General features: G+C 56.9%; 29 protein-coding genes, 1 other RNA gene and 2 pseudogenes. 20 read left to right on the forward strand and 12 right to left on the reverse strand.

What is annotated here, in order from left to right; translation table 11 throughout:
• Nucleotides 1-292, forward strand: a 292-nt coding sequence (locus tag IQ273_RS04250) for a helix-turn-helix domain-containing protein (RefSeq protein ID WP_228052311.1), incomplete at its 5' end; no start/stop codon positions are given.
• A 55-nt stretch (nucleotides 293-347) separates the two neighbouring features.
• On the opposite strand, the gene IQ273_RS04255 is transcribed toward IQ273_RS04250, so the two are convergent.
• Entirely contained in the window at nucleotides 348-1,982 is a 1,635-nt protein-coding gene (locus tag IQ273_RS04255; RefSeq protein WP_194021931.1) for a DUF3370 domain-containing protein, read from the reverse strand.
• A gap of 364 nt (nucleotides 1,983-2,346) precedes the next feature.
• Nucleotides 2,347-5,214 carry a zinc-dependent metalloprotease gene (locus IQ273_RS04260; protein WP_194021932.1) on the reverse strand — a complete coding sequence of 956 codons (2,868 nt, stop codon included), beginning with the start codon at nucleotides 5,212-5,214 and terminating at the stop codon, nucleotides 2,347-2,349.
• 82 nt (nucleotides 5,215-5,296) lie between these two features.
• Here IQ273_RS04260 and purN point away from each other — a divergent pair, with 82 nt between their 5' ends.
• Nucleotides 5,297-5,941: a phosphoribosylglycinamide formyltransferase gene (gene purN / locus IQ273_RS04265; RefSeq protein WP_194021933.1), complete on the forward strand. Its 645-nt coding sequence runs from the start codon at nucleotides 5,297-5,299 to the stop codon at nucleotides 5,939-5,941.
• On the opposite strand, the gene IQ273_RS04270 is transcribed toward purN, so the two are convergent.
• Both IQ273_RS04270 and leuC read right to left on the reverse strand, forming a co-directional pair.
• A complete protein-coding gene (locus IQ273_RS04270) occupies nucleotides 5,938-6,624 on the reverse strand; it encodes a Crp/Fnr family transcriptional regulator (protein ID WP_194021934.1) in 687 nt (228 codons plus the stop codon). The two genes, purN and IQ273_RS04270, sit on opposite strands and share 4 nt — an antisense overlap.
• Before the next feature lie 324 nt (nucleotides 6,625-6,948).
• The gene (gene leuC, locus IQ273_RS04275) at nucleotides 6,949-8,361 is read right to left on the reverse strand and encodes a 3-isopropylmalate dehydratase large subunit (protein WP_194021935.1); all 1,413 of its coding nucleotides are present in this window, start codon (nucleotides 8,359-8,361) and stop codon (nucleotides 6,949-6,951) included.
• A gap of 319 nt (nucleotides 8,362-8,680) precedes the next feature.
• On the opposite strand from leuC, the gene IQ273_RS04280 reads away from it, so the two are divergent.
• Nucleotides 8,681-9,016, forward strand: a complete 336-nt coding sequence (locus tag IQ273_RS04280; protein WP_194021936.1) for a hypothetical protein — start codon at nucleotides 8,681-8,683, stop codon at nucleotides 9,014-9,016.
• A gap of 100 nt (nucleotides 9,017-9,116) precedes the next feature.
• Here IQ273_RS04280 and mnmH read toward each other — a convergent pair whose 3' ends face one another.
• The 5 genes and pseudogenes from mnmH to IQ273_RS04310 all read right to left on the reverse strand — a co-directional run bounded on the left by mnmH (nucleotide 9,117) and on the right by IQ273_RS04310 (nucleotide 12,120).
• Nucleotides 9,117-10,172: a tRNA 2-selenouridine(34) synthase MnmH gene (gene mnmH, locus IQ273_RS04285; protein WP_194021937.1), complete on the reverse strand. Its 1,056-nt coding sequence runs from the start codon at nucleotides 10,170-10,172 to the stop codon at nucleotides 9,117-9,119.
• Nucleotides 10,173-10,175: 3 nt separating this feature from the next.
• Entirely contained in the window at nucleotides 10,176-10,529 is a 354-nt protein-coding gene (locus IQ273_RS04290; protein ID WP_194021938.1) for a hypothetical protein, read from the reverse strand.
• Nucleotides 10,530-10,558: 29 nt separating this feature from the next.
• Nucleotides 10,559-10,831 (reverse strand): annotated as a pseudogene (locus IQ273_RS35665) (DUF4160 domain-containing protein).
• Between the two features lie 60 nt (nucleotides 10,832-10,891).
• Nucleotides 10,892-11,668 carry a DUF429 domain-containing protein gene (locus tag IQ273_RS04305; RefSeq protein WP_194021940.1) on the reverse strand — a complete coding sequence of 259 codons (777 nt, stop codon included), beginning with the start codon at nucleotides 11,666-11,668 and terminating at the stop codon, nucleotides 10,892-10,894.
• Nucleotides 11,665-12,120 (reverse strand): cupin domain-containing protein, encoded by a 456-nt coding sequence (locus IQ273_RS04310; protein ID WP_194021941.1) that lies wholly within the window; start codon nucleotides 12,118-12,120, stop codon nucleotides 11,665-11,667. The genes IQ273_RS04305 and IQ273_RS04310 overlap by 4 nt, the downstream gene beginning before the upstream one ends.
• Before the next feature lie 99 nt (nucleotides 12,121-12,219).
• Here IQ273_RS04310 and argS point away from each other — a divergent pair, with 99 nt between their 5' ends.
• The 3 genes from argS to IQ273_RS04325 all read left to right on the forward strand — a co-directional run bounded on the left by argS (nucleotide 12,220) and on the right by IQ273_RS04325 (nucleotide 18,933).
• Nucleotides 12,220-13,977, forward strand: a complete 1,758-nt coding sequence (argS, locus tag IQ273_RS04315; RefSeq protein ID WP_194021942.1) for an arginine--tRNA ligase — start codon at nucleotides 12,220-12,222, stop codon at nucleotides 13,975-13,977.
• A 390-nt stretch (nucleotides 13,978-14,367) separates the two neighbouring features.
• Nucleotides 14,368-17,721, forward strand: a complete 3,354-nt coding sequence (locus tag IQ273_RS04320) for an MHYT domain-containing protein (RefSeq protein ID WP_194021943.1) — start codon at nucleotides 14,368-14,370, stop codon at nucleotides 17,719-17,721.
• 12 nt (nucleotides 17,722-17,733) lie between these two features.
• A complete protein-coding gene (locus IQ273_RS04325) occupies nucleotides 17,734-18,933 on the forward strand; it encodes an adenylate/guanylate cyclase domain-containing protein (protein ID WP_194021944.1) in 1,200 nt (399 codons plus the stop codon).
• A 3-nt stretch (nucleotides 18,934-18,936) separates the two neighbouring features.
• Here the strand turns inward: IQ273_RS04325 and IQ273_RS04330 are convergent, their stop codons facing one another.
• The gene (locus tag IQ273_RS04330; RefSeq protein ID WP_194021945.1) at nucleotides 18,937-20,583 is read right to left on the reverse strand and encodes a CTP synthase; all 1,647 of its coding nucleotides are present in this window, start codon (nucleotides 20,581-20,583) and stop codon (nucleotides 18,937-18,939) included.
• 127 nt (nucleotides 20,584-20,710) lie between these two features.
• The gene (gene hisD, locus IQ273_RS04335) at nucleotides 20,711-22,039 is read right to left on the reverse strand and encodes a histidinol dehydrogenase (protein ID WP_194021946.1); all 1,329 of its coding nucleotides are present in this window, start codon (nucleotides 22,037-22,039) and stop codon (nucleotides 20,711-20,713) included.
• 224 nt (nucleotides 22,040-22,263) lie between these two features.
• Between hisD and rpsT the strand changes: the two genes are divergently transcribed.
• From rpsT to IQ273_RS04400, 12 genes and pseudogenes are all read left to right on the forward strand, one after another.
• A complete protein-coding gene (gene rpsT / locus IQ273_RS04340; protein WP_194021947.1) occupies nucleotides 22,264-22,566 on the forward strand; it encodes a 30S ribosomal protein S20 in 303 nt (100 codons plus the stop codon).
• A 59-nt stretch (nucleotides 22,567-22,625) separates the two neighbouring features.
• A complete protein-coding gene (locus IQ273_RS04345) occupies nucleotides 22,626-23,468 on the forward strand; it encodes a TatD family hydrolase (RefSeq protein WP_194021948.1) in 843 nt (280 codons plus the stop codon).
• A gap of 174 nt (nucleotides 23,469-23,642) precedes the next feature.
• The gene (gene rpoB / locus IQ273_RS04350) at nucleotides 23,643-26,954 is read left to right on the forward strand and encodes a DNA-directed RNA polymerase subunit beta (RefSeq protein ID WP_194021949.1); all 3,312 of its coding nucleotides are present in this window, start codon (nucleotides 23,643-23,645) and stop codon (nucleotides 26,952-26,954) included.
• A 106-nt stretch (nucleotides 26,955-27,060) separates the two neighbouring features.
• Nucleotides 27,061-32,988: pseudogene (locus IQ273_RS04360) on the forward strand (DNA-directed RNA polymerase subunit beta').
• A 141-nt stretch (nucleotides 32,989-33,129) separates the two neighbouring features.
• An RNA gene (gene rnpB / locus IQ273_RS04365) (RNase P RNA component class A) lies at nucleotides 33,130-33,505 on the forward strand.
• 21 nt (nucleotides 33,506-33,526) lie between these two features.
• Nucleotides 33,527-34,255: a ribonuclease III domain-containing protein gene (locus IQ273_RS04370; RefSeq protein WP_194021952.1), complete on the forward strand. Its 729-nt coding sequence runs from the start codon at nucleotides 33,527-33,529 to the stop codon at nucleotides 34,253-34,255.
• On the forward strand, nucleotides 34,230-35,306 hold the full coding sequence (locus tag IQ273_RS04375; RefSeq protein ID WP_194021953.1) for a Gfo/Idh/MocA family protein: 1,077 nt from the start codon (nucleotides 34,230-34,232) through the stop codon (nucleotides 35,304-35,306). Before IQ273_RS04370 ends, IQ273_RS04375 begins: the two co-directional genes overlap by 26 nt.
• A gap of 286 nt (nucleotides 35,307-35,592) precedes the next feature.
• The gene (locus tag IQ273_RS04380) at nucleotides 35,593-35,937 is read left to right on the forward strand and encodes a hypothetical protein (protein ID WP_194021954.1); all 345 of its coding nucleotides are present in this window, start codon (nucleotides 35,593-35,595) and stop codon (nucleotides 35,935-35,937) included.
• 128 nt (nucleotides 35,938-36,065) lie between these two features.
• Nucleotides 36,066-36,710, forward strand: a complete 645-nt coding sequence (locus IQ273_RS04385) for a hypothetical protein (protein WP_194021959.1) — start codon at nucleotides 36,066-36,068, stop codon at nucleotides 36,708-36,710.
• A 325-nt stretch (nucleotides 36,711-37,035) separates the two neighbouring features.
• On the forward strand, nucleotides 37,036-37,647 hold the full coding sequence (locus IQ273_RS04390; RefSeq protein WP_228052313.1) for a fasciclin domain-containing protein: 612 nt from the start codon (nucleotides 37,036-37,038) through the stop codon (nucleotides 37,645-37,647).
• A gap of 416 nt (nucleotides 37,648-38,063) precedes the next feature.
• On the forward strand, nucleotides 38,064-38,708 hold the full coding sequence (locus IQ273_RS04395; protein WP_106872081.1) for a response regulator transcription factor: 645 nt from the start codon (nucleotides 38,064-38,066) through the stop codon (nucleotides 38,706-38,708).
• A gap of 80 nt (nucleotides 38,709-38,788) precedes the next feature.
• The gene (locus IQ273_RS04400; RefSeq protein ID WP_194021955.1) at nucleotides 38,789-39,994 is read left to right on the forward strand and encodes a glutathione S-transferase family protein; all 1,206 of its coding nucleotides are present in this window, start codon (nucleotides 38,789-38,791) and stop codon (nucleotides 39,992-39,994) included.
• A gap of 88 nt (nucleotides 39,995-40,082) precedes the next feature.
• On the opposite strand, the gene mutL is transcribed toward IQ273_RS04400, so the two are convergent.
• Nucleotides 40,083-41,804, reverse strand: a complete 1,722-nt coding sequence (mutL, locus tag IQ273_RS04405) for a DNA mismatch repair endonuclease MutL (protein ID WP_313898016.1) — start codon at nucleotides 41,802-41,804, stop codon at nucleotides 40,083-40,085.
• Nucleotides 41,805-42,149: 345 nt separating this feature from the next.
• On the opposite strand from mutL, the gene IQ273_RS04410 reads away from it, so the two are divergent.
• A complete protein-coding gene (locus tag IQ273_RS04410; RefSeq protein WP_194021956.1) occupies nucleotides 42,150-42,524 on the forward strand; it encodes a rhodanese-like domain-containing protein in 375 nt (124 codons plus the stop codon).
• Between the two features lie 166 nt (nucleotides 42,525-42,690).
• A partial coding sequence (cofG, locus tag IQ273_RS04415; RefSeq protein ID WP_194021957.1) for a 7,8-didemethyl-8-hydroxy-5-deazariboflavin synthase subunit CofG occupies nucleotides 42,691-43,658 on the forward strand: 968 nt, incomplete at its 3' end.

Here is a 43,658-nt window from a genome sequence, read left to right on the forward strand (position 1 = left end):
GCACCAGTGGACTGCTGCTGCCGGACCGAAACTCATGACCGACCTGCTGGGATTACCCGATGCAGAGCGCACCCTGGTAAATTGGCTGGTGCGTCAGCGGGGTGCATCCCTGGCCGATATTGTGGCCCATACCCAGGCGGAACCCGCTGCCGTGCAGAACATGCTGGACAATCTGCTCGCAGCGGGATTTTTAACCACTGATGAGGCCTCAAACCCGGCCCTATTTAAGCCCAACCTGGTTTCGCGTAAGCCTCGTACCGTGCCCGATAAACTTTGGAATGCGCTCGATTAACGCTAGTTTGAGAACAGCCAAAACCCCTTCTAGCTGGCGTAGCTATAGACCAAAGCTAATGTGGGAGATCGCGGCTGAGCGCTGGTGAAGGGGACATCTCAATGGTTTCGGCCTCAAATACCTCGGGAATGCCGCCATTGAGCACGGTAATGACCTGAGGCGGAGTGGCATCGGGAGGATAGACCAGATCAACTTCAAGATCTTGACGGGCCTCGGCAGGAATGTTGAGCCTCAGCAGTGCCTCGGCTTCCTGTCCGCGACGCTGCACCAGGTGAACGTAATGGGTGCGCTCTAGGCCCATCTGGTTTTTAAACTTCAAGCGCACGGTGCCCCGGAAGAAAACGCGATCTTCGGGGGGCCGACGGAACCTGAGCCCCTGGACGAGGTCTTCGTCGCGCATGGGGGTTTGAAACTTGAGAGTGATGGTCTGCTCAGAGCCTCGATTGTTGTAAAAGGGGAGCTTGAGGCTGTAGCGCACGCCGTAGTTGCCGTGGGCGCGATAGGCCGTGTCTGAGTAGCGGGCGACCATGGGGGCGCTCTGAATTTGCCCAGTGCCAAAGGTGTTGCGGTCTACGGAGCTAATGACGTAGGAGAAGGCGTTGCCCGGTGCCGGAATCGTCAGCACGTCGGTATCGGGAGAGTCGGTAACGGTGGCCTTCCAGTTGGCACCCTTGGCGACTCCAGCCACTCGACCATAGTAAAACCGCCCAAAGCGGTAAGTTTCTGGGTCGGAGGGGGGAATGTCGCGGGGGCCAGCTAAGCGGCCTTGCTTGAGCACTTGTAGCCAGTCTTGCAGGGTCGGCACGCGCTCGTTGCCGTTGGGCAGTAGGTCGGCATAGCGGGACAGGCTAGCGACGTGCACCGGACCGCTGCTGGAGAGGTACATCATGGCCGTGCGACCATTGCTGGGTATGGGGCGAGGTGCGATCGGGCGGGGGGAGGTAGAAGAATTACTTTCGCCGTTCTCTGGATTGAGTTGGGCATCGGCGGCAGTGAGGCTAACAGGACGCACTGGTGGTTTAGGAATTGCGCTGCCCTGGGGATAGCTACCGTTGACGGGCACCGATAGCTGGCGAAGGGGAATGGGGGTATTCATCAATAGCTGCACGTGACCCGGCGGAACGGTAATGCGATCGGGCCAGTGGGACTGGTTGGCCCCGCGCAGAATATCGGTGGTGGTGCGACTACCGGGGCCAGCAAAAACATTGCCGTTGCTGCTCAGGCGCGCGTCGGGCAGGTTGATGAAGGGGGCTTCCTGGCTAAGGTAGCTTACCCCCTGGTGAATGGTGATGTCGACGGGTTCGGTGCCGGGGTTGTAAACCACTACACCCATGAACAGGGTGCGGCGATCGTCGGGGTTCACGCCCCGAGCGATGTGGTGGGCGAAGATGTCGAAGCGACCATTGAAGGCGTAATCAAGGTGAGCCTCGGGAGAGGCCATACCGTCTTTTGGGAAGGTGGAGAGCAGAATGCCGTTCTGCTGCACGACCTCGGGGCTGTTGCTGTTAAATACAGGAATTTCATCTAGGCCGCCAGGCAGGGGCCGTACTTCCTGGTAGCGGATGACCTCGGCGTAGCTGCCATCGCGGGGAATAACTACCGTTTTGGTTTCGGGGGTAGGGGTGACCTCGCCGGGGGGAAGTTGAGCAAACAGAGGAGAAAGGGTGATAGCGACTAACGCACTCAGCATGAATAACCCGCGGAACGACCAAAATAAACCAAATTCAAGTCCAGAAGTGGAGTTTTGCCGGTGGGAAAACTCCAGATCCCAAGCTGGACTTGGTGTACCAGTGAATTTAGTGTGCCCAGGGAATGATAATCCTGAAGCAGTAGACGACGACCCTGGCAACGGCTTCCGTTTGCCTGAAGGGCTTAACTAAACTGGGCAGCCAGGCTGGGGACTGCCGTTTGTTAGCGTGACGAGAGAAAGGTAACCGTGACCGATAGGAAGCCAAAACTATATTGGCCCGATCCACAATACCACCTTGGGGGGCGGGGTATTTGGCTGTGTTTTAGGGAAAATCATCGAATCTTTATAGATTTCCTAGCTTGAGCTACTGACCTCGCAGGGGCGCATCAAGCACCTTCACAATGCGATCGCTGGCATCTTCCAAATAGGCTACGGTGGCCACATCCAGTCGCTGACCCTGGCGAAGGTGTCGAGCAATTGCCTCCTGGAGCTGCCTGAGCTGGTAGCGAGCCAGCACCCGGGCTTCTTCGGGTGCACCCGCAGTAAATTCTTGGGCCACAAACCCGAGCAGATTGGTAACTCCTTCGCCAGAGCCATGGTTGCGCAGTACTAGGCTAGTCAGCGTATTTAAGTAGTGTCGCTGGAGCCCCTGACGCAGGCTGGAGATAGCCGTGGACTGGGCGGGCGGGTTGAGCACCTCAGCCCAGATCGATTGCCCCAGGGTGTCGAATAGCTCTGCCAGGGTAAACGCCTCGCCGCTGGGCTGATTGAACTCGCTATCGCGCAGCCGCAGCAAGCGATAGCCGTCTAGCAGGTTGCTGACGGTAAAGGCCTGGGTAAACAAGAGGCGATCGTAAATGGGGTAGTCAATGCGGTTTACGAAGGGGTCTTGCCCCCAGTCCATCCAGCGATCGGGGGCAAGGCGGTTGATTAGCTCTGGCGATAGCGTCAGGGCATCGGGGGCAAACACCCGCTGGTTGAGGACATCTAGGGCGCGCCGCTGCTCCGCTGCCGCGATCGGTGCGAAGGGGGCCTGCCCGCCAGAACTCCAGGGGTCGGTACGGGTAAAGCGCTGCCCGCCGATGTAATTGGCGATAATCGTGGCCTGCATGTCGTAGTGAAAAAAGACCAGGTTAACCCGCTGTCGCAGCTGGCCGTAGCCCTCGCCGGGGTTGACCGAATACCAATCTAGGCGGTCCCAGATCGTTTTTGCGATCGCCATCTGACCCTCGGCATAGCTCAGGGGGTCGTCGCTCATATCCCAAGGGCTGGCCATGGGGTCGAGCATGGCAAAGACATCTTCATCGGGGGCGTAGGCTAGCTCAGCGGCTCCGGCGCGATCGGCGATCGGCCGCAGCTCTCGCTGGGCGGTAATGGGGTTGCTGACCGGACGATAGCCGTACTCAATGGCCCACAGGTCGTAGGGGCCGAGCTGGGTAGGGAAGTAGTCACCCTGGGGTTGACCCGGGGGGGCCAGGTTGGGGGGTAAGTAGTCCATGACCGAGCTGGCCATGCCCTGCGACTGTGTCCTAGCTGGGTCATTTAAATCTGTGGGCGATAGCAGCGTGCTGCCCAAAAAGTTGTGTCTTAGCCCCAGCACGTGGCCGACTTCGTGGGCGGTAAGTACCCGTAGATACTGCTGAATGTAGGTCTCTTTGGCCTCGCGGCTAGAGAAGGGTGGCGCTAGCGTAGCAACGGCCAGTGACCCAAAGGCCGTGGTCTGAACGCCTCGCAGGCCTGCACAGTAGTCCATTGCGTCGATCCGCTGGGGCGCATTGGTCCGGGGTCGGTCGGTGCTTGCAGACAGGCGTGCCATCAGGCGATCGCCCAGGGGATGCCCACAGGGGGATAGCCCGCCTGCCATAGGGCCTGCCATGGAGGTTGCCCCAGTCGCCAGAGTGTCGTACTCCAGTGCCAGGTCGCGCACGATGCTGGCATCGAGAATAATATCGGCATCTAAAATTTCGCCGGTCAGCGGGTTGACCCGGGCTGGCCCCAGTCCGCTAGCCCAGGGGTACAGCGAGTCTGACCAGCGAATGACGTTATAGCGCACATCGGCAGGGTCCCAATCGGCGTTGTCGGGCATTTGGCGCACGTCGATCGCCTGGGTAAAGCCGGCTCGCTCAAAGGCAGCATTCCACCAGTTCACGCCGTCGGCGATCGCGGCCCGGTACTCCACAGGGGTCGTGTTTTCAACCCAGAAGACCAGCGGTTCTTTAGGGGGGGAGAGGGCAGCGGCGGGGTCCTGCTTTTCTAAATACCAGCGGTGAATATAGCGCACAAAGGGATCTGAAATGCCGGGTCGACCTGGCGATCGGTAGGCGGTGATAAAGTAGCCTACCCGTTCATCGGCCTGGCGAGCGTGGAAGGTGGGGTGCTTAGGAATGGCCGACAAGCTATAGCGCACCCGTAGGTTAAACCCTCGACTGTCGGGCAGGCTGCTGAGCCCCAGGGAAAAGGGCGATGTCGTGCTGCCTCCGCCCGAGAACCCCATGACCGCTTCAAGTTCTATGTTGTTAGGAAAGGCCTTGACTGGCCCCAGGTACGATGCCTCGGCGCTGACTGCATAGCTGCCCAAGGCCCACGGAAACTGAGCTGATAGGTTAGCGGGGTCGCGGCTGATCAAAAAATCTTTTAGATCGAGCAGAATTTCTCCAGTGTCGCCGTGGATGGCTTGAATGGGCAGGGTCGTAAGCACCGAGTCGCCAAAGGATTCTCGCAGCAGCCGCTGAGCCTGGGGCTGGGGGTCGCGGAAGTACACATTGGGCACCGCCACCTGGATACGGTTGTCAGGAATCTGGCGAAACTGAATCATTAAATCGTTGACGGGCCAGCCCCGGAACAGCCCCAGCTCTCCTAGCCCCGACTCCAGGTTGGCCATAAACAGCAGATTTTGGTTCAGCTGGCTGGGTTTGAGCCCCAGCAGAGCTCGATTGCGCTGCAAATCGTGGTAGATCGTAAACAGCCCTGTCGAAACCGTTAGCCCTCTGACTACATCGTCGAAGGGTTTGAGGTTGCCGGGTTCAACCGGGGTGGAGGCATTGGGGGTGGAGTTGCTACCGCCGTCGTTCTCGCTAGCGGCCTCATTGGCCTGGGCGTAGAGGAAGGGGGCTGGGGGCGATTCAACCGAGGGAGAGTAGGCGGTGGCGCGATCGCCGGGCACCCACCAGAGCACCGCCGCGATCGCCAGCCCGCAGAAAAAAATGAGTCCTAACCGTATGCCCCGCTTCACCCAGCGCACTCCTTATGCCCCTGCGATAGAGGCGTTTCGTGTTGTCATATGATAGACCCCAATTTCACTATTTTCTGACCCTATGCTGGAGACTGCCCCTGTCCTTGTTTCGCCACCGCTGCCTGTGGTGTGGCCCCGGTTTGAGCAGCCGCTAAGGTTGGGGGTCATGGCCTCGGGCAATGGCAGCAACCTGGAGGCGATCGCCCATTCCATCGAGCGCGGCGAACTGCACGCCCAAATTTGCGTAGTTTTGTACAACAATCCTGGCGCAGGAGTGGCCGAGCGCGCTGCCCGACTGGGGCTACCGACGGTATTGCTCAACCATCGCCACTACCCCAGCCGTGAAGCCCTCGACCACGATATTGTGCAAACACTCCAGGCCCACGGCGTGGACTGGGTGATTATGGCGGGCTGGATGCGCTGCGTAACGGCGGTACTGATCGACGCGTTTGCGCATCAGGTGCTCAATATCCACCCCAGTTTGCTGCCCAGTTTTCCAGGGCTGCGGGCCGTAGAGCAGGCGCTGGCGACAGGGGTCAAGGTGGCGGGCTGCACGGTGCACCAGGTTGAACTGGCGGTCGACAGTGGCCCGGTAATCATGCAGGCGGCGGTGCCGGTGGAGCCAGCCGACAACCCGACGACCCTCCAGGCTCGCATTCAGGTACAGGAGCACCGCATTTACCCGGCTGCGATCGCCCTGGCTGCCATGAGCCATTTGTCGATCTAGCGCTGAGCCATAGGGTTGACGAGCTGGTTGGCCGGAAACCGAGGATCGAGCTGAAGTAATATGTGGCGCTGATCGATAGTCAGCCAGCCCTCGGTTTTAAAATCCTTGAGCAGGCGAGTAACGGTAACTCGGGTGGTACCAATAGCGGTGGCCAGCTGATGGTGGGTCAGCCGCATCGGAATGCGAATACCACCGGGTTCAACATGGCCAAAGTCTTGGGCCAGCATAAGCAAAAAGTGCTTGAGGCGATCGGCGACCAGGCGCTTACCTGAGAGGGCTAGCCACGCTTCAACCTGCTGCATCCGCAGGGTGATATTGCGAAACATGCCCGCCATGAGCACCGAAGACCCTTCAATTTCGGCCATCGGCAGCGACAGCACATCGACATCGGTGAGGGCGGTGGCCCAGTAGGGGTCAACGGTGGTCAGGGGCAACCCCACGGGCATCGACGGCCCAGCCAAGCCAAGCAGGGTCTCGCTACCGTCTTGCTGAATGGTGAAGAGCTGGACAATTCCTCGGCAAATGATCAAGATTTCGTCAGCCCGGAGCGGCATGGGCCGCCCCGCCGCGTAGGGTACCAAGGCACGCTCACGATACAACTGCTCTAGGAGCTGAATGAAGGTCTGGTGGCTGCGAGGGTCGATAGCAGCATCGCGGGCAGCGGAAGTTGCGGTTACAGACACTGGGTTACCTAGAGTTCGCCGAGGTAACCTGCTAGCCCATAAAAAGCGCGACAGTCAAAGCGCGATATATAGTTATCGAGCTTGGGTCGATTCCGACTCGATGGCAGCAGGGTTCCCCGCCATCATCTTCAACGGCTTAAATTAAGAAACTCCTCAAATTAGGTTAAGCCCAGGCAAATAGTTCATTAATGTTTGTGATCTGCCGCACCAGCCACAGTGGGTTTGGCTATCTGCAACACATTTCGCCCGAGTCTCTCGTAAGGGCAAACGGCCGTTTGCCCTTACCCAAATTCATGCTTCAACTCAGCCACACCGAAAGAAGGCCTAGGCCTTTGGCAGGTAGTCGCGCACGTCGGTTACCTGGCCTGCCAACGCCGCTGCTGCTACCATCGCCGGGCTCATCAGCAGAGTGCGCCCTGAGGCAGACCCCTGGCGTCCCTTAAAGTTGCGGTTTGACGAGGAAGCGCTGATCTGTCGCCCCTGGAGCTTGTCGGGGTTCATGGCCAAACACATGGAGCAGCCCGCCTCCCGCCACTCAAAGCCTGCGGCGGTAAAGACCTGGTCTAACCCTTCGGCCTCGGCCTCCTGCTTCACCCGTTCAGAGCCGGGTACTACAAAGGCTTTTACCCCTGCGGCCACACTGTGGCCCTGTACAATCCTGGCGGCCTCGCGCAGGTCGCTGATCCGCCCGTTGGTGCAGCTGCCAATAAAGCACACGTCAACGGCGGTGCCCTTTAGGCTTTGGCCAGGGGTGAGATCCATATAGGCAAAGGCGTCTTGGGCTAGCACCTGCTCTTCGTCAGGTAGACTTTCGGGCCGGGGCAGGGTTTCGTGAATGGCAATGCCCTGACCGGGGGTAATGCCCCAGGTTACGGTGGGGCCAATGTCGGCGGCGCTAAACACCACTAAGTCGTCGTATTCGGCGTCGGCGTCGCTATGCAGGGTTTGCCACCAGGCTACAGCCTCATCCCAAGCGGCACCCTTGGGGGCAAAGTCGCGCCCTTTGAGATAGCTGTAGGTAATCTGGTCGGGGTTAACGTAGCCGCAGCGAGCGCCCCCTTCGATCGCCATATTACAGAGGGTCATGCGCTCTTCCATCGACATCGCCTCAATGGCGGTGCCAGCAAACTCGTAGGCGTACCCCACGCCACCTTTGACCCCCAGGGTGCGAATGATATGCAGCACAACATCCTTGGCGTAGACCCCGGCGGGCAGCTCGCCGTTGACCTCAATGCGGCGCACCTTGAGCTTTCCCAGGGCCAGGGTTTGAGAGGCCAGTACGTCGCGCACCTGGCTGGTGCCAATGCCAAATGCGATCGCGCCAAACGCGCCGTGGGTCGAGGTGTGGCTGTCGCCGCAGGCGATCGTCATGCCCGGCTGGGTCAGCCCCTGCTCGGGGGCAATCACATGGACAATGCCCTGGCTGCCCGAGCCGATGTTGTAGAAGCGAATGCCGTGCTCCTGACAGTTTTGCTCCAGCGCCTGCATCATCGCCTCGGCCAAAGGGTCAGCGAAGGGACGGGCCTGGCTTTCGGTCGGTACGATGTGGTCGACGGTGGCGACGGTGCGCTGGGGGTACATCACCGTCAGCTGGCGCTCGCGCACCATGGCAAAGGCTTGGGGGCTGGTAACTTCGTGCACCAGGTGCAGACCAATAAACAGCTGAGTTTGACCCGATGGCAGCGTGCCAACAGTGTGTAAATCCCAAACTTTGTCGAACAGCGTACCCTTGCTCATAGCAAACCTGTAGGCAAAAACGGTGAAACTTAGTTGGCGTTGAAAGCTGGCGTTGAAAGGGGCGGCGAATGCGTTGCCAGTGTTCTATCTTAGCCCAAAGCCTTTAGCCCAAAACCCCTGCCCCACAGCTCAAGCAAATATCTCTAGAGGTTGAGTTGACAACTGTATCCAGCGGCCGTTGCTGCCCCTTTATCAATTCTTTACGATTTCCTGGTAAGTCTCAGCATGGTGTGGCTACTTCACTGGGTAAAGCATTGAACGCTTGACCAGGGCTAGTCTGTACCAGACAAAATGGTTCGATTTATTTAGGAGATACATCATGGGTTTTCTAGGCAAGCTGTTCGGTAAGAAAGAAGAAGAAAAAGCTAAGTCCTCCCCCAAAGTTAATGTCAAGCAGGCTGCCTCTAAAGCCAAAATCGATGACGCCAAGGTGGGCATTGATGGTGAGTTCGACGAGAGCGGTCTGGCGAAGCGAGTGGCCCTGGCGTTTGACGAAGCCGGGCTGTCTGACAGTGTGGGTCTGTGGGTGGCCCAAACCGGTTCCACCGTGGTGCTGAAGTACAACTCCGATGCCGAGAGCGTACTGGATCAGGCCAAGAAAATTGCCATGACCGTAGATGGCGCGACCAATGTGACCACGCAGCCAAACGCCTAGGGCTAAAGATCACAACGGTTAATATCTAACCAATATCCACGCCAGAACTAGAGCGCTCTAGTTCTGGCGTTTTTAGTAATTGTTCTTCTACGCCATTCTTCTATCCAATCTCAACTGGAAGACCCGGACCAGGCGGGTAAAGTAGCTGTGGCCGCTGGGTAACCAGCCGCTGGGCACTATCGGCAGGGGAAAGGCCCCTAATGTCAACCTGTGGAATGACTCGGCGACGGCGCTCCAGATCGTGGCGGTAGGCGCGATCGTAGTAATCGAGAATGATCGCGCAAGCGGCGCGCAGGTTCCCGGACTGAATGTGTTGCACGGCAGCTTGGGTGCGATCGCCCCCCAGGCGCTTGCGAATTCGCTCGGTCGCCTCTACCAGATCCTGCGTAGACGCCTCGCCATAGATATCGACTAGCAGATCGAGGCGTTCATCGAGCGATCGCACCACCTCCACCGCCGGAGCCGTCTCCATCTGCGCAAACAGCTCGCTAGGAATGCGGCAGGTGCCCACCCGGCGACTCTCGGCCTCCAGCCAAATGGGGCGATTCCCCGAGAAGCTTACCCACTGTGCCGCCAGCAAATTCTCGTACTGCTCAGTCGAAGGCTGGGGTGGCAGCAGCAGCGCTCCAAAGCTGCTGCCCCGGTGGTTGGCCAGAGCTTCGAGATCCAGCACAGGTTCTCCTATGGCGACCAGCTCGTTGAGAATCAGCGTTTTGCCGCTGCCCGTCATGCCCCCCAGAATGGTGATCGGCTTTGGTGTCGCTAGGGTTTCGCGTACCCAGCGGCGGTACGCCTTATAGCCGCCATCTAGAATACGGACGGTAAACCCGGCCAGTTCTAAAATCCAGCCCATGCCGCCGCTGCGCATACCCCCTCGCCAGCAGTGCACCCGAATGTGGCGATCGGGGGCCAAAGCCTTGGCCGCGCGAACGAACTCGCCACACCTGGGGCCAGCGATATCAAAGCCCAGTTCTACCGCCGATTCGCGCCCCACCTGTTTGTAGCAGGTGCCGACTTTAGCGCGTTCGTCATCCGTAAACAATGGGAAGCTCACGGCCCCAGGGATGTGCCCATGCTCGTATTCCCCTGGGCTGCGAACGTCCAAAATTGGACCAGGGCCGCATAAAAAGCTGTCGATATCGAGAACCTTTGGCATAAATCAGGCTATTGCTACAAATTTCGTCGGCTTTATCAGCTTGCCGTAGCGATCGCAAAAGAAACGTACGCATTCGGGAGCCAGGTCGATCGCCAGCTCATCGTAGGCTCCGGTATTTGGATTTGGCCAAATCAAAGCGTAATCTCCCTTCACAAACTGAAATCGCTCTAAATCTCTCAAGGGCAAAAGTGCTGGGCCAGAATCTTCCTCAATCAGCAGAGGGTAGAAATCTAACTCGTAAATCTCCACATCTAATGAAGCCTCAAACCAGAGCCTCAGCACATATGCATCTAAATACTCGGCCTTGAGTAACCCGTTTTCATGATTGTTTTGCCACTGGGTTGTATTGGTGGCCAACGTTCGCCAAGTCTCCCACATCAAGACCTTTACCCCACAATTTCAATTGGTTTGCCGTGCATTGCTCGTTGCCACTGCTCCAGAAGAGCTTCTTCGTGAGCGTCTACCCAAGCTTCGATTAAGCGCTTTAGTTTGGGTGGTAGTGATTTGCCGGGTTGTATCTATTGCCGAGACTTAATTTCAATTCGGTAGCTACCGTAATCGTTTTGGTACTTGATATGGACATGGGGTGGTGCATGGTCGTTGTAGTTCATCAAAACGACCAACAATCCCTGTCGGAAGGGGTGTGATACAGGCGGCATTGTATAGACCACAGCATAACTAATTGTACTTTCAGACAATGAGTTGTCTCTTAAGACAATTCAGTTAGGCATCGGTGTAGCGGTCGGAGTCGCCCCGTTAAGAGGAGCAGGCACCACAATGTATCCCTCATCGCGATCGCCCAATACCCAATTCCTTTCCATGCCCCAGGTCCACCAGTGAGCCGCCGCGTAGGCGCAGGTGAGGCTGTCGAGCTGGTCCTCTACCGCCTTCATGGCCGCCCCTGTGAGCGGAATCTCAGGCAGATCAGAGTCCTCCAGGTTGAGAGCAGGTTCCAGGGTTGGCAGCACGTCAAGCTGATGCTGGCGCAGTTTCTCCAGCTCAGGCCGTCGCTGGGCCAGGGTGCCTTTTTTGTACTTAAAAATTTTGCTGAGGCCAAACAGGTGCACCGTCACCGGGTGAGGAAACACCTCCAGCTGAAACCAGCCCTGGGGTCGGGCTGGACTGTGGGGCACGTGAGCAAAGCCCAGGGATTCGAGCGCTAGGCCAAAGGCGATCAGCTTTTCGGCAAAGGGACGGCCCTGGTTGGCGGGGTAGCAGCCGGCATCGTAACGGCCAAAGTACTTGTGGGCCAGGCGATCGGGCAGGCGCATCCCGGTTTCGTTAGGGATCAGGGTTGGGGCATCGACGGCGACCACGGCATTGGCTGCACCGTCAGCCCAGTGCGAAATCCAGGCGAGAATGTCGGCGGTGGATTGAAGGCGATCGAGCCTTACTAATTTGAGTGTTTTATCTTCCAGATGCAGGCAGCACAAGCCTGTGGGGCCACTCTGCCAGCCCAGGTCAACGCCGAGAAAGCGGTGGTAAGACTCGCTCATTCTTCCAGATCCACATAATCCCGCTTTAGCCCCCGGCGGTACAGGCGGGTGTTGACCCGGGGGTAGTCGCAAATGTCGAAATCCAATCGCATGCCACCTACCAGGTAAACCAAATCATCGGTAAACGGGTTGCTGAGGCTATGGGCTAGCCCCCCAGGGGCAAAGCCCATAAAGTCACCGGGGCCAACCTCAACGGTTTCTGCCCCAATTTCTGCCAGTCCCCGCCCTGAGAGAATATAGATGAACTCTTCCTCGGCCTGGTGGACGTGGTATTGGGTCGAGTCGTGGCCCGGTTCGACCCGCACCAGGTGAATGCCCAGGTGATGCAGTCCGGTTTCGTCGCCCAGCGACTTGCCGTGGCGGATTGCCCTAGGATTAAGAGGGTGAACAAAGACAGCCTCGGGTAGAGCTGCGATTGTCGCGGCGGTCAGTAGTGGATGAGGATCGGTCATAGGTCAATTCCCGTAGTAGCGTAAATGGGTTGGTGGGCAGTGCCCACCCTACGGCAGCAGCAAACAGATTTCTCAGTCAGAGGTTAGGGAAAACACACCATGAAGTCTACACTGGCACAACTCACCGTTCAGTTTGACCAAGCTTTGGTCGCGGCCTTTGGCCCAGAGCTAGCCGGTACCGACCCCATGCTGGTGCCCACCACTAACCCTAAGTTTGGCGACTACCAGGCCAATTTAGCCATGTCGCTGGCCAAGCCGCTCAAGCAGAAACCCCGTGACATTGCCACCCAAATCATTGAAAACCTAGACGTTAGCGACCTCTGCGAACCGCCCGAAGTAGCTGGCCCTGGCTTTATTAACCTGCGGCTCAAAACCCAGTATCTAGAAGATCAGCTCAGGGCGATGCAGGCCGACCCGCGCCTCGGGGTGGCCCCTGCCGAGCAGCCCCAAAAGGTAATTGTCGATTTCTCTAGCCCCAATATTGCTAAAGAAATGCACGTGGGCCACCTGCGATCGACCATCATCGGCGACTCCATTGCCCGCGTGCAGGAGTTTATGGGCCACGATGTACTGCGCATCAACCACGTTGGCGACTGGGGCACCCAGTTTGGCATGCTGATTACCCACTTGAAGGAGGTCTGCCCCAAAGCGCTAGAAGTGGGTTCATCGGTAGACATCGGCGATCTGGTGACCTTTTATAAGCAGGCCAAAAAACGCTTTGATGAAGACGATGCTTTCAAGACTCGCTCTCGCGAAGCCGTCGTCGATCTGCAATCGGGCGAAGATACCGCTACCAAAGCCTGGAAAGCTCTCTGTGAGCAGTCGCGTAAAGCATTTCAAACACTCTACGATCGCCTCGATATTGACATTCAAGAACGCGGCGAATCCTTTTACAACCCTCTGTTAGCCAACGTAGTAAAAGATCTAGAAGCCCAGGGGTTACTGGTCGAAGACCAGGGTGCCAAGGTCGTCTTTGTCGAAGGTTTCACCAACAAAGACGGTGACCCGCAGCCGCTGATCATTCAAAAAACTGACGGCGGCTACAACTACGCCACCACTGACCTAGCCGCCATTCGCTACCGCATTCAGCAGGATGGGGCCGATCGCGTGCTTTACGTAGTCGATGCCGGGCAGAGCAACCACTTTACCCAGGTGTTTCAGGTAGCCGCCAAGGCTAGCTGGATTCCCAGTGGTATCGAACTCACCCACGTACCCTTTGGCGTGGTGCAGGGTGAAGACGGCAAAAAATTTAAAACCCGCGCTGGCGATACAGTCCGTCTCAAGGATCTGCTCGATGAAGCGGTCAGCCGCGCCCGCGCCGATCTAGAAAATCGCATTCAAGCTGAGGAGCGGCAAGAAACCGAAGCCTTCATTCAAAACGCAGCCGAAGTCGTAGGCATTGGTGCCGTAAAGTATGCCGACCTGAGCCACAACCGTACCAGCAACTACATCTTTAGCTTCGACAAAATGCTAGCTCTCCAAGGCAATACAGCCCCCTATATGCTCTACGCCTACGTACGGGTTCAGGGGATTAGCCGTAAGGGCGATATTGACTTCGATCACCTGCCCGCCGAGGCCCGCATTCACCTCGAAGATGAGACCGAGTTTGCCCTGGCCCGACATCTGCTCCAACTCGGTCAGTTGGTGGAAGAAGTTGCCCGCGATCTCTACCCCAACTATCTCTGCCAGTACCTATTTGAGCTGAGCCAAAAGTTTAACCAGTTCTACGATCGCTGCTCGGTGCTTCAGGCGGCAGAACCCCAGCGCACCTCCCGTCTGCTGCTTTGTGATCTAACCGCTAAAACGATTAAACTAGGTCTGTCGCTGCTAGGCATTCGAGTGCTAGAACGCATGTGAAAATTGCTGCGCACAACTGCTAAGTTCAGCTGACATCCTCCTAAAGGCAGGAGACATTCTGTTTCAAACTTGCTTTCCTCAAGATAGGTGCATCATCAGAGCTTAATCAGGGCATCTATCCTGAAGGGATACCCTGATATCTAAACGGTAATTTTGCCACTCATATTTAGCAGCGCATGTTTCTCTTTTTGAAAGGTTTTGAAGTCCCCTTGGATTAGGGGCTTTTAGCATGCCTATACTGATGTTTTGTAAGCTACTTTCATAGAAGTAATGCAGTTTCAAAAAGATTGTGTGCTCTGATACCGATAGCTGGTAAGTAGAGGCACATTTTCGGGAAGACTAGGGTTGCATCTCAGACTAGTTTTTAAGTTTTTGGTTGAAACTATCACAATGCCCTACGCGGTAGTTGGACACTACAATGCTGGCTTGATCGGCTTGTCTTTGGGCGTTGCAGCGCTAGCGTCTTTCACCACCTTGAGTTTAGGACGGCAAATTTTAGGCATAGAGCGCTACCAGTGGCCCTGGCTAATTGGCGGTGGGCTAGCCATGGGTACGGGTATTTGGGCTACTCACTTTATCGGTATGCTGGCGCTTGAACTGCCCATACCGGTAACCTACGACCTTTTGACGACGGGCCTGTCGCTGGTGAGTGCGGTGCTGGCGGCTAGTGTGGCGCTAGCGCTGGTGAGTCGCCCCAACTTAAGCTGGTCTGGGCTGGGAACGGGTGGACTCGCCATGGGTTTGGCGATCGCCTGGATGCATTACACCGGCATGGCGGCGATGGAAATACCGGCTCACCTGAGCTACCACTGGCCCCTAGTTGCCCTCTCGGTGGTCATTGCCGTGGTCGCTTCAACGGCAGCGCTAGCGCTCAACCTCTGGCCGCAGCGCCGTCACGGGCAGGGGCAGCCCTGGTTTGCTAAGTTAGCAGTACCAGCCCTGGGGGTTGCCGTTGGTGGCCTACACTATACTGCTATGGCTGCCACAGCATTTCAGCCCAATGATTTGACTAACGATCTGACCCATGATTTGACCATAGATGCAGGAGCGTTGCCCAACTTAGATGCTCCGTGGCTAGCCCTGGCGGTAGGGCTTGGAGCCGCCGTCATCTTGATCATCACCCTAGTCGCACTGCGGATTAATCGAAGCCTCACCCAGCAGCGCGTGCAGGAGGTGGCCATGGCCAATAGCGAACAGCGCTTTCGGGCTTTAATTCGTGATATGGCGGTGGGGGCGCTGCTGCTCAACGCTAAGGCCGAAATATTAATCCGTAACCAAGCGGCTCAGCAGCTGCTGCACCTGCCTGAGAGAGAAAGCCACCCCCTGGTGTTTGGTCAAGCTGGCTATATTCAGCGCGAGGACGGTACGCCTTTTTTAGAGAAGGAGCTACCGGTGCAGCGGGCGATCGCCCAAAAAGCGCCCCTGGGAAATGTAGTGATTGGGGTCAGTGCTACCCAGGCCAACTCGCCACGCTGGCTGCTAGTGAATGTTGACCCTCAGCTTAACGAGGCTGGGCAGGTGGAAAGAGTCGTGTGCACCTGTAGCGACATTACGCTGCAAAAGCAGGCCGAAGTGGCGGTACGGGCTGTGGCCAACCGCGAGAAAGCGGTAATGCAGATCGTACAGCGCATGCGCCAAACCCTCGATCTGGAAGCTATCTTTGCCGCCACCACTGAAGAATTGCAGCAGGCTCTCAGCTGCGATCGCGTCTGGATCTACCGCTTTAACCCTGACTGGAGCGGTACCGTAGTGGCCGAAGCGCTCATTGACCCCACGGCCCCTTCTACGCTGGCGACGGCGATAGTCAGCGATCGCCTCATTGAGCAGGATGACTGCGGTGCTCGCCAGCTGCAAAACGGCGGTTTTGATGACGGCTACCTGCTGCTCGAAGACACCTACTTGCAAGAGACCCAGGCAGAAACCTATCGCCAGGACCGCACCTACCACCGCGTCAACGATATTTACACCGAAGGGTTCAATACCTGCTACCTGGAGTTTTTAGAGCGATGGCAGGTGCGTGCCTACGTGATTGTGCCAATTTTTGCTGGCAGTCAACTCTGGGGCTTGCTAGGCGTCTACGCCCATCATCACCCCCGCACCTGGACCCGTCAGGAGGTCAAAATGGTGCTTCAGGTCGGTACTCACCTAGGTACGGCTGTACAACAGGCCGACCTGCTGCGGCAGACCCAACAGCAAGCCCAGGCCCTAGCGGTAGCCAAGCGTGCCGCCGATGCTGCTAGCCAGGCCAAGGGCGACTTTTTAGCCAGCATGAGCCACGAACTGCGCACCCCCCTCAACGCCATATTGGGGTTTACCCAAATTCTGCATGACGACGATAGTTTAGATTCCGCCCACCGCGATCTGATTGCTATTGTCAACCGCAGCGGCAACCACCTGCTGGGGCTAGTCAATAATGTGCTGTCGCTGGCCAAAATTGAGGCCAACAAAATTACCCTGAATGAAGGGGCCTTTGACCTACACCAGCTGATCCAGGCCGTAGGTGACCTGCTGCAGCTCAAGGCTGAGGCCAAGGGAATTCAGCTAGAGGTGGTGCAGCCCCCGCCGCTGCCCCATCAGCTTTGGATTGACGAGGGCAAGCTGCGGCAGATTTTAATTAACCTAATTGGCAACGCAATTAAATTTACGCCTCAGGGCCGTGTTGTGGTGCGATCGCGCCTGCAGCAGAACCTGGGCGATTCGGCTCGGCCCTACCGTCTCAGCATTGAGGTGCAAGATACAGGCGTAGGCATCAATTCAGAAGAAATTACCCATTTGTTTCAGCCCTTTCACCAGACCCAGTCGGGGCGGCGCTCTGCCGAAGGCACCGGATTGGGGCTATCGCTCAGCTACAACTTTGCCCAGCTGATGGGGGGCGATATTACGGTAACGAGCCAGCCTGGGGCAGGGTCAACCTTCATTGTTAGCTTGCCCGTGGGTATGGCGACGATGGTCAAAGACCGGCTCACTGAGACCATCACCGCCAAGTCAGAGCAGCCAGAGCACGACATCATGCACCTGGCTCTCCATCAGTCCGCTCCCCGGATTTTAGTCGCTGATGACGCGGCCGAGAGCCGACTGCTAATTCGCCACTGGCTTGAAGGAGCTGGGTTTGAGGTCTGTGAAGCCAGTCAGGGCCAAGAGGCCCTTGACCTGTGGCAGTCGTGGCAACCTCACTTGATTTGCCTTGACATGCGCATGCCTGTGCTCGATGGCTATGGAGTGGCGCGGCGGGTACGCGAGCTACCTGGGGGCGATACCACTGCGATTATTGCAATTACCGCCAGCGTCTTTGAAGAGCAGCGTTCCGACTGCATTGTGGCAGGCTGTAATGCTGTATTGCCCAAACCCCTTCAGCGGCGGGTGCTGCTCGATCACATTGGCCGCAGCCTGGGCCTTACCTATCAGTACACCGTTGGGCCTAGGCCTGAGAGCGAAGCTGGCGCGACGGTCAAAGACTGGTCGCAAGGGGCGATCGCAGCCTTGCCCGATTACAGTGGGCAAAGCTCGATTAAAGATCATCGCCCTCTTACCGAGGCCGACTTTAGTGTGCTTACCCCCGACTGGCTGAGCCAAATTCATCAGGCCGCCCAGGCTGCTGACGACCGCCGCGTGCGCCAGCTGATTGCCCAACTACCCCCCGGTCAAGCCCCCCTAGCCCAGCGGTTAAATCGTCTGGTCAACGATTTTCGCCTCGATGTCATTATCGATCTGACCGCTGTCCCCCCCTCAACCATTTCCCTGTAGCCGATTGAACCTATGACTACCGCTGTACCCCCTCTCCATCAGGAGGCAGGCATTAAAGATGCAGACATTCTGTTGGTAGACGATATTCCCGATAACCTACGGGTGTTATCCACCATTCTGGAATCTGAGGGCTACCGCTGCCGTAAGGCTATTAGTGGTGCACTGGCCCTCAATGCCATTGCGCTGGCCCCTCCAGATCTGATTTTGCTTGACATCACTATGCCCATCATGAATGGGTTTGAGGTCTGCCGTCAGCTTAAAGTCAGCGAGAGCACCCAAAGCATTCCAATTATTTTTCTGACCGCCCGCGACGCCGAAACCGAAAAAGAGCAGGCCTTTGGCCTGGGGGCCGCCGACTATATCGTTAAGCCCTTTATGGCCTACGAAGTACTGCTGCGAGTCAAACACCAGCTAGCCCTGCGGCGACAGCAGCAGCAGCTAGAGATTCAAAATCAGCAGCTTCAGGCCGAAATTAAAGAACGTCAGCAGGCTGAGGCCGAGCTTCGCCGTCAGCGGCAGCGTTCTGAAGAGCTATTGACTAACGTGCTGCCCTTTCAAATTGCTCAGCGCCTTAAGGAGCGGGAGCAGGCGATCGCCGACCAGTTCGACGCCGTCACGATTTTGTTTGCCGACATCGTGGGCTTTAGCCCCGTAGCGGCTCAGCTGGCCCCCTGCGAGCTAGTTCATTTGCTCAACCAAATGTTTTCTCGGTTCGATGAACTGGCCGCTATGTACAAGCTAGAAAAAATTAAAACCATCGGCGATGCCTATATGGTAGCTGCCGGAGTACCCTGCCCCCGGTCTGACCACGCCCAGGCGATCGCCCAGATGGCTTTGGATATGCAGACCACCATCAGTGACTTCCAGCGGCCCGACGGTCATCCCTTCCAGTTGCGCATTGGCATCAATTCAGGCAGTGTCGTAGCTGGAGTCATCGGCATTCGCAAGTTTATTTACGATCTCTGGGGCGACACCGTCAACATTGCCAGTTTCATGGAGACGACTGGTGAGGCGGGCAAAATTCAGGTTTCAGAGTTGACCTATACCCACCTCAAAGACCACTTTACCCTCAAGCCCCGAGGCCCAATTGGTTTGAAGAATGGCGACAGCATCACCACCTACTGGCTGATTCCCCAAGAGCAGGCTATCCCCAAACCTACCCAGCTTACGGTCCTGGAGCATCCTACAGGTTCTGCCCTGTGCTGCGGCTAACCCTTACGTATCGGCAGTGGCTCCTACTTCTACCGGCACTGGGGCTACTGTTTTGGTGGCACTCAGCGCCGCATTCACTAACCCTAAAAACAGTGGGTGAGGGGCGCTAGGCCGCGACTGAAACTCAGGATGAAACTGGCTGGCAATAAAGAAGGGATGGCTGGGTAGCTCGATAATTTCTACCAGACGACCGTCGGGAGAGGTGCCGCTAACCGCATAACCCGACTCTATAAACAGATTGCGATAGGCGTTGTTGAACTCATAGCGATGGCGATGGCGCTCGTAGATCACCTCTTTGCCGTAGAGGCGGCTGGCTAGGGTATCGGGTGCCAGGCGGCAGGGGTACAGGCCCAGGCGCATAGTGCCGCCCAGATCCACCACATCCTGCTGCTCAGGCAGCAGGCTGATGACTGGATTGGGGGTTTCAGGGGTAAATTCTGAACTGTCGGCTCCGTCAAGTTGGGCCACGTGGCGGGCCCACTCGACCACCGAGCACTGCATACCCAGGCACAGCCCCAAAAAGGGAATGCCCCGCGTCCGGGCGTACTCAATTGTCTGCACCTTGCCGCCAATACCACGCGAGCCAAACCCCCCCGGCACTAAAATGCCGTTGACGCCGCTTAGGTGGGCTTCTGGGCCGTTGGTTTCAATGTCTTCGGAGTTAATCCAGCGGACATTGATGGCGGCGCGATGGGCGATTGCCGCATGACGCAAGGCTTCTACCACCGATAGATAAGCATCGTTGAGGCTGACATACTTGCCCACAATCGCAATATCGACCGGTTGGCTAGAGCTGTAGAGCCCCTCTACAATAATTTCCCATTGGCCCAGGTGGGGCTGTCGCTGATCCAACGCTAACATCTTCAAAGCCTGGTGAGCCAGCCCTTCGTGCTCTAGCTTTAGAGGTACCTCGTAAATGCTGCTGGCATCTTGACAGGTAACCACGGCCTCGGCAGGCACATCGCAGAACTCGGCAATCTTTTCCTTCATGGGCTGGGGCAGCGGACACTCACAGCGACATACCAGAATGTCGGGCTGAATACCAATTGACCGCAGTTCTTTGACCGAATGCTGAGTTGGTTTGGTTTTTAATTCTCCTGCCGAGGCAATCCAGGGCACCAGGGTAACGTGCATGTAGAGCACGTCCTGACGACCTACGTCTTTACGAAACTGGCGAATGGCTTCCAAAAAGGGCAGCGACTCGATGTCGCCAACGGTGCCGCCAATTTCAGTAATTACCACATCGGGGTTAGTGTTGCGAGCGACTCGGTGAATGCGCTCTTTAATCTCATTAGTAATATGGGGAATCACCTGTACAGTCCCCCCCTGGTAGTCGCCCCGGCGCTCTCGGTTAATTACAGCCTGGTAGATAGAGCCAGTGGTAACGCTATTGAGCCGCGACATAGACGTATCGGTGAAGCGTTCGTAGTGACCCAGGTCGAGGTCGGTTTCGGCTCCATCTTCGGTCACAAACACCTCCCCATGCTGAAAGGGACTCATGGTGCCGGGGTCGACGTTGATGTAGGGGTCAAGTTTAAGAATAGAAACGGAGTAGTCGCGCGATTTTAGCAATCGGCCCAGACTGGCCGCGACAATGCCCTTGCCAATGCTCGACACTACGCCGCCGGTTACAAACACAAACTTCGTCATAGCAGCTTAACCCAGACCCCAGGAGCGTTAACCCGTTAATTGTGCCACAGGGGCCGGGTGATTCGTGTTGATCCTGAGCGCCGTCGGTAAAGCGGGCTAGAGAATAAGTGGGCTAGAGAAGGCTGGGCTAAGCGCTAGAAGACCCCTCGCCACCGCCCGATTCGGGCTGCACCCGTCGCTGCACCGAGTCGCCGTGGGAGGGCAGCCCCTCGGTCTCGGTCAGCACCGCGATCGCATCCGCTACCCCCCGTAGGGCTTCCGGAGAATACTGCATCAGGCTAGAGTGCTTCATAAAGGTTTCGGTCGAAAGCGGTGAGGCATAGCGGGCCGCGCCCGAGGTGGGCAAGGTGTGGTTGGGGCCAGCCAAATAGTCACCCACCGCTTCGGGGGTAGAATGGCCTAAAAAGATCGCGCCGGCGTGGCGAATGTGCTCCAGCAGATCCCAGGGCTCGGCCACTTCCAGCTGCAGGTGCTCAGGAGCAAAGCCATTAGACAACTCAGCCGCCCGCTCCAAACTATCGACGACGACCGCCAGACCATAGTTAGCGATCGCCTTTTCCGTTAGCGTCTGGCGCGGATGCCCCGCTAGCTGGCGATCGACCTCGGCGGCTACCCTCGTCGCCAGCGGCTCGCTGGTCGTGAGCAAAATAGCGGCGGCGATCGGATCGTGCTCCGCCTGGGCCAGCAGATCGGCGGCGACGTGGGCGGGGTTAGCCGTATGGTCAGCAATCACCAAAACTTCAGATGGCCCTGCCAACGAGTCGATGCCTACGGTGCCGAAAACCAATTTTTTCGCCAGCGTGACATAGATATTGCCGGGGCCAGTAATTACATCTACTGCCGGTATCGTCTCAGTGCCGTAGGCCAATGCCCCCACGGCCTGGGCGCCCCCAACCCGATAAATTTCGGTAATACCTGCCTCTTGAGCTGCCACCAGCACCGCCGGGTTGACTGTACCTGTTTGGCCAGGGGGAGTGACCATGACCACCTGCTTAACCCCAGCCACTCGGGCCGGAATCGCGTTCATAACGACGGTACTGGGGTAAGAAGCGCGCCCCCCAGGAACGTAGATACCGGCTCGATCGACGGGGGTGTAGCGCTTACCCAGGACCACGCCATTGTCTTCAAACCTTACCCAGCTCTGAGGTACTCGCTGGCGATGAAAGGCTTCTACATTTTTACAGGCCAGTCGAATGGCATCCAGCAGCCCCTTACTCACCTGCTGATAGGCCGCATCCAGCTCAGCCCCCGAGAAGCGCAGCCCATCGGCGGCTAGGGTAACTCCGTCAAAGTCCGCAGTATACTGAATAAGGGCCTGGTCTCCCTGGCGGCGAACAGCATGCAATATTTCTCGAACCGTGGCTTCCTTATGCACGACTTGATCGTCGTGGGTGCGGGCACAGATGCGTTGCAGCTCTGCTTTTGCCTCGGGTAGCTGATGGGTGATGCGCAGCATTACAGCCAGGAATCCAGATAAGCCAGCAAGGTGCGGTGCGCTAGGTTAGCTGCTTGGGAGCGGTAAAACATTCCGCAAAGGCAGTCAACACCAGCGTTGTACCATCCTAGTCGATCTACAGACTAATTTGGTAGCCAGACCAAGCATTCATTTACACCGTTTGGTGCAAATTGGTGCTAACATGCTTTATCCAGTCAATTAATCTTGTTAAGCTAGGGCGAACTGTGGCAAACATCAAGTCTGCACTAAAACGAATTGAAATCACCGAGCGCAATCGGTTGCACAACCGATCCTACAAGTCGGCAGTCAAAACTCTGACCAAAAACTATCTCTCTGCTGTTGACGCCTATCGGGCTGACCCTAGCGCTGATACCCAAAAGCAGGTTGAGGCCACCATGGCTGCTGCCTACAGTAAAATTGATAAGGCCGTAAAGCGTGGCGTGCTTCATCCTAATACCGGTGCTCGCAAGAAGTCTGGCCTGGCTCGGGTGCTCAAGGCTCAAGAGGCCACAGGGGCTGCGTCCTAGGTTACCCCTAGGTTTCAAATACGCTGGGCTACCTGCCGTTTCTTGTCGCTGCATTTGTTATGCCTTTGGTTGATACCCACGTACATCTCAATTTTGATACGTTTACTGGGGATCTCGACGAACTAACCCAGGCCTGGAGACAGGCCGGGGTTTTAGCTTTGGTGCATTCTTGCGTCGAGCCTGGAGAGTTTGCGGCTATGCAGGCGATCGCCGATCGCATTCCCGAGCTGTACCTGTCCGTGGGGCTTCATCCCCTCGATATGGATAAGTGGACTGGTGAAACGGCCGCCCAGATTGCTGAGCTGGCTGCCTCTGACAGTCGGGTTGTTGCCATTGGCGAAACCGGACTCGATTTCTTTAAGGCAGATGACGAAGCTGTTCAGCGCGAGGCTTTTTGGCAGCAGTTAACCATTGCCCATGGTCTGGGGCTACCAGTCATTGTCCACTGTCGAGATGCGGCCCAGGCTACAGCTGAGGTGATTGAGGAGTTTCAGCGTCATGTTGGCCCTGTTACTGGTGTCATGCACTGCTGGGCAGGTACTCCGGCAGAGACCCAACGGTTTCTTGATCTAGGGTTCTACATTAGCTTTAGCGGTATTGTCACCTTCAAAAATGCTCATCAGGTTAAAGCCTCGGCCCAAATGGTGCCTGCCCACCGATTGCTAGTTGAAACGGACTGTCCCTTTCTTACCCCCGAACCTCGGCGTAAAGAGCGCCGCAACCAGCCTGCCTTTGTATATCATGTGGCGGCTTACCTAGCTGAGCTACGCCAGGTCAATTTTGAAGCCTTAGCTCAGACAACTACCCACAACGCTGTGACCTTGTTTAAATTACCCGAGTCATCCCTATTGCTTTCCGCTTACCCTAATTTGCATTATGTCCCCACCCCGGCGGGCTGCTAGGCAGTTGGTCTATTGTGCGGGTGTGCGATCGCCGTTGTGCAACCTCTCCCCAATCATTAGATCGGCCTCTACGGCCATCCTACTTTACCGCCCCGATTTACCCACTCGCTCCGTTTGAGATGCGTCGTTACATTCTGACTCATCTGCACTTGGCCGACCTGCACTAGGAGACCCATGACTGAAACCACCGTTTACCAAACTACTCCCAACTTTGTTCTGCCCGACCTGGTAGAAATTCAGCGGTCTAGCTTTCGCTGGTTTTTAGAAGAAGGGCTGATTGAAGAGCTGGAAAGCTTCTCTCCTATCACCGACTATACCGGCAAGCTAGAGCTGCACTTTTTAGGTAAACAGTACAAGCTCAAAAGCCCTAAGTACGATGTCGATGAGGCCAAGCGGCGGGATGCTACCTATGCCGTGCAGATGTACGTGCCCACCCGCTTAATCAACAAAGAGACCGGTGAAATTAAAGAGCAGGAAGTCTTTATTGGCGACCTACCGCTGATGACCGATCGCGGTACCTTCATCATCAACGGGGCCGAGCGGGTCATCGTTAACCAAATCGTGCGAAGCCCTGGGGTCTACTACAAGGCTGAAACCGACAAGAATGGCCGCCGCACCTACAACGCCAACCTGATCCCCAACCGAGGGGCTTGGCTTAAGTTCGAGACCGATAAAAATGATCTGGTGTGGGTGCGGATCGACAAAACCCGCAAGCTGTCGGCTCAGGTGCTGCTGAAGGCCTTAGGCCTTACCGACAACGAGATCTTCGATTCGCTGCGCCACCCCGACTACTTTCAAAAAACCATCGAGAAAGAAGGGCAGTTTAGCGAAGAGGAGGCCCTGCTTGAGCTGTACCGCAAACTGCGCCCCGGTGAGCCTCCTACCGTGGCTGGGGGTGAACAACTGCTGCACTCTCGCTTCTCCGATCCCAAGCGATACGACCTGGGTCGGGTGGGCCGCTACAAGCTCAACCGCAAGCTGCGCCTCAATGTGCCCGATGCCACTCGGGTGCTAACGCCTACCGATATTTTGTCGGCAATCGATTACCTAATCAACCTGGAGTTTGACATCGGCTCCATCGACGACATCGACCACCTAGGCAACCGCCGGGTCCGCTCTGTTGGCGAACTGCTGCAAAACCAGGTGCGGGTAGGCCTCAACCGCCTAGAGCGCATTATCCGCGAGCGCATGACCGTCTCTGATTCTGACTCGCTGACCCCGGCGTCTCTGGTGAACCCCAAGCCTCTAGTGGCGGCTATTAAGGAGTTCTTTGGCTCCAGCCAGCTGTCTCAGTTTATGGATCAAACCAACCCCCTAGCAGAGTTAACCCACAAGCGACGGATTAGTGCCCTCGGCCCTGGTGGTCTCACGCGTGAGCGGGCCGGTTTTGCCGTGCGCGACATTCACCCCTCCCACTACGGACGTATTTGTCCCATCGAAACACCGGAGGGGCCTAACGCTGGCCTGATTGGTTCCCTGGCTACCCACGCCCGAGTCAACGAGTTTGGCTTCATTGAAACGCCTTTCTTTAGGGCTGAGAATGGACGTGTCTTCAAAGACGTCGAGCCGATCTATATGACTGCCGACGAAGAAGACGATCTGCGGGTAGCTCCTGGCGATATTGCCACCGACGAAGAAGGCTACATCGTGGGCGACACGATTCCAGTACGCTACCGCCAAGACTTCACGACCACTGACTCCACCGAGGTGGACTATGTGGCCGTATCGCCTGTGCAGATCATCTCCGTAGCAACGTCGCTGATTCCCTTTCTGGAGCATGATGACGCAAACCGCGCCCTTATGGGGTCTAACATGCAGCGTCAGGCAGTGCCTTTGCTTCAGCCCGAGCGTCCCTTGGTGGGTACGGGACTAGAAGCCCAGGCCGCGCGTGACTCAGGGATGGTCGTTATCAGCAGCACCGATGGGGAAGTGGTGTATCTTGACGCAGACCTGATTAAGGTGCGTGACCCAGAGGGTAGTGTCCACACCTATGAGTTGCAAAAGTATCAGCGCTCTAACCAGGATACTTGCCTTAACCAGCGTCCCATTGTGTTCCCTGGCGAACAGGTTCTAGCCGGGCAAGTCCTGGCAGATGGTTCTGCCACTGAGGGGGGCGAGCTAGCTCTAGGGCAAAACGTGCTGGTAGCTTACATGCCCTGGGAAGGCTACAACTATGAAGATGCTGTTCTGCTCAGCGAGCGCCTCGTATTTGATGATGTGTACACCTCTATTCACATCGAAAAATTCGAGATCGAGGCACGACAAACTAAGTTAGGTCCTGAAGAAATTACCAGGGAAATCCCTAACGTTGGCGAAGATGCCCTGCGTCAGCTAGATGAAACCGGCATTATTCGCATTGGGGCCTGGGTTGATTCGGGAGACATCTTAGTCGGGAAGGTTACCCCCAAGGGTGAATCTGATCAGCCTCCGGAAGAGAAGCTATTGCGAGCTATTTTTGGCGAAAAAGCCCGAGATGTGCGCGATAACTCGTTGCGGGTGCCAAACGGCGAAAAAGGACGGGTGGTTGATGTGCGGGTCTTTACCCGAGAACAGGGGGACGAGCTACCGCCTGGGGCCAATATGGTGGTGCGAGTCTATGTGGCGCTGAAACGAAAAATTCAGGTGGGCGACAAAATGGCCGGTCGTCATGGCAATAAGGGAATTATTTCCCGTATTTTGCCCATCGAAGACATGCCCTACCTGCCCGATGGCACGCCCATTGATATTGCCCTCAACCCCCTTGGAGTACCTTCCCGCATGAACGTGGGGCAGGTGTTTGAGTGCTTGCTGGGCTGGGCCGCCGAAAACCTCGATGCTCGCTTCAAGGTTATTCCCTTCGACGAGATGTATGGGGAGGAAGCCTCGCGAAACTCCACCCACGGCAAGCTGATGGAGGCCCGCGAAACCAGCGGCAAAGACTGGATCTTTAACCCTGATGATCCCGGCAAAATTGTTCTGCGGGACGGTCGTACGGGTGAGGCCTTTGATAAGGCGATTACGGTGGGGAGAGCCTACATGTTGAAGCTGGTACACCTAGTCGACGACAAAATTCATGCTCGCTCTACCGGCCCCTATTCTCTGGTGACTCAGCAGCCTCTAGGCGGTAAGGCTCAGCAGGGTGGTCAGCGATTTGGCGAAATGGAGGTGTGGGCGCTAGAAGCCTTTGGGGCAGCCTACACTCTCCAGGAGCTGTTGACGGTGAAGTCTGACGATATGCAGGGGCGTAACGAGGCCCTCAATGCGATCGTCAAGGGCAAGTCAATTCCTCGTCCAGGTACTCCTGAGTCCTTCAAGGTACTGATGCGAGAGCTGCAATCCCTCTGTCTAGATATTGCGGTGCACAAGGTCGAAACCCGTGAAGACGGGACCAGCCGCGATACCGAAGTAGACTTGATGGCCGATGTCAACAGTCGTCGTACCCCCTCTCGCCCCACCTATGAGTCTATTGCTGCTCGGGATGAGGAGCTAGAAGAAGTAGAAGACTAGCCCATCCCCACGTCTGTCCTCAAGGATTGTGCCTTAGGTAGTCCTTAGGGACAGACATTATCCTCCACACCCTAGACCAAGCGCCCTTTCAAGGAAAATACCCAGCATGGCCAAGCTAGAACAACGGTTTGACTACGTCAAAATCGGCCTCGCCTCCCCAGAACGGATTCGCCAGTGGGGAGAGCGCACCCTGCCTAACGGACAAATCGTGGGCGAAGTTACCAAACCCGAAACGATCAACTACCGCACCCTCAAGCCTGAAATGGACGGACTATTCTGCGAGCGCATCTTTGGCCCCGCCAAGGACTGGGAGTGCCACTGCGGTAAGTACAAGCGGGTGCGCCACCGGGGTATTGTGTGCGAGCGCTGCGGCGTGGAGGTAACCGAGTCACGGGTGCGCCGTCACCGGATGGGCTACATTAAGCTGGCCGCCCCGGTGGCCCACGTGTGGTACCTGAAGGGTATCCCCAGCTATATTGCCATTTTGCTCGACATGCCCCTGCGCGACGTAGAGCAGATTGTCTACTTCAATGCCTATGTGGTGCTCGATCCGGGCAACGCTGAAAATCTCAGCTACAAGCAACTGCTGACCGAAGATCAGTGGATTGAGATCGAGGATCAGCTCTATGACGAAGAAACTGAGCTGTCTGGGGTTGAGGTCGGCATTGGGGCCGAAGCGCTCCAGCGATTGCTGGAGGATCTGGAGCTAGAGACCACGGCGGAAAAGCTGCGGGAAGATATTGCCAACTCTAAAGGCCAGAAACGGGCCAAGCTGATCAAGCGCCTGCGGGTAATTGACAACTTTATCGCCACAGGCTCTAAGACCGAGTGGATGGTGCTGGACGTGATTCCGGTGATTCCGCCCGATCTGAGGCCGATGGTGCAGCTAGATGGTGGCCGCTTTGCCACCTCCGACCTCAACGACCTCTACCGCCGTGTGATCAACCGCAATAACCGACTGGCGCGTCTGCAGGAGATTCTGGCTCCAGAAATCATTGTCCGTAACGAAAAGCGGATGCTGCAGGAAGCCGTCGATGCGTTGATCGACAACGGTCGCCGAGGCCGCACCGTGGTGGGGGCTAACAATCGACCGCTAAAATCCCTCTCTGACATTATTGAGGGTAAGCAGGGGCGCTTCCGCCAAAACCTCCTGGGCAAACGAGTTGACTACTCTGGCCGTTCTGTCATCGTGGTTGGCCCCAAGCTGCAAATTCACCAGTGCGGTCTGCCTCGGGAAATGGCGATCGAGCTGTTTCAACCCTTTGTGATTCACCGGCTGATTCGCCAGGGCTTGGTCAACAACATCAAAGCGGCCAAAAAGCTGATTCAGCACAATGACCCTAGTGTGTGGGACGTGCTGGAGGAAGTGATTGAAAGCCACCCCGTTATGCTAAACCGAGCGCCGACTCTGCACCGTTTGGGCATTCAGGCCTTTGAGCCGATTCTGGTGGAAGGGCGAGCGATTCAGCTGCATCCGCTAGTGTGCCCGGCCTTCAACGCTGACTTTGACGGTGACCAGATGGCGGTGCACGTGCCCCTATCTCTGGAGGCCCAGTCAGAGGCCCGACTACTAATGTTGGCCTCGAATAATGTGCTCTCGCCTGCCACGGGTCAGCCGATCATCACCCCCTCCCAGGACATGGTGCTGGGCTGCTACTACCTAACGGCGGAAAACCCTGATGCCAACAAGGGCGAGGGGCATTACTTCGCCAGTATGGAGGACGCCATCATGGCCTTTGAGCAGGGCGTAGTCGATCTTCATTCCAAGGTATGGCTGCGGTTTGATGGGGAGGTTGAGTCTGACCAACCCAAGACATCTGCCCCTGAGCGGATGGAGTCTGAGGACGGCACCATTACTGAAATTTACCCCGATCGCCGGATGCGTTTAGACAGTGAGGGCAACTTGATTTCTCAGTACATCAAGACTACGCCGGGCCGCATTATCTACAACAAGGCGGTGCTCGACGCGATCGCTGGCTAGGAGCCACAAAAACACCACAGCACGAACATCACAGGCACATTACAAAGGGCAAAACCTATGGCTGAGCAAGGGGCACCTCAATCCTCTCTGATCTTTCGGAACCGCATTATTGATAAAAAGCAGCTCAAGAAGCTGATTGCCTGGTCGTTCACTAACCATGGCACCGCGCGCACGTCGCAGATGGCCGACCGGATTAAGGAGCTAGGTTTCAAATATGCCACCCGGGCCGGGGTCTCTATCAGCGTAGAAGACCTTCAGGTTCCGCAACAGAAGAAGGGCATGCTGGCCGCCGCTGAGGAGGATATCCGCATTACCGAAGAGCGCTACACTCGCGGTGAAATTACCGAAGTGGAGCGTCTCACCAAGGTAATTGACACCTGGAATGACACCAGCGAAGAGCTGAAAGACCAAGTGGTCAAAAACTTCAAAGAAAACAACCCGCTCAACTCGGTCTACATGATGGCCTTCTCTGGGGCACGGGGAAACATTTCCCAGGTGCGGCAGCTGGTGGGCATGCGGGGTCTGATGGCTAACCCCCAGGGGGAAATCATTGACCTGCCCATTAAGACTAACTTCAGGGAGGGGCTGACCGTTACCGAGTATGTGATTTCCTCCTACGGTGCCCGTAAAGGCCTAGTGGACACAGCGCTGCGCACCGCTGATTCGGGCTATCTGACCCGCCGTCTGGTCGATGTGTCTCAGGATGTGATTATTCGCGAGCACGACTGCGGCACTGAACGCGGCATTCCCCTGCGCAGTATGACCGACGGTGAACGGGTGCTCATTCCTTTAGAGAACCGCCTGCTGGGACGCGTGGTCGCTGAGGATGTCGTGCACCCCAAAACCGGTGAGGTGCTGCTAGAGAAAGATCATGCCGTGTCTCCGGAGATTGCAGAAATGCTGGCGGAGGCCGGGGTTGAAGGGGTAGTAGTGCGATCGCCTCTCACTTGTGAGGCGACCCGTTCTGTCTGCCGCCTCTGCTACGGCTGGAGCCTAGCTCACTCTGAAATGGTTGATTTGGGCGAAGCGGTAGGCATCATTGCCGCCCAGTCTATCGGTGAACCTGGTACTCAGATGACCATGCGTACCTTCCACACGGGCGGTACCTTTACAGGCGAAGTGGCACCTCGCATTCGGGCCAGCAAAGACGGTACCGTGAAGCTGCCCAAAAATCTCAAGACCCGCGCCTTCCGCACCCGCTACGGCGAAGAAGCGCTCATGATGGAGGCCAACGCTGACATTGTGATCGAAGGCACGGGCAAAAACAAAACTGAGTCTCTGCCCCAGGGCACAATTTTGTTTGTCAACGATGGCGAAACGGTTCAGAAAGAGCAGCTGCTAGCCGAGTTGCCCTCTGCTGGCCGTACCCGTAAGGTGACTGAAAAGGCCACCAAAGACGTCACCTCTGACCTAGCTGGGGAAGTGAAGTTTGCTGGCCTAGTCCAAGAAGAAAAAACCGATCGCCAGGGCAACACCACTCGCCTGGCCCAGCGAGGCGGTCTGCTGTGGGTATTGGCTGGCGACGTGTATAACCTGCCGCCAAGCGCTGAGCCCGTGGTGCGCAACGGTGACTATGTTAATGCCGATGATACCCTGGCTGAAACCAAGCTCACCACCGAACGGGGTGGTTTGGTGCGCCTGCCCGAAGCCGACGACGAAAAGGGCACCCGCGAGGTCGAAATCATCACCGCTTCGGTGATGCTAGATCAGGCTCAGGTGCGCAAAGAACACGGCCAGGGCCGCGAGCATTACTTTGTTGAGACTGCCCACGGCCAGCGCTTCTCCCTAATTGCTACGCCAGGGGCTAAGGTCACCAGCGGCCAGGTGATCGCCGAACTCGAGGACGATCGCTTTCGGACTCAAACCGGCGGTATTGTCAAATTTTCTGGTGTTGATGTAGCCAAAAAGGGCAAGGGCAAACAGGGCTACGAAGTGGTTCAGGGTGGCACCTTACTGTGGATTCCTGAAGAAGCTCACGAGGTCAACAAAGATATCTCGCTACTGATGGTGGAAGACGGTCAGTACCTCGAAGCGGGAACAGAAGTTGTGAAAGACATCTTTTGTCAAAATAGCGGCGTGGTTGAAGTGACCCAGAAGAACGACATTCTGCGCGAGATCTTGGTCAAGCCGGGCGAAATCCATATGGTGGATGCTCCTGAAGACGTGATGGATCGCGATGGCACCCTGGTCAACGCTGGCGAAGAGGTAATGCCAGGTCTGGTATCTGACGCTCTGCGCTACGTAGAGTATGTTGAAACTCCCGATGGCCCCGCCTTGCTGTTGCGCCCAGTGGAGGAGTACGTAGTGCCAAACGAGCCCGCTGTGCCTAGCCAAGACAGCGCCGCTGATGCCGCCGGTTCGATCAAGCTGCGTGCTATCCAGCGCATTCCCTTTAAAGATGGGGAGCGGGTGAAGTCGGTAGATGGCGTTGAGCTCCTGCGCACTCAGCTAGTGCTTGATATTGAAGACGAGTCACCCCACGTGGTCGCCGACATTGAGCTAGTGCCCGACGATCAAGACGTCGACCTAATGCGCCTACAAATGGTGGTGCTAGAAACCCAGGTAATTCGCCGCGACGCGGTTGCCGACCAGACCCAGGGTAAAACTGTGACCCGACTGCTGGTAGAAGACGGCCAGCAAATTGATCCCGGAGCAGTAGTAGCCCGTACTGAGATTCGCTGTAAAGAAGCGGGAGAAGTACGTGGTATTCGCGAAGGACAGGAAGCCATTCGCCGAGTGCTAGTGGTTCGGGAAGCCGACCGCATGAAGGTCGACCTTCAGGGCAAGGAGCCAACTGTAAAAGTTGGTGATCTGGTGGTAGCCAACACCGAACTAGCCCCTGGCCTTACCCACGAAGAATCTGCAGAAGTCACCGCTATTGAAGGCAGTCAAATATCTTTGCGGTTGGCCCGTCCTTATCGTGTGTCTACCGGTGCCGTGCTGCACATTGAAGATGGTGACCTGGTACAACGGGGTGACAACTTGGTGCTGCTGGTGTTTGAGCGGGCTAAGACCGGCGACATCATTCAGGGTCTGCCTCGGATTGAAGAGCTGCTAGAAGCTCGCAAGCCGAAAGAAGGCTGCATACTTTCCGAGCGCCCCGGTAACGCTCAAGTCGTTTACAGCGATGACGAAACCGTAGAGGTCAAAATCATCGAAGACGATGGCGTAGTTACGGAGTACCCCATTAGTCCTGGGCAAAACGTGCTGGTGTCTGATGGCCAGCGGGTCAGCACTGCTGAGCACCTGACCGACGGCCCCGCCAACCCTCACCAGATTCTGGAGGTGTTCTTTAAGTACAATCTCAGCCAGGGCATGGGTATTCACGATGCCGCTCTAGGGGCGCTGCAAAAGGTGCAGTCGTTCCTGGTGAACGAGGTGCAGTCGGTGTATCAGTCGCAGGGTATCGACATCTCCGACAAGCACACCGAGGTGATTGTGCGGCAGATGTCGTCGAAGTGCCGTATCGACGATGGTGGCGACACCACCATGCTGCCGGGTGAGCTAGTTGAAATCTACCAGGTCGAGCAGGTAAATGAGGCTATGGCCATTACTGGCGGTGCCCCGGCGGAATATACTCCGGTGCTGCTGGGTATTACTAAGGCCTCACTGAACACCGACAGCTTTATCTCGGCGGCTAGCTTCCAGGAGACTACCCGGGTGCTGACCGAGGCGGCGATTGAGGGCAAATCTGACTGGCTGCGCGGCCTGAAGGAGAACGTCATTATTGGACGCTTGATTCCGGCCGGTACCGGCTACAATGCCTACGAAGAGTCACCGACTCCCGAAATCGACCCGGCTTACGAGTCGGCCATTTTGGATGACGACATGGTGCTACAGGATGTGGTGCTGGATGACTTTACCGCCCGTAGCTATGATCTGGAGGGTAACCTCAGCATGCTCAATGACGATGAGATGATCGGCGGCATGTCTTTAGATGATGGCGGTTCTCGCGGCGGTGGGTCAGGCAATGGCGACTCGGCTGGGCTTGGCAATGGTGCCAGTGCGGACGATGATGACCTGCTGATCGACGATCAAACCGAAGCTGGCTAGGTCGGACTGCAAAAACCAGACGGCCCCGGCTGATTTGAATCAGCCGGGGCCGTCTGGTTTTTGGTTTACAGGGGCGGCATCGGCTGTAGAGGAAGTTATTGTCAGCTTTCTCTACCTTGGGGTTTAAACTGAAGGTAAGAGGGAGGTAGCGCAGGTGGTTGCGGATTGGTGTTTGCCAGTCTGAGGAAAGTCCGGGCTCCCGAAAGACCAGACCTGCTGGGTAATGCCCAGTGCGGGCAACCGTGAGGATAGTGCCACAGAAACATACCGCCGATGGCCTTAGGTCAATAATCTCAGGCACAGGTAAGGGTGCAAGGGTGCGGTAAGAGCGCACCAGCAGTATCGAGAGGTGCTGGCTCGGTAAACCCCGGTTGGGTGCAAGGTCAAGGGGCAAGGTTGGTCTTTTTCCGGCCCCGTTGTTAAGTACCGCAAGAGGCGTTTGGCAACAAACGTCCCAGATAGATAACCGCCCCCCCGAAATGGGGGAACAGAACCCGGCTTATGTCTACCTCCTTCCCATTTATTAACCCTATCGGCTGTGACTGAACTACCGTTGTCCCGACAGCGGCAGCTGGAGCGCTGTGTGCAAGAGTTGGGGCTACCCACCGATATCAGCCTTGATTGGGGTCGTTTAGACCAGGCGCTAACGCACAAGTCGGTGGATGCCCGCTATAACTACGAACAGCTTGAGCTGCTGGGGGACGCAGTCCTGCGCTTGGCGGCTACAGAGTGCCTGCAGGAGAGCTTCCCTGAGGCCTCGGTGGGTGAACTCTCGGCGGTGCGGTCGGTGTTGATCAGCGATCGCAGCCTGGCTCAACTGGCCCACGAGCGCGGTCTGGCCTCCTATCTGACCGTTGGCCCTAGCATGAAAGCTGGCCCCACTCATCTGGCCGATGCCCTAGAGGCCGTAGTCGCCGTACTGTATTTAGAAACCCGTACCCTGGCGCTGGTACGAGCCTGGCTGGACGACTCATTGCGCCAGTTAGCGATCGCGGTACAGCAAGACCCCGCCAGGCAAAATTATAAAGTTGCCCTACAAGAACTTACCCAGGCTCACAGTAAGGCCCTACCCCAGTACTGCACTACCGAACAGCACCCTATAGACGGCGATCCTCAGCGGTATCAATCGACCGTGTGGTTTCGGGAAACCTGTTGGGGAACCGGCTGCGGCCCCACCAAAAAGCAGGCAGAGCAGGCCGCCGCTGCCACCGCCTACGATCGCCTTTGCCAATCCCTTACCCATGACCAACCGCCTGGATCCCCCTGATCGGGCTGCCCCCGATCTCGCTCCCCTGGAGCTAGCCATTTTTGGCCTGGGCCGCTGGGGTACCCACCTGCTGCGTAACTTCCTTGCCCTGCCTGAAGCACGGGTAGTGGCCCTGGTTGACCCCGATCGCCAGCGGCTGCATGACCTGTGCGATCGCTTCGGGTTAGCCAGCACCATTGCATGCTACGACACCTGGACCAAAGCCATCGCCCATCCAGGCCTAGGGGCAGCGGTGATCGCGACCCCCGCTAGCGCCCACTACCCAATGATTAAAGCCGCCCTAGAGCAAGGGCTGCATGTGCTGAGCGAAAAACCCCTCACCCTGGAGCACGCCACCAGTGCTGCCCTGGTTCAACTAGCGATCGCCCAGCAGCGGCAGCTAATGGTTGATCATACCTACCTGTTCCACCCGGCGGTGCAGCGCGGGCGAGATCTCTGTCCAGAACTGGGTACTCTGCGCTACGGCTACTCGGCCCGCACCAACCTTGGCCCCGTGCGTCCCGATGCCGACGCGTTCTGGGATCTGGCCATTCACGATGTTTCTATTCTCAACCATTGGCTGGGGGCGCAACCCACCGCCGTTGCCGCCTGGGGGCAAGCGTGGCTACAGACCCAGCTTCAGGAAAACGTTGCCTCGGGGTTAAGCGATGTGGGCTGGCTACGGTTGATCTATGACTTGGGCGATCGCTCCCATCCTCTGGAGGTGATGGTTCACGCCAGCTGGGCTAACCCCGACAAGCAGCGACGGCTAGCACTGGTGGGCGATCGCGGCACCCTGGTGCTCGATGAAAGCCCCCAGACCAATCCGCTTACCCTGTATCGGGGGCAGTTTCAGACCCAATCGTTCCCCTTTGTACCCATAGGTTCCCAGGCGGAGGCGATCGCGATCGCGCCTGTCGAACCCCTACGCGAAATGTGCCGCCATTTCCTTCATTGCGTTGCGGCAAATCAGCCTTCGCCAATTTCCTCAGGACAAATGGCATCTGAACTGGTCAAGGTGATGACCGCTATTTCCACTGCCGCTGAAACTGGTGAAATCATCTCAGTTTAGTCGTGGTTTGCTTACCGAATTGCTCACAAAACTTTAATACCTTTACCTGGTAGTTCTACGGAGGGATGGGGCAACATACATCGGCAGACCGATGTGCGCCATGTTAGATGCAGGTTACTTTGTATACGTTACTTCATGAACCTGCAACTTCATGAACCTAAAACTAAGCTTGCTTTGACAACTTGATTTGACGGGCTATAACTGAAAAAACTCGTCGCCTTTCTGTCAGGGCTAAGGGTTGGAGTTTCTGGTCGTCAACCATTGTTCACCCTCACACACCTGAACTATGAATTACTCCTATTGGATTGCGGCGACAGCAGTTTTAGGGATCTGCGGTGCGTCTGCACAGGCTGTGGCTGCGCCCCGAGACTTGCAAACAACTCCCATGACTATGGCCGACGCCTTGGCCGTCGAACAGCACAGTCAGGATAGTCTTAACCGCTTGGCTAGCGAAGTCGATCAACAGGTCGGACCTCAAGAAAGCAACGGCATTGGCGAACTGGCTGATTCTCTGCAAATGCCCTTTTTAAACGACCTTGTAGATGAGTCTGGGGAGCTTAACCTGCCCCTGGGGCTAACTGTTTACGATGCTATGGGCACAACATCAGTCGGGTTTGGCTCTAAGTTCTAGTTTGTTCTAGCTTGGGCTTATTGCCGCTTAGCCTAGCCCATTAGCCTAGGGCTGCCCCCAGGGCTAAGGCGCTAAGCAGTCACCCCAGCCCGGTATACTACCAAGGAAGGAAAGTGGGATACCGGGTTTTGGGCGTCGATCTTCGCAGCTATGTCTACATTGATAATCTTCAGCCCCAGCATGCGGCCTACATGGGCACTGTATCGCTGGGTTTTTTACCGCTGCCAGGTGATGCATCCCTCTGGATAGAAATCTCCCCCGGTATTGAAATCAACCGCATTCTCGATATTGGCCTCAAGGCAGCGGTAGTACGCCCAGGCACGCTAATTGTGGAGCGTCTCTACGGGCTGCTTGAAATTCATGCCAGTAACCAAGGCGAAGTGCATGCCGCAGGCGGGGCAATGCTCTCGGCCCTAGGGCTATCTTCCTATCGCGAGCGGCTCAAACCCCGGATTATTTCTAGCCAAGTGATTCGCAATCTGGATCCGCATCACGTACAGCTTATTAACCGCACTCGTCGGGGCAACATGATTGTTGCGGGTCAAACCCTTTACGTGTTTGAGGTAGAGCCTGCAGCCTATGCCTCTTTAGCGGCTAACGAAGCTGAAAAAGCAGCCCTGATCAATATTTTGCAGATTAGCTCGGTGGGCAGCTTTGGGCGACTCTACCTAGGGGGCGAAGAACGCGACATTTTGGCCGCCCAGCAGGCAGTACTGGCGGCGATGGAAGCTGTTCCAGGGCGCGAGCAAAAAGTTGTCCAGCGCAATGAGTAGATTTAGAAAGAACGATTTCTCCCTGTAAAGCCAGTGCTCTTCACTATTCTTCACAGGGTTCATTCTGACGTAGGCCGTAGGCGGTTTGGCGGCGGCAGGGTTATTAACCCCATGTTTTTCATAGCCTAGTCCGCAAATCAGCACTGCTCAATCGCCCTTTGTTTTGCGATTAGAAATTGTTTTTAACCAGTGTGGGGAACGAATTGGTTCTATCGCTAGATAGATAGTCGCCTCTTCCTACCGTGTTACAACTCTTCAGGTCTGGTTAAGCAATGTAAATTTGTTTTGCCAGTTGATTTCAAACCCTGTCAGGACGTAACTTCAAATGACTCCGAACACTCTGCGCATCGCACTAGGTCTACTGCTGTTTGGCGCTGCTCCTCTAGCGGTTACCGCCTTTCCCCAGCAGGCTATTTCCGATACCCACATGTCTCAAGTTGAGGAGCCCGCTGCGGAAGAACCCGCTGAGGTTGACCAACCTACTGCTGAGGAGCCGACCGAGGTCGAGCAGCCCATGGCCACTATGGAGCAGTCGATTGCTGAGATTGCTGCTGGCGACGAAAACTTCGAAATTTTAACTGCCGCAATTGAAGCGGCTGGCCTGACCGAAGCCCTGAGCAATCCAGACCTCTCTGTAACTGTGTTTGCCCCTACTGACGAAGCCTTTGAAGCGCTGCCCGAAGGCACCCTAGATACCCTGCTGCTGCCTGAGAACCGTGACCAACTCGCCCAAATTTTGAGCTACCACGTCTTGGATGGTGAGGTGCTCTCTACCGATCTGGCCTCTGGGGAAGTCGATACCCTGGCTGGTGCTCCCATTATGGTGATGGTGGGTGAAGAAGCGGTCACTATTAACGACGCAAACGTACTTGCTACCGATATCGAAGCTAGCAACGGCGTTATCCATGTTATTGACTCGGTGCTGCTGCCGATGTAGTCTCCCGCATTAGCCATCGCTATAGTTCGCGAGCGGTCGTCCTGCTAGGGCGATCGCTTGTGTGCAGAGACAATTTGGCTCACCTCTCAACTCTTGAAGCAAAGACTTTGGCCCAGGACAAAACTCAGCCCACTCGGCCTGTCGCAGTGAAACCCAGATAAGTAATGAGCTAGAAAGTAACGAGCTAGAACAGGCTAATCGAGGCGCTCGTTCGCTGAGAACAGTTTGTTGAAGTATCATCAGCAATAGGAGCAAGGTTTTTATTAGCCCCAGACTAGCGGCGTGGCTCAAAAGAGCTGGTACCTGCGTCACCAGTGTAAGGGCACGTAGCAATTGAGGGCATACTTCGCTCTAGGGGCATACTTAGATTTCAGTGACGGTTTCAACGACAGGCTAATTGCGGTGAATGTCAGAGCATGAAGGATTCCACTCCCGGCGACCAAAAGCAGCTTCTGCTGATTGACGACGACCCCAACTTGATCTTGTTAGTCAAGGACTATCTGGAGTTCCGTGGCTTTGAAGTCAAGACAGCAGGAAACGGGCGAGAAGCGCTGGACATGCTGGAAGACACCATCCCAGACATGATTATCTGCGATGTGATGATGCCCGAGATGGATGGCCATGCCTTTGTGCGCAACGTGCGCGAAAACCCCGCTACTGAGTGGATTCCCATTCTGTTTTTGTCGGCTAAAGGGCAAAGTCAGGATCGGGTTAAGGGGCTGAATACCGGTGCCGATGTCTACATGGTCAAACCCTTTGAGCCCGAAGAACTGGTGGCTCAGGTCGAGTCTTCGCTCAAGCAAGCATCGCGGCTGATCAAGCAGCAAATTAAAGGTGGCGGCAGCCCGGCCATTCAGGTGCCCTTTGATGTAGAGCTTACCCCGACTGAACTTCGGGTAGTGCAGTTTGTGGCCCGAGGCATGGCCAACCGTGAGATTGCTAACGAGCTACAGGTCAGCCAGCGCACGATTGAGAGCCACGTCAGCAATATGCTGGGTAAGACGGGTCTGAATAACCGCACCGAGCTAGCCCGCTGGGCGATCGAAAACAATAAGGCTTAGAAAAGGGTTTAAGGTACAGGGTGTGAGGTTTGAGGAGTTGCCTTGAACCCTATACCCGTGAACCGTGAACCTTTCCTCCTATGACAACTGCGCCCCTCAGCTGGTCGGCCCTAGAAGAGATAGCCGACTTTTCGGTTGATTACGTCAATGGCCCCACCAATGCTCAGTCTCGGCTGCGCCTGTTTGGCCACCCCGAGAGTGCGGTACGGGTGACGCTCTACCGCGACAACCACGCCTGGTGCCCCTACTGCCAAAAAGTGTGGCTGTGGCTGGAAGAAAAGCAAGTGCCCTACCGGATCGAAAAGGTCACCATGTTTTGCTACGGCGAGAAAGAAGCCTGGTACAAACGCAAGGTGCCTTCGGGAATGCTACCCGCCCTGGATCTGGATGGGCGGATGATTACCGAGAGCGACGACATTCTGCTGGCCCTAGAAAATGCCTTCGGTCCCCTAGTTTGGGGTATGAAAGACCCAGCGGTGGTACCCCTGCGCCAGCTGGAGCGGATGCTGTTTCGGGCCTGGTGTATGTGGCTGTGTCAGCCAGCGCGATCGCCCGCAGCAGACCAGCGGGCGGGCGACCAGTTTGTGGGCGTGGTGCAGCGGGTTGAGCAGGCGCTGGCCAGTACCCCTGGCCCCTTCTTTTTGCCAGAGTTTAGCACCGCCGATATCGTGTTTGTGCCCTATGTGGAGCGCATGAATGCTAGCCTTTACTACTACAAAGGCTATGGGCTACGGGAAGAAAACCCTCGACTGAAGGATTGGTTTGACGGTTTAGAGAGCCGCTCTACCTATCGCGGCACTCAAAGCGATTTTCATACTCACGTGCACGACCTGCCGCCGCAGATGGGGGGCTGCTATGAGAATGATTTGCCCCAGACGCGCCGCAACCAGGCTCAGGTTGATCTAGGCCCCTGGTTTGGCCTGCCTGATGTCGCTTATCCAGAACCGGAGACGTCTCGGGTTGAGGCTCTGACCCGAATGGTGAAGCACCGGGACAACGTGATTAAAGTGAATCCTGTCGAGCGGGATGTGATTGATCTGGCCTTGCGCTGTGCGTTGACGCGTTTGATGACGGGGGAGGTGTGTGAGCCGCCCGCCGGATCAGAGATGGGACTGCGGTACCTGCGCGATCGCATCAATGTGCCCCGCGATATGTCGATCTACGCCGCCAAGCGCCTGCGCGAAGCGCTGGAGGCCACCGCTGCCCTGGCCGGAGACGCCCAACCCGAGCCACTGCCCATCCGCCATCGCCGCGACCAAGACCCGGCCAATTTTGCGATGGTATAGGGTTTGTGCGCTGAGGCACCCGGTCCCTTCCGTGCTGCTAATAGAGGCTTAAAGGCGGCATCAAAGGGACCGGGTGCCTAACCCCGCCCTAGATGCCATGGCTTTTGCCTACTACCCAGCTGCGGCGGAAGAAGCGAGCCAGGCTGCTTTCGCTCAGCGTTAGGCAAATGGGTCTGCCGTGGGGGCAGGTGCGCGGGTTGCGGGTGCGCTGCCAGTCATCGAGCAGGGTTTGCATTGTAGGGAGATTGAGCGGAGTGCCGTTGCGGATGGCGGTGCGGCAGGCGATCGCCACCTGTGCCGTATCCAGATTGCCGCCCAGGCTGAGTTCAAGCAGCGCGTCGGGCAGATCGTCGCGATCGCACAGGGGTTCTGGCACTTGCCGAATCGCCCAGCGGTTAGGGCCAAACTCCTCCGGCGCTAGATCCAATCGCTGGAATTGCTCCAGCTGTTTTTCATTTAGCCCTTCCAACACAACTGGAGTAGCTAACGGCACCAGCTGCCACTGGTCTTGCAGCCGTTCGTAGAGCACCCGCTCATGGGCGATGTGCTGTTCAATCAGACACAGCCCGTCGGCTTGTTCGGCCAAAATGTAGCGGCTGTGCACCTGGGCGATCGCTCGCAAACTGCCGGGGCGATCGCGGTAGGGTAGCCCATCCGACAAATCGCCTGCTGGGCCATAAGCCCCTCCCGGTTCTGCCGTTTTGAGCAACTGGGTAACCCGCTGCTGCTGGTGACTATCGGGCAGACTAGCGGCATTCTGACCCAAAAGCGCCTCAATATGGCTCTGACAAAGCTTTACCCAGCCATCGAGCTGGTGCAGATAAAGGGTGCTTTTGTCGGGGCGGCGGTTCCAGTCGATGTCGCTGGGGGCGACGGTGAGGTGGATAAAGGCCAGCGGGTAGCGGTGGCGGGGCAGGGTGTGGCGAAACGCTTGCAGAAGGCACTGCTCCAGCTCAGGTACCATCACCAGTCGCCCATTTACCGCTACTTTGACCCAGTCGGGGCGGGGGCGATGACAGCGATCGGGTAGGCCGATCAGACCGTAAATGCCTTTGTCCATGCCGATATCTTCCTCGGCCCAGGGAACCGCCTGCCAGCCCTCATGCAGATCGGTCTCAGCGAGCGATCGCACCATTTGCGGCACCAGGCCCCGAGCGGTGGGGCTGGGGGTCAGGGCTAGCCAGGGGCGATCGTTGAGCTGGGCGGCCCAGGTCACAGTGGGGTGAGCCAGGGCACAGTGGTACAGCACCCGCTGCACCTGGGCTAACTGGCGCGGGATGGCGGGCAACCGCTGGCGGCGGGCAGGCCAGCGATCGAACAGGTGGGTCAGGGTGACGACGCTGCCGGGGGCCATCGCTACGGGGATTGTGGCTAACGGTTCCCCCTGGGCCGAATAGTTAACCCGCCAGCCCGACTCATCGCTGGAGGGGCGACTGCAAATCTCTAGCTGGGCCGCCTGGGCCAGACTGTGCAGAGCTTCGCCCCGAAAGCCTAGACTGTGAACCTGCCACAGGTCGGCCTGGGTGCGAATTTTGCTGGTGCTGTGGGGAATCGCCGCCTGGTGAAGGTTGTCTAGGGCCATAGCGATGCCGTTGTCGGCCACCTGCACCCGCCCCTGCTCAGGCCAGAGGGCAATGGTGATATGGGTGGCCCCAGCATCAAGGCTGTTTTCGACCAGTTCGCGCACCGCTGCCGCCAGCGAGTCAATTACCTCTCCGGCGGCAATGCTGTGAACCACTTCCCCAGGCAGCGGTTGAATAGGGCGACTGGGGTCGGTGGGGGGCGAGTCGGCGACAGGAATGGGAACCACTCTCCAGGGGCAACTCTTTCAATGCTACTGCGAGAAGACCAGACCAGTACAAAGGATCGAGGATGGTTTGACAGCAGCGGCGATACCAGGATGAATACTCATTTTTGAAGCGATTTGCCTGCAGCTATCTAGAAAGACGCTCAAACACGCTTTAAAAAAATTCGCCAAAAGAAAAAATCGTAAAAATGGCGTCTAACACCGTTTTGGGAGACAATCGATTGAATTTTCTCATTCATAGGAGCCAATTAGGCTGCAGTTTTGTCTATGTTTGCCATATAAAGTTTGCCGGACCTATTAAGGTTTGTTACATTGCAGGAGAACGCCTTCCTCAGGATCCTCCTCACCATGAATCGCTTCTTTGGCCTCCTGCCCAAGCCTTCTCCTCTGCGGCCCAAGTCGCGCGTGTACGACCTGAAAGAGCGGCTTGACTGGGGCGAACCAGCCCTGACTATCATCGACGTGCGCGATCGCGCCGACTTCAACCACAGCCACATCACTGGCGCGATTTCCATACCCGCCGACTCGCTGATGGCTACGGCCCCTCAGTGCTTTGAGGTGACTCGCGATCTCTATGTCTACAGCAACACCGACGATGAGGCCGCTGCGGTAGCCGAGCAGCTGCGAGCCGCTGGCTTTTCTCGGGTGGCCATTGTGCGCGGTGGGGTCGCCGCATGGAAGGCCGCTGGCTTTCCGATCGAGGTCATCCGCACGGTAGCCTAAACTGACCTAACGTAAATGTCACTGAAATAAGCTGAAATAAGCCCTCGCAGATCGCCAGAAGTCTCGGTCTGCAATACTTTCTAAAATACAAGGGTGAGCACGGCCCACCAGCCTTAATTTAGTGACATTCGACATCGAGTAGCAACGTCAGACTAGCGGCAGCGGCATGGGGCAGACGACAGGCATTGTGCAGAATAGCGGTCATTCTTCTGCCGTAGAAAAGCTTGGTAAACAGGTGGTAACCTATAGCCGCGCCCACACCCTGGTGCCCACCTACGAATGCTTTAACCGCTGCACCTACTGCAACTTTCGGGCTGAGCCGGGGCGATCGCCCTGGCTCAGGCTCAGCGATGTGGCGCAGCAGCTGCCCATGCTGCGCCAGCGAGGCGTATGTGAGGTGCTGGTGCTCAGCGGCGAGGTTGCCCCCGGTAGCCCCCGCCGCGCCGACTGGCTGGGCCACATTCGACAAATCTGCGAGCTGGCCCTAGAGGCTGAGCTGCTGCCGCATACCAACGCTGGCCCTCTGAGCCAAGCCGAGATGGCGCAGCTGCGTGAGGTTAACGTCTCAATGGGGCTGATGGTGGAGCAGGTGACACCCAAGCTGCTGGAGACGGTGCACCGCTACGCCCCCAGCAAGCGCCCCGAGGTGCGTTTGCAGCAGCTGGAGTGGGCGGGCGAACTGGGCATTCCCTTCACCACCGGGCTACTACTGGGGCTGGGTGAAACGGAGTCAGACTGGGTGGAGTCGCTGCGGGCGATCGCCACCATCCACCGCCGCTACGGCCATATTCAAGAAGTCATTTTGCAGCCCCACAGCCCCGGCCAGCACCAGCTACAGCCGAGGATGGCACTTGGTGAATCTGCCCTAGTGAGGGCCGTAGCTTTGGCAAAAGAACACCTGCCCGCCGATATCACCCTTCAAATTCCGCCCAACCTGGTCAGTCACACAGGACTGCTGGCTTGTCTGGCCGCAGGCGCACGCGATCTCGGCGGCATTAGCCCCATCGATGAGGTCAACCCCGACTACGATCACCCCACACCGGAGTCACTGCGGGCTGCGATCGCCCCCGCTAGTTGGCAACTGCACCCCCGCCTACCCGTCTATCCCAAGTACGATCGCTGGCTGCCTGCAAC

It is taken from the genome of Nodosilinea sp. LEGE 07298 (assembly GCF_015207265.1).
Taxonomy (GTDB): Bacteria; Cyanobacteriota; Cyanobacteriia; order Phormidesmidales; family Phormidesmidaceae; genus Nodosilinea.

Coding starts and splice junctions, on each gene's coding strand:
- IQ273_RS04280 (WP_194021936.1), top strand. CDS start 8,681: ATGGGTTTTCTAGGCAAGCTGTTCGGTAAGAAAGAAGAAGAAAAAGCT.
- leuC (WP_194021935.1), bottom strand. CDS start 8,361: ATGAGCAAGGGTACGCTGTTCGACAAAGTTTGGGATTTACACACTGTT.
- IQ273_RS04325 (WP_194021944.1), top strand. CDS start 17,734: ATGACTACCGCTGTACCCCCTCTCCATCAGGAGGCAGGCATTAAAGAT.
- IQ273_RS04390 (WP_228052313.1), top strand. CDS start 37,036: ATGACTCCGAACACTCTGCGCATCGCACTAGGTCTACTGCTGTTTGGC.
- hisD (WP_194021946.1), bottom strand. CDS start 22,039: ATGCTGCGCATCACCCATCAGCTACCCGAGGCAAAAGCAGAGCTGCAA.
- IQ273_RS04310 (WP_194021941.1), bottom strand. CDS start 12,120: ATGACCGATCCTCATCCACTACTGACCGCCGCGACAATCGCAGCTCTA.
- IQ273_RS04400 (WP_194021955.1), top strand. CDS start 38,789: ATGACAACTGCGCCCCTCAGCTGGTCGGCCCTAGAAGAGATAGCCGAC.
- IQ273_RS04320 (WP_194021943.1), top strand. CDS start 14,368: ATGCCCTACGCGGTAGTTGGACACTACAATGCTGGCTTGATCGGCTTG.
- mnmH (WP_194021937.1), bottom strand. CDS start 10,172: ATGCCAAAGGTTCTCGATATCGACAGCTTTTTATGCGGCCCTGGTCCA.
- IQ273_RS04380 (WP_194021954.1), top strand. CDS start 35,593: ATGAATTACTCCTATTGGATTGCGGCGACAGCAGTTTTAGGGATCTGC.
- argS (WP_194021942.1), top strand. CDS start 12,220: ATGAAGTCTACACTGGCACAACTCACCGTTCAGTTTGACCAAGCTTTG.
- IQ273_RS04330 (WP_194021945.1), bottom strand. CDS start 20,583: ATGACGAAGTTTGTGTTTGTAACCGGCGGCGTAGTGTCGAGCATTGGC.
- purN (WP_194021933.1), top strand. CDS start 5,297: ATGCTGGAGACTGCCCCTGTCCTTGTTTCGCCACCGCTGCCTGTGGTG.
- IQ273_RS04375 (WP_194021953.1), top strand. CDS start 34,230: ATGACCAACCGCCTGGATCCCCCTGATCGGGCTGCCCCCGATCTCGCT.
- rpoB (WP_194021949.1), top strand. CDS start 23,643: ATGACTGAAACCACCGTTTACCAAACTACTCCCAACTTTGTTCTGCCC.
- IQ273_RS04395 (WP_106872081.1), top strand. CDS start 38,064: ATGAAGGATTCCACTCCCGGCGACCAAAAGCAGCTTCTGCTGATTGAC.
- IQ273_RS04305 (WP_194021940.1), bottom strand. CDS start 11,668: ATGAGCGAGTCTTACCACCGCTTTCTCGGCGTTGACCTGGGCTGGCAG.
- IQ273_RS04255 (WP_194021931.1), bottom strand. CDS start 1,982: ATGCTGAGTGCGTTAGTCGCTATCACCCTTTCTCCTCTGTTTGCTCAA.
- IQ273_RS04345 (WP_194021948.1), top strand. CDS start 22,626: ATGCCTTTGGTTGATACCCACGTACATCTCAATTTTGATACGTTTACT.
- IQ273_RS04410 (WP_194021956.1), top strand. CDS start 42,150: ATGAATCGCTTCTTTGGCCTCCTGCCCAAGCCTTCTCCTCTGCGGCCC.